This window comes from Amycolatopsis sp. MtRt-6 (assembly GCF_017308975.1).
Taxonomy (GTDB): Bacteria; Actinomycetota; Actinomycetes; order Mycobacteriales; family Pseudonocardiaceae; genus Amycolatopsis.
In genome coordinates this window covers 1-51,055 of record NZ_JADWPD010000051.1, presented here as the reverse complement: position 1 = coordinate 51,055, position 51,055 = coordinate 1, and the positions used below count along the sequence as shown (strand labels likewise).

The window sequence follows — 51,055 nt, the reverse complement described above, 5'->3', positions numbered from 1 at the left end:
AGCGGCTGCGCCGGCCTGACCCTCTACGTGACCATCCGCGAACTGCAACTGCTCCTCGCGACCTGGACCGGCGTGTGCCTGACCTGCCACCAAACGGTGAAACCCTTACACCGCAACAACCGCCACCAAACATAACAAAGTACTACTAGTTATCTTGTATCGAAGTTGTCCCGGGCTGGTTTTCATGCGCTTCGGTTGCCCTGCCGTGGTTTCCGGTGTTCTCGGGTGCGGACAGCGGCTTTACCTTTTGTTCCCACCGTATCGAGTGATGACCCTGTGTTCGATCGCCGGTAGCTTGGAGACATGACCAACGACGCGGCTCTCTCCTCCGAGGCGGTGGCTCTCGCCGACCGCATCGGCGAACTGGTCGCGTCGATGCGGTCCGCTGAAGCCGAACTTGGTGCGGTGCTGGTGGAAATCGAGCAGCGCGGGGTGATGGAGCTGTTCGGCTACCGCTCCGCCGCCCGGCTGTTGGAGCATCTGGCCGATGAGCCGAAGTCGGCTGCGGAACGGTTGATCAAACGCGCCCGCCTGGTGAACCCCGGCCGCAACCTCGACGGCAGTCCCATCCCCGCCCTCGCCCCCGCCACTGGTGCTGCGGCTCGGGCGGGGCGGTTGAGCAACCCGATGATCGACGTGATCACCTCCGTGCTGAGCCAGGTCCCGCCCGAGCACTGCGTGAGCGCCGAGGCCAACCTGCTGGCTTTTGCTGAGGAGGCCGGGCACAAGCAGGTCGCCGCCCTCGGCGCCCGCATCCTCGCCCACCTCGCCCCCGACGGCCCCGCCCCCGACGACACCGAACCCGTGGTTCCCACCCGGGAACTGTTCCTCCGTCGCAAAAGAACCGGCATCTGGGAACTCAGCGGCCGATTCGATGATGAGACAGGCACCCGCGCCAACGCATTGCTGGACGCTTTGGCCGAGCGCCGCACCGGCGACGAGGGTCCCGACTTCCGCACCACCCCGCAGCGCTACGGGGATGCCTTCTCCGATGCCATCGACCTCGCCCTGAATTCCCCAGACCTGCCGATGCAGGCCGGGGAACGAGCCCACGTCATGGTCGCGGTCTCCCTGAACGACCTGAAATCCGGCCTCGGCAAGGCCACCCTCGGCGACACCGGGACGATGACCGCCGCCGAAGCCCGGGTGCATGCCTGCGACGCCATGATCATCCCCGCCGTCCTCGGCGACAAAAGCGAACCCCTCAACCTCGGCCGCCTCCGCCGCCTCATCTCCGCCGGACTCCGCCGAGCCCTCTTCCTCCGCGACCGAGGCTGCGCCTTCCCCGGCTGTCATCGGCCACCCCGGCACTGTCAAGGTCACCACATCCGCCACTGGGCAGACGGCGGCCCCACCGACCTGCACAACCTGGTGCTGATGTGCGCCCACCACCACCGGCTCCTGCACCGCTCCGGCTGGGAAGTCCGCATCGCCACCGACGGCCTCCCCGAATTCCTCCCACCAGCATTCATCGACCCACGACGAAAACCCAGGCGCAACAACCTCCACGAACCACTCCCACTCGCAGCCTGACCACGGGACAGGCCCGCAGCCACACGGCTACGGGCCCACACCCACGAGCCCTAATAGGCGAGCCGCTCCACGGCGTCGCGGGCTTCCTTGAGGTCGGCGCCGGTGCTGTCGCGGTAGGCCTTGATCGCCTGGATCTTCTTGCCCTGCCGCAGCAACGCGGTCACCTCTTCGAGTTCCGGTTCCTCGACGGGCACGCCGAGGTGCTCGGCGATGGCGTCGAGCTTCCGTTCCACCCGCGCGAGCCGGCGGTCGACCCGGCCGAGCCTGCGGTCGGTGGCCGAAGACCCCAGTCCGACGACCGCGACGAGCACGACAACACCGAGCAAGAGCATCCCGTAATCCATACCGGGCATGCTAGCTCCGGAAACTGTCGGTGCCGGTCGTTAAGGTGACGCCATGACCACACTGACCGACCGCCCGCACACCGCTCTGCTCGTCGTCGACGTGCAGAACGGCGTGATGGAGACGGCTCACGAACGCTCATCCGTCTTGGCCAACCTGGTGACCCTGGTGGACAAGGCCCGCGCGGCGGGCACCGAGGTGGTGTGGGTGCAGCACACCAGCGACGAGCTGCCCCGCGGCAGCCAGGCCTGGGAGTACGTGCCGGAGCTGGTGCGCCGCGAGGCGGAACCACTGGTGCACAAGCGGTACGGGGACTCGTTCGAGGACACGGACCTGGAGGACGTCCTGGCGGCCCGCGGCATCGGCGCACTGATGGTGGCGGGCGCCCAGACGGACGCGTGCATCCGCTCGACCCTCCACGGGGCGCTGGCCCGGGGATACGACGCGACACTGGTGGCCGACGCGCACACGACGGAGGACCTGTCGGCCTACGGGGCACCACCGCCGGAACAGGTGATCGCGCACACGAACCTGTACTGGAAGTACCAGACGGCGCCAGGCCGGACGGCGGGGACCGTGGAGACGGCCGAAGTGGACTTCGGGGTGACCGCGCCGGCTTGAGGTGGAGGTGCGCGGGGCCGCCGACCGCCCCGCGCCCAGCCGAAGCCCACGTCCGGCGGCCCACAAAGGTGACACGCAGTCCATCCGCGACCACGCACAAGCCACGAACCCGCGCCCGAACCAAAGCCGCCCACTGCCGCCGGCACCTGCCGGACGCACGCGGTCCATTCGCGACCAGCCACCGCCCGCTGCCCACCGATGCCGCCCCGGCCTCAGCCTCCGCGCAGGTGGTCGCGCAGTGCTCGGGCCACCCGGGCCATGCGCACCTCCGCCTCCGGCTGGAGGACCGCCGGGACGCGCGACTCCGTCAGGGCCACCACCGCGAACACTCCGCCGTCCGCGTGCTCGACCACGCCCGCTTCGTGACGCATGTTCAGCAACGTTCCCGTTTTCGACGACCAGCGGGCCGCGTCGGAGGCGAAGTCGGGTGTCAGGCGGTGGCGGATCACGTTGTTCGCCATCAGCTCTCGCACGCCCGCGGCCACCGGCGCGGCTATCCTCGACGGTGTCCACAACGCCTGCAACAGCTCGATCAGCGCCCGCGCCGAAGCGGCGTTCGCGCGCGTGACGTCGAGCTGGCGCAAGCGATGCCCCTGGCCGGCCGTGGCCGCGCCGATGGCCAGGGCGTGGGCCAAATCCACCTCGCCCGCCTCGAAGCGCTCGGCCGGGGTCTCGACCAGGTCCTGCATCAGGTGGCGCACCGCTATCCCGCCCAGGCCCCACTCCCCCAGCATCCGCGTCACCTCGGCCGGCGGCGTCAGTCCGAACAGGACGTCCGCGGCCGTCCCGTCGCTCAGGGATGTGCTCAGGTACAGCAGGTCACCGATGGCGACGCTCGCCGGGTGTCGGAAGCGGGTGAGCCCGATCGGGCCGGGGGTCGTGACGCCGCCCGGGGCGACTTCCAGCCTGGTCGCCGGATCGAGCTCGCCCCGGTGGATGCGCGTGAGGGTCGCCGCCGCCAGCGGGACCTTGACCAGGGACGCCATCGGGTACTCGCGGTCCGGGTCGATTCCGAGCTCCGCGCCCGTTCGCAGGTCGCGGACCAGGAACGAGCCGCGCAAGCCGCTCTCCTCCAGCTCCGCGCGCAGGTCGCGGACCAGTGCTTCGGCCGTCATCGCGCCGCTCCGAGGCACCGGCCCACCGCCTCGCCCCACGCCGTGCGCAGCCGGTCCGCGTCCTCGGGCAGGGCCGCCGCGACGTCGTAGCCGCGGGCCACGTCGAGCTCGCCGATCGGCCGCCACGGCAGCCCCAGCTCGTCCGCCTGCGCGACCGAACACAACAGCAGGTCCTCCGCGGCGAACACCTCCGCCACCGCCGACGTCAGCGACTCGGCCACCGCCACCTGGGCCGGTGACAAGCCCACCGCGTCGCGCACCCGCAGCACCCGGTCGCGGACGTGCGGGACGTCGTCCTCCGGCTGGATCCACACGCGCCGCCGGGCGGCCGCGGACCGGCCCGTCCGCAACGTCTCCAGGAACACCACCCGGCCCAGCTCCGTCCCCGCCACGCCCAGCGGCACCGCCCACACGCCCTCCTCGGCCGGGACCGCCGTGAGCGCGGCCCGGACCTCGCCCGTGCGGACCAGCGAGGCCCGCTCCGCCGGCTCCGCCGCGCGGAACTCCAGCCGGACCGCGTGCGTCCGGGCCTCGGCCGCCAGCCCGGCGAGCTCGCGGACGCCGCAGGTCGCGGGCACCGCCACCCGCACCGGCCGCAGCCGGGCGCGCCGGGCGTCGTGCTCCATCGCGTCGGCCAGCTGCACGAGCCGGCGGGCCGAAGGCAGCACGTCCCGGCCGAACGGGGTCAGCCGCGCCCTGCGGGTCGTGCGGTCGAACAGCCGCTCCCCGAAGTGCCGCTCCAGCGCCGCGATGCGCCGGCTGGCGACCGGCTGCGGGATGCGCGCCAGCGCCGCACCCGCTGTGAAACTGCCCGTCTCGCTCACGCTCACGAACGCCCTGCAGCCGCCGACCAGGTCCACCACCTCATCTTATGCCAAATCCGCATCGAACCGCTCGGTTCCGTCTTGGACAGCATGAACGAACATCGTGAGACTGCGGAGGACGATCAAGAACCGGAAGGATGTCCCGTGCCCTACCCCCGAGCCCGGTGGGCCGCGCTCGCCGCGCTGCTCCTCGTCCCGCTGACCGGCTGCGCGGCGGAAGCGCCCCAGCCGGCCCCGACGTCGGCTGCGACGACGACGGCTGCGGCCCCGGTGCCGCAGCCGGACTTCGCCCCGCTCGAACGCAGCTTCGACGCCCGCCTCGGCGTGTACGCGATCGACACCGGCTCCGGCCGCGAGATAGCCCACCGCGCCGACGAGCGCTTCGGCTACGCCTCGGCGCACAAGGCGTTCTCCGCCGCGGCCGTCCTCCAGCGCACCAGCCTCGACGGGCTCGCGAAGAACCTCACCTACACCCGCGCCGACCTGCAGGCGAACTCGCCCGTCACCGAAAAGCACGTCGCCACCGGCATCTCGCTGCGCGACGCGATCGACGCGGCGTTGCGCTACAGCGACAACACCGCCGCGAACCTGCTGTTCCAGGAGCTCGGCGGGCCGCCGGGACTCGCCGCCGCGCTGCGTGCGATCGGCGACACGACCACCCACGTCGACCGGACCGAACCCGCGCTCAACGACCTCGCGCCGGGCGACATCCGCGACACGAGCACCCCGCGCGCGATGGCCGGCACCCTGCGCACCTTCGCCCTCGGCGACGCGCTGCCGCCGGAGAAGCGGACCATGTACACGGACATGATGCGCGCCAACAAGACCGGCGCGAACGTGATCCGGGCGGGCACGCCGGCCGGCTGGGCCGTCGCCGACAAGACCGGCACCGGCGAGTACGCCACGCGCAACGACATCGCCGTCGTCTGGCCGCCGGGGCGGGCACCGATCGTCCTCGCGATCATGTCCAGCCGCCAGGCCGAGAACGCCGAGCACGACGACCGGCTCCTCGCGCAGGCGGCGAAGCTGGTCTTCGACGCCCTGAAGGCAGGCTAGCCGAAGAGGCGCTCTCCACCCCCGCCGAGACGTCGTCCTCCGCCCGGGCCCCGCTGGTGCAGGCCGCTTCCGCGGTCAGCACCGGGGCGAAGCCTTCGGCGTACAGGTCGTGGAACCGCACCGGCGTGGGGCGAGCAGCACCACGACCGGTGCGGTCATCCCGTCATCGCCACCAGGATGCGCCGCTTGCCGGTGAACGGCTCGCGGCCGTGGGCCATCAGCATGTTGTTGATCACCATGATGTCGCCGGCCTGCCACGGGAACGCGTAGCTCACCTCGGCGTAGACCGCGCGGATCCGCTCGAGGTCCGCGACCGGGATCGGGCTGCCGTCGGCGAAGAAGGCGTTGCGCGGCAGGTCTTCCTCGGGGTACAGCTCCAGCAGCGCCTCGCTGACCTCGTCGCCGAGGCTCCGGACGTGGAAGAGGTTGGCCTGGTTGAACCACACGGTTTCCCCGGTGTGCGGCTCCGTCACGAAGGACGGCCGGATGTGCCGGGTGCGCAGCCCCTCCTCGGTCCACTCGAAGGTCTGCCCGTGGCTGGCGCAGTACTCCTCGACGACCGCGCGGTCCTCGGTCTGGAACGCCTCCTGCCAGGTCAGCCCGAGCCCTTCGCGGAACGCCCGCGTGTAGGTGACGCCGCCCGCGAACCGCTCGCGCAGGTCTTCCGGCAGCAGCCGGAACATCGCCCGGCTGTCCGCGATCGGCGTCGCCCCACCGGTTTCCGCGGCGGTGTCGCACAGGAAGAACAGCCGCGCCGGCCAGCTCGCCGAGTAGGAGTTCTCGTTGTGCATCGGGATCGGCTCGGCGGGCGGGTACTCGGTCGAGGTGTAGATGTTGCCGGCCACGTTCGAGCGCGGCGTCGACCGCTCGGTGTAGGTGAGCAGCGCGCCGCCGATCGTCTCGGTGACCGTGTTGAACAGGTCCAGGTCGACGGGCAGGCCACGCAGCAGGATGGCGCCGTGGTCGCGCAGGTGGTCCTGCAGCCGCGGCAGGTGCGCCTCCACGGCGGCGAAGTCCGCGGCCGGGAAGACGGCGATCTGGGTGTGCTCGTTGCCCAGTAACTCCAGGGGCGCCGCGAGATCGGCGGTCATGCTTCCTCCAGTTCGAATCGGACGAGTTTGGTGGCCTCGGCGTACAGTGCGGCCAGGTCGTCGGCGTCGGCGAAGCCGGCGACGAACGCGTTCACGGCGTAGGTTTCGTGGTCGTCGCTCAGCAGCTGGCCGGGCGACACGGTGGTGATCACCGAGAACACCTCGGGCAGGTCTGCCAGCTCGTCGAGGCCGTCGATGCGGACCAGCCGGCCGTGGCCCGACGCGTAGAGGATCAGCTCCCCCACCGGGACCGGCAGCGCGGCCGGCTCCCGCGCCGGCGGCGGGTGGCCGAGACCCAGCGCCACCGTCTCGGCGAAGACGTCGACGCCGGTGCGCAGCTTGAGCAGCAGGGCCGTGGCCCCGCCGACCGGACGGCCCGCGTTGATCTCGACGATCGCCGGGCCGAGCACGGCGTCGTCGATCACCTCGACGTGGGCGCTCGTGTTGTCCAGCCCCAGCGCCCGGACCGCGTCGGCCACCGCCTGCGTGACCAGCTCGGCCCGCTCGGGCGCCAGCCCGAAGGGCGGGCTGACCATGACCAGCTCGAACTTGCGCTCGTCGACCAGCGGCTTGCCGACGATCTCGACCGGTTCCACCACGCCGTCGCGGATCAGCACGTCCACCGCGTACTCCGGCCCGTCGAGCAGGCCCTCGACGAGGAACACCCGCCGCGGGTCGAGGCCGCCGGGCAGCGGCCGGTGGTAGCGGGCGTCCGGGTTCTCCGGCAACCGGGTGGCCAGCAGCTCGTGGGCCGCCACCAGCTCGTCCACAGTGGACACCGTGCGGACCAGGGTGCTGGCCGCGCCGTTGACCGGCTTGACGATCGCCGGGAGGCCGACGCGTTCGGCCACCGACGCCGCTTCGGCCGGGTCGGCGAACAACGCGGCACGCGGCCCCGGCAGTCCCGCCTCGGCGAGCAGCCGCCGGACGGCGTACTTGTTGTGCGCCAGCGTGAACACCGACGCCGGACAGCGGGCGACGCCGAGCAGCTCGGCGACCCGGGCGGTGCTCGCGATGATGCCTTCGGCCGCGGTGACCACGCCTGCCGGGCCGGGGTCACGGGCCCGGATCGCCTCGGCGACCGCGGACACGTCCCGGACGTCCTCGACGACGACGAACCCGTCGACCAGCGCCCCCAGTTCGGCCCGCTCGGCGTCGTCGAGGGGCTCGGTCACCAGCTCGGCCCGCAGCCCGGCCGCCCGGACCGCGGCGGCGAAGTCGCGGATCCAGTGGCCGCGCGTCTCGCGCACGATGAACGCGGTCTTCACGCGACCTCCAGGCGGATCAGCTTGTTCGCTTCGGCGTGCAGCGCGGCCAGGTCGTCGTGGTCGGCGAACCCGGCGACGACGAGGTTCACCGCGTACGTCTCCTGCTCGTCGGTGAGCACCTGGCCGGGCGAAACGGTCGTGACGACGTCGACGACCTCCGGCAGCGCGGCGACCTCGTCGAGACCGCCGATGCTCTTCAGGGTGCCGGACCCGGACGCGTAGAGGATCAGCATGGCCAGGGGAATCGGCAGTTTCGCCGGTTCCCGCGCGGGCGGCGGCGAACCCAGGGCGAGGGCCGTCAGCTCGGCGAACACGTCGATGCCGGTGCGCAGCTTGCCCAGCAGCGGCATGATCGAGCCGGCCGGGCGGCCCGCGTTGACCTCGACGATCGTCGGGCCGCGCCGCACGTCGTCGATCACCTCGACGTGCGCGACCGTGTTGTCCAGCCCCAGCGCGAGCACCGCCTCGGACACCGTCGCCGCGACCAGCGCCGCCCGTTCCTCCGAGAGCCCGGCGGGCGGGCAGGACAGGGCCAGCTCGAACTTGCGCTCGTCGATCAGCGGTTTGTCGAGGATCTCGATCGGCTCGACGACGCCGTCGCGGATCAGCACGTCCACCGCGTACTCCGGGCCGTCCAGGAAGCCCTCGACCAGGAAGGTCGCCGCCGGGTCCAGCGTCCCCAGCGGGCGGTGGTAGCGCGGGTCCGCGGACTCGGGCAGCCGCGCGGCCAGCAGCTCGTACGCGGCCGCCAGCTCGTCCACAGTGGACACCGTGCGCACGAGGTTGCTCCCGGCGCCGTTGACCGGCTTGACGATGGCCGGCAGTCCGACGCGCGCCGCCACCTCCGCGGCTTCCGCCGCCGAGGAGATCACCGCGAACCCGGTCCCGCCCAGCACCTCCCGGACCGCGAACTTGTTCGCGCACAACTCGAACACCGACGCCGGGCAGCGGGCGACGCCGAGCAGCTCGGCGACCCGTGCGGTGCTCGCGATGGCCCCGTCCGACCCGGTCAGCACCGCGGCGGGCGTCCCGTAGGCCGAGCGGATCGCGGCGGCGACGGCTTCGGCGTCGTAGACGTCGCCGACCGCGACAATCTCGTCCACCAGCGCGGCGAGTGACGTGCGCTCGGCCGCGTCCACCGGCGGGGCGAGCAGCACCGCGCGATGTCCCGCCGCGTGCACCGCGGCGGCGACCTCGCCGACCCAGTGCCCGCGGGCCTCCCTGATCAGCACGACGACGCTCATGCGGTCTCCCTCCCGGCGACGGCGAGCTTGCGCTCCCGTTCCTGCGCGCCGACGAGGTCGTCGGGCAGCGAATCGGGGACTTCGGTGTCGAACCGGCGCAGCAGCCGGACGCTGAAGCCGCCGGCGTTGATCAGCAGCAGGACCAGCGCGTAGACGACGTAGGCGAGCCCGACGCCGCGGCCTTCGCCGGTGCCGAGCACCGCGCCGACCGACCCGGACAGCGGCCCGCCGGGGGCGAGCAGCGGCGAGAACCAGCCGACCGCCAGCGGCGCCAGCACCGCGAACCCGATGGGCAGGGTGGACCAGGTGATCGTCTGGTTGATCGCGAACACCCGGCCGTGGTAGCGCTGCGGCACCTTGACCTGCACCAGCGTCGCGTAGATGCCCTGGGACACGGCCATCGCGGCGGCCAGCAGGAACACCCCGGCCGCGACGACGACCAGCGACGGCCGCAGGCCCATCACCAGGCTGCCGAGGGCGATGCCGACGTTGCCGCACAGGACGCCGACCATGCGCCGCTTGCGCGGGCCGCCCCACAGCGCCATGCCGATGCCGCCGGCGACCGCGCCGATCGCCTCGGCCAGGGCGACCTGGGCGACGTCGGTGACCGTGCCGAAGGACAGCACGAGTGGCGAGACGAGCACCAGCGCGGGTGCCAGGAAGACGTTGGCCAGGGCGAAGTACAGCAGCATGGTGCGGAAGCCGCGGTGGTTCCACGAGTACTTGAGCCCGCCCGCGATCGCCGTCAGCAGCGGCTCGCGCGGGCGCCAGCCGAGCAGGTCGGGGAACCGGACGAACAGCAGGCTGACGATGGCGAAGACGTAGCTCGCCATGTCGAGGATCAGGATCCCGGACAGCTCGATCGCGGCCAGGAGCCCGGCCGCGATCACCGGCATCAGCAGCTGCGCGAAGCCGTTGGACAGCTGCGCGAGGCCCATCGCGTGGCCGAGGTACTGCTTCGGCACCAGCTGGGCCACCGACGACTGGTAGGCGATCCGCTGGATCGACCCCGCGACCGAGCCGAGCGGGATCAGCACGTAGAGGAACCACAGCTGGAGGTTCCCCGCGGTCAGCAGCAGCGCCAGCGCGAGCTGGATGGTCCCGGCGAGGACGCTGGCCGCGATCATGATCCGCCGCCGGTCGCCGCGGTCGACGAGCGCGCCCGCCACCGGCAGGACCAGCACCCCGCACAGCAGGGCGAGGGCCCAGAGCAGGCCGAGGTCGGTGACCGAGCCGGTCCTGGTGTAGAGCCAGATCGGCACCGCGAACGACGTCAGCGCGGAGCCGGTCGAGGAGACCAGCTGGCCGACGGTGACCGTGACGAACCGGGCCATGCTCGGCCGCACCGCGGGCTTGTCGTCCACGGTGGACGCGTGGGTGTCGTGCACCGCCCAGCCGGCGTCCGCGCCCCGGGCCGAGACGTGCAGGTCACCGGGGTCGTCGAGGGCGGGGTACACCCGGGTGAGGATTTCCGCGAGCTCCTCCGCGCGGTAGCGCAGGAAGAAATGCCCCGCCTGGTCCAGGACGACCAGCGCGGTGCGGTCGGTGAGGAACTCCCACTCGCGGTAGCGCTCGGCGTAGTAGTCGGTGACCGGGTCCTCCGAGCCGACGACCGAGACGATCGGCGCGCGCAGCTTGGCCACGCGGGCGTCGAGCAGGCCGCTGAAGTACTCCTCGGCGGCGCGGCTGTCGGCCCGCATGTTGCTGATGATCCGGTCGGCCTGGGCCGGGTCGAGGTCGTCGGTGTCGACACCCATGCCCTTGAGCCAGTTCGCGTAGTACCGGTTGCTGCGCAGCTTTTCCAGCCTCGTCCGCAGCGTCCCGACCGCGCCCTTGATCCGCGCGAACGGGAAGATCGCCCCGATGTGGACGACCTCCAGTTCCCGGCCGCGTTCCTCCAGGCGCCGGGCGACGCCGACGGCGAGCGCGTTGCCGACGCCGCAGTGGCCGTAGATGCCCAGCGGACCGTCGATCCGGTCGAGGATCTCGCCGGCCAGCCGCTCGACGAGTTCGTCGAACGGCACGGCCTCTTCGGTGAGCCCGACGTCGTGGCCGGGAATCGCCACCGAGAACAGCGAGTACCCGCCCGGCAGCGCGTCCGCGAGGGGCTGGTAGACGATCGCGCTGCCGCCGCCGTAGGGGAAGCAGACGTAGGTGAGCGTCGGCTTCGCGACCGGCTTGGTCAGCTCGTAGAGCAGGTGCCCGGAGTCGTCGCGGTCGCCGGCCAGGAACACCGCCAGCTCGCGGATCGTGCGGTGCTGGAACAGGTCCATCACACCCGCCTGGTGGCCGGCCTTCGCGATCCGCGCGACGACCTGGGTGGCGAGCATCGAGTGCCCGCCGAGGTCGAAGAAGTCGTCGTCGGCGCCGAGTTCCTCGACCTTGAGCACGTCGCGCCAGATCTCGGCGAGCAGTACTTCCAGGGGTGTCGACGGTTCGACCAGGGCCGTCGTCGCGTCGCGGGCGGCGACCGGGGCGGGCAGGGCCTTGCGGTCGAGCTTGCCGTTCGGTGTCAGCGGCAGCGCGTCGAGGGTGACGAACGACGGCGGCACCATGTAGTCCGGCAGGGTCTCCTTCAACGCGGTTCGCAGCGTGCCCGCGTCCGCGTCGCCGACGACGTACCCGACCAGGCGCTTGTCCCCCGGCGTGTCCTCGCGGACGAGCACGACCGCGTCGGCCACCCCGGATTGCTCGCGCAGGCGGGCTTCGATCTCACCGAGCTCGATGCGCAGGCCGCGCAGCTTGACCTGATGGTCCAGGCGGCCGAGGAACGCGATCGTGCCGTCGGCGCGCCAGTGCGCGAGGTCGCCGGTGCGGTACATCCGGCCGCCGTGGAAGGGGTCGCGGACGAACCGCTCGGCCGTCAGCTCCGGCCGGTTGTGGTAGCCCAGCGCCAGCCCGACGCCGGCGATGTGCAGCTCGCCCGGCACGCCGACCGGGCAGGGGTGGCCGTGCCGGTCGAGGACGTAGATCCGCAGGTTGCGGATCGGCGCCCCGATCGGCACGGACGCGACCTCGGCGAGGGCTTCGGGCGTGCAGTGCCAGGCGGTGACGTCGATCGCGGCTTCGGTCGGCCCGTAGAGGTTGTGCAGCTCGCAGTGCGGCAGCCGCCGGACGAACTCGCGCGCGGTGTCGAGGGGCAGTTCCTCACCGCTGCAGACGACCCGGCGCAGCGCCGTCACCGACTCGACGCCCGGCTCCGCCAAGAACAGACTCAGCATCGACGGCACGAAGTGCGCGGTCGTGATTCCCTCGCCGACGAGCAGTTCCCGGAGGTAGGCGGCGTCCTTGTGCCCACCGGGTTCGGCCACCACGAGCCGGGCCCCGGTGATCAGCGGCCAGAAGAACTCCCACACCGAGACGTCGAAGCTCGCCGGTGTCTTCTGCAGCACCGCGTCCGACCCGTCGAGGCGGTATTCGCGCTGCATCCAGTCCAGGCGGTTGACGATCCCGCGGTGGCCGTTCGGCACGCCCTTCGGCCGCCCGGTGGACCCGGAGGTGTAGATGACGTACGCGGGATCGTCCGCGCCCGCCGAGGGTTCCACGGGTGTCGCCGGTCCGGTCAGGTCGTCGAGGACGACCACGGTGGCGTCTCCAGGCGGCAGTGTCTCGCGCAGGGCCGCCTGCGTGAGCACGACCGGGGCGGCCGCGTCTTCGAGCATGAACGCGAGCCGGTCGGCCGGGTACTCCGGGTCGAGCGGCACGTACGCGCCGCCGGCCTTGAGCACGCCGAGCAGCGCGACGACCAGCTCGAACGAGCGCTGCGCGAAGACGCCGACCAGCGTCCCCGGGCCGACGCCGAGTTCGCGCAGCCGGTGCGCGAGCCCGTTGGCCCGTTCGTCCAGCTCCCGGTAGGACAGCGACTCCCCGCGGAACGTCAGCGCCGGCGCGTCCGGTGTGCGGGCGACCTGGGCCTCGACGAGCGAGTGCAGCGTGCCCGGCGGGATCTCGCCCGCGGTGTCGTTCCAGCGGTTCAGGACCAAGTCCCGCTGGTCACCCAGGAGGTCCAGTGCGGACACCGGCCGCGCGGGGCCGGCGACGATCGAACGCAGCAGCGTCACCAGGCGCTCGGCCATGCCGGCCACGGTGCCGGTGCCGAAGAGGGCGGTGTTGTGCACGAACTTGCCGATGAGCCCGGACGAGACCTCGATGGCGTGGAACTCGAAATCGAACCGGGTGGCGGGCAGGTCCATCGGCAGCCAGCGGAAGTCCACCGCGGACTCCCCCGCCGCACCCATCCGGCCCATCTCGTAGTTCTGCAGCACGAACATGGCCTGGAAGACCGGCGAACGGCTGACGTCCCGGGGCACGCCGAGGGCGTTGACCAGCCGCTCGAACGGGACATCGGCGTGCTCGAACGCGTCGAGCACGTGCCGCCGGGTCCGGGCCAGCACCTCGGCGAAGGTCGGGTCGCCGGCCAGCTGCGCCCGCAGCGGGAGCATGTTGATGAACATGCCGACCACGCCTTCGAGCTCGGGCAGCCCGCGCCCGGCCGACGACGACCCGACGGCGAAGTCGTCCTGCCCCGAGTACCGGGCCAGCAGGACCTGGTACGCGGCCAGCAGCGTCATGAACAGCGTGGCGCCGTGTTCGCGGCTCAGCGCACCGAGGGCCTGGGCGAGGTCCTGCTCGACGAAGAACTCGTGGATCGCGCCGTCGAACGTCTGGGTCGCCGGCCGCGGGTGGTCCGCCGGCAGCTCCAGGGGTTCGACGCCGTCGAGCGCGGCCCGCCAGTGGCCGAGCTGCCGGTCCAGTTCGGTGCCGGTCAGCGTCCGGCGCTGCCAGTGCGCGAAGTCGCCGTACCCGATGGGCAACGCGGGCAGGGCGGCCGCCGTGCCGTGGTAGTGGGCCGCGAGGTCGCGCAGGAGCAGGTCGACCGACCAGCCGTCGCCGACGATGTGGTGCGTGCACACCGTGAGGAGGTGCTCGTCGTCGGAGATCCGGGCCAGGGTGGCGCGCAGCAGCGGCCCGCCGGCCAGGTCGAACGGCTCGGCCGCGGCGGCGTCGACCGCCGCCCGGGCCGCTTCTTCGCTGCCCGCGTCCACAAAGGACAACGGCACGGAGACGACCGGTTCGACGCGGACGGACGGCTGCCCGTCGTCCCCGGCCGGGAACCGCATCCGCAGGGCCTCGTGCCGCGCCGGGAGGGCGTCGAGTGCCGCCTGCAGCACGGCGGTGTCGAGGCAGCCGGTGAGCCGGATCGGCACCGGGATGTTGTAGGACGTGGTTCCCGGAGCGAACTGCTCCATGAACCAGACGCGTTCCTGCTGGTAGGACAGCGGGACGGGGTCGCCGTCCGGCCGCCGGGTGATGGTCGCGGCCGGCTCGGCACGGCGCCGCAGCCGCTGTTCCAGCAACGCGCGGCGCGCGGCCGCCCGGCCGGTCTCGTCGATCGTCGTCACGCCGGCCCGCCTTCGGTCAGCTGGGCCTGGACCTCTTCGTCGCTGAGCCGGTCGAGGTCCGCTTCCAGGCGGCGCTCGACCTCGGCGGCGAGCTCGGCCACCGTGGTGAACGAGAACAGCCCGCGGACCGGCAGGTCGACGCCGACCTGCTTGCGGATCCGGACCATCGCCCGGATCGCCAGGAGCGAGTTGCCGCCGTGGGCGAAGAAGTCGTCGTGCACGCCGAGCTTCTCCACGCCGAGCAGCTCGCCGAGGACCTCGGCGACCAGCTCTTCGGCCGCGGTGCCCGGCGCCACGTACTCGGTGTCGCCGCCGAGCCGCGGATCGGGCAGGGCGGCCCGGTCGAGCTTCCCGCTCGCCGCGACCGGCAGCGCTTCGAGGGTGACGAACACCGTGGGCACCAGGTACTCCGGCAGGGTGGCCCGCAGGGCGTCGGCCGCGCCGTCGGCGCTGCCGACGACGTACCCGACGAGCGTCCCTTCGCGGACCGCGACCGCCGCGTCCCGGATCTCCGGCAGCTCCCGCAGGGCGGCTTCGACCTCCCCCGGCTCGATCCGGAACCCGCGCAGCTTGATCTGGTCATCGGTCCGGCCGAGGTAGTCGAGGGTGCCGTCGCGGCGCCAGCGCACGAGGTCGCCGGTGGCGTACATCCGCCCGAACGGGCCGTCGGGGAACCGCTGCGCGGTCAGCTCGGGCCGGCCGAGGTAGCCGTGGGCGAGCTGCGCGCCGGCGAGGAACAGCTGGCCGGCGACCCCCGGCGGCACCGGCCGCAGCCGGTCGTCGAGGACGTAGGCGCGGGTGCCGGGGATCGGGCGGCCGATCGGCACCGGCCCGGTGACCGGCCCGTCGAGCCGGTGGGCCACGCACCCGACCGTCGCCTCGGTGGGCCCGTATTCGTTGGTGACGGCGATCCCGGCGAACGGCCGCACGGCTTCGCCCAGCAGCGCTTCGCCGCCGACGACCAGGTCACCCGTCGGGTAGGACTCCGCCGGCAGCACGGCGAGGTGGGTCGGCGTCGCCTTGACGAAGCCGGGCTTACCGGAGTCCACGATGGACCCACCGGCGGTGAGCGGGCCGAGCAGTGTCGTCACGGTGAGGTCGAACGACGCCGACGTGTGCAGCAGCGCGCGGCCCGCCAGGCTCGGGTACGCCCCGCGTGCCCAGCCGAGGTAGGTGGCCAGCGCCCGGTGCCCGACCTGGACGCCCTTCGGCCGCCCGGTCGAGCCGGACGTGTAGATGACGTAGGCGATGTCGTCCGGGCCCGGTGGCGCGGGATTCTCTTCGGACGACTCCGCCCAGACGGCCGGGTCGTCGAGCGCGAGGGTGTCCGCGCCGAGGCCCACGTCCCCGGTGGTGAGCACGACCCGGGCGCCGGAATCGGCGAGGACCAGCGCCTGCCGCTGGGCCGGGTTGGCGGGGTCCAGCGGGACGTAGGCCGCGCCGCTCTTGAGCGCCCCGAGGATGCCGACGACGAGGTCCGCCGAGTTCGGGGCGCAGACCCCGACCACCCCGCCGGCACCGAGGCGGTGCGCGACGCGGTTGGCCCGCGTGTTCAACTCGGCGTAGGTCAGCCGGACCCCGCCGAGGTCGACCGCAACGGCGTCCGGCGTCGCCCGCACCCGGTCTTCGAAGCAGGCGACGACGAGCGGAGCGTCCTCTGTGGACGAACCACTCCACTCTTCGAGAACCTGGCGGCGCTCGGCGTCCGACAGCAGCGGCAGGTCCGCGACCGCGAGGCCCGGGTCCGCGACCGCGGCCGTCAGCACCCGGAGGTACCGCTCCGCCATCGACTCCGCGGTGACCCGGTCGAACAGGTCGGTGCGGTAGAGCAGCCGGCCGCCGGTCGCGGTGAGGTCGATCGCGACGTCGTCCTTGGCCGTGGCGTAGCGGACCGCCTCGATGCCCGAGTCGGGGATGAAGTTGAAGCCGACCTGGTAAACCGCCTGCACGGCCGGGTCGCGTTCCGGGCGGACCTCGTCGGCGACGAGCTGGAACGGCACCCGGCCGTGCTCGATCGCGTCCAGCACCGCGGTCCGGACCCGGCCCACCAGCTCGGCGAACGGCAGGGCGCCGTCGCAGTCGACGCGGATGGCGAGCTGGTTGACGAACATGCCGATCAGCGGCGCCAGCTCGGGCAGGTCCCGGCCGGCGACCGGCACGCCCACCACGATGTCGGCCGTGCCGGACAGCCGCGACAACAGCGCGGTGTACCCGGCGAGGAGCACCATGAACGGCGACGCCGACAGCTCGCGGCCCACTTCGCCGGCGCGGTCGAGCAGGCCGTCCGGCAGCGCGAAGTCCACCTGGTCGCCGTCGAACCCGAAGTCCGCGGGCCGCGGCCGGTCGGTGGGCAGGCTGTGCACGGGCGGGAGCCCGGCCAGCCGCTCGCGCCAGTAGTCCAGCTGTGCGCGGACCGCGGGCAGCTCACCACGCTGCCAGGCCGAGTAGTCCGGGTACTGGATGGCGAGTTCGGGCAGCTTCGGCAGCCGCCCTTCGACGGCCGCGTTGCAGGCTTCGTTCAGCTCGTTCGCCAGCACCAGGACCGAGCCGGCGTCGAACACCGTGTGGTGCACGACGAAGGTGAGCAGCCAGTCCGCGTCACCGAGCCGGCACAGCTGTGCCCGCCACGGCGGCGCCGCGTCCAGGGGAATCGGGCGGCGGGCGATCGCCTCGGCCAGTGCGGCCGCCTTGGCCTCCCGGTCGCGCAGGTCGGGCAGGTCCCGCAGGTCGTGCACCTCGGGCTCGATCGGGACGTCTTCGCGCACCACCTGGACGAGGTCGCCGCCGTCCATCCGGAACGCCGTCCGCAGGGCTTCGTGGCGTCCGACGACCACGCCGAGCGCGGCCCGCCACTGTACTTCCGTGAGCGGCAGGTCCTGCCGCACCTGGCAGGGGAGGTTGTACACCGGGGACGCCGGGTCGAGCTGGTTGGACAGCCAGATCCGCTCCTGCCCGAACGAGGCCGGGAACGTCCATTCCTTCGTGTCGGTCATGTCTCCTGCTTCAGCGCTCGAGCTTGGGGATGGTGGTCGCGGCGGGAGCCGGTTCGGCGGCGGGCGCGGGGGCGCCCCGCAGTTCCTCGATCCGCTCGGCCAGCGCGGCCACCGTGGAGGATTCGAACAGCGTCTTCATGGCCAGCCGGGCGCCGGTGGTCTTGCGGACCTGGGCGATCAGCTGGATGGCGACCAGCGAGTTGCCGCCGAGGGCGAAGAAGTCGTCGTGGACGCCGACGCGCTCGACGCCGAGCACCTCGGCCCACTGCCGGGCGATCTCCGCCTCGAGGTCGGTGCGCGGAGCGAGGTAGTCGTCCTGCGCCGCGACCTCGACCGGCTCGGTGACCTCTTCGGTCGCTTCCAGGCGTTCGGCGGTCACCCGGCGGGCGAACAGGTCGGCCACCGGGCGGGTGCTGATCACCACCTGCCCGCCGAGGCCGGGCGTCAGTGCCCGCAGGAACGCCTCGGCGCCGTCGACCGGCCGGATGCCCGTGGAGTCCACAGTGGACTTCGGGGTGACGGCCACGAGGCCGCCGCTCACCGCGCCTTCGTCGACCTGCCGCAGCACGAAGTCCTCGATCTCGACCAGCACGCGGCCGGTGTCGTCGCACAACGTCAGGTCGGCGGCGATCACCTGGTCCCCGCCGGTGTCCCGGTAACGCAGGTGGCTGTGGAAGCTCGCCGGCAGCGGGGCGTGCACGACCACCCGCCCGTAGCTCATCGGCAGGTAGGTGCCGCTCCCCCGGCCGCGGCCGAACGCGGTCGCGACGTCGAGCAGCGCCGGGTGCAGCCCCCAACCCGGGTCGAAGACCGGGGCGGCGATCGACGCCAGTTCCTCGTGCTCGCCGACGTGGTGCGTGCGCAGCGCGGCCCAGCGCGGGCCGAAGGTGACCATGCTGGTCCGGCCGGTGCCGAAGGCGTTGCCGTCGTCGAGCACGGTGGTCCGGCCGCGCACCGCGTCGAGGTCCACAGTGGCCGTTCCGGGCGCCGGGACCCAGCCCGCGGAACCGCGGACGTGCACCTTGGTCACCCCGGCCGCGCGGCTGGTCACCGTGAAGCCGTCGCCGTCGAAGCCGACCCGGTACTCGGCGACGACGCCTTCCGGCACCGAGAACGGCTCAAGGAAGGCGACGTCCTGCAGTTCGACGACGTGGCCGTCGCCGGGGCGCGGCAGGGCCGCCTCGACCGCGGCCCGCACGGTCTCCAGGTGCCCGGTGCCGGGGACGACCGGGACGCCGGCGATCCGGTGCTCGTCGAGCAGCCAGTGCCCGGCCGCCGAGACGAGGCCGTGGCAGCTCTCTCCGGTGCGGGTGGTGAGGACCGGGTGCTCGACCGGGCCGTCCGCCCTCGTGCGGGTGATGCGGAGGGTCGTCGGCGCGGCGACCTCGGCGGCCATGCCGACCTCGTCCCAGCCGCCCCAGTTGTGCGAGACGACGCGGGCCCGCCAGCCGTGGTCGCCGCGGGCGTAGGCGTCCAGGAAGGTGTTGGCCGCGCAGTAGTCGACCTGCCCGAAGCCGCCGGAGACCGCGGTGACCGACGAGCACAGCGCGACGAAGTCCATCGGCAGGTCCGCGAACGCCTCGGCGAGCGCCAGGGTGCCGTCGATCTTCGGCGCGAGCACGGCCTCCGCGGCCGCCCGCTCCTTGACCTCGGCGACGCCGCCGCCGGGCAGCCCGGCCGCGTGCACGATCCCGTCGAGGCCACCGAACTCGCGTTCGGCCAGCGCACGGACCTCCCGCAGCCGGGCCGGGTCGGTGACGTCGGCGGCGAGCACGTGCACCACCGCGCCGGCCGCTTCCATCCGCCGGATCGCGCGGATCGCCCGGCCCGCTCGGTCGTCACCGGCGTACGCGGCCCATTCCTCGCGGGGCGGCAGGCCGGCGCGGGTCAGCAGGATCAGCTTCGCGCGGATCCGCAGGGCGAAGTCCTCGGCCAGCGTGATGCCGATGCCGCCGGTCCCGCCGGTGACGAGGTACCGGCCGCCTTCGCGCAGCACCGGCGCCACTTCGGGCACGGTGAGCTGCGTGTGCTCCCGGACCCAGCGACGGCCCCGCCGCAAGGCGACCTCGGCTTCCGCCGGGCGGAACAGCTCGGCGACGACTTCCTCGGTGACGGTCTCGACGTCGATCCACCGCACTGCCGTGCCGGGGACCTCCAGGGGAAGCACCCGCGCGATGCCCGCGAGGGTGGCGTGCTCGGGCCGGGTCAGGTCGGTGCCGGTGACGTCGGCGGTGCCGGTGCTCAGCACGTCGAGCCGCACCGGCTCGCCCCAGGCCTGGGCCAGGTTGAGGACGCTGAAGAACCCGCGGTCCTGAGCGGCCATCCCGGTTTCCGTCCCGCCGAGCGCCCACGCGTGGACCACCCGTTCCGGGCGGGCACCCAGGGCGGCGACGAGGGCGTCGTAGTCCTCGCGGACGCCGGGCCGCACGGTGAAGCCACCTTCGACGGCGGCGAACTCCGCGCCCGGGCGGACCTCGGTGACCGTGACCTCGGCGTCGCGCAGCAGGGCGGGCAGGACGTCGTCGTCGACGAACGCGAGACACGAGGCGAACGGCTCCCGCCGCAGCTCCGGCCCGGCCTGGCGCCAGGAGGGCACGGCGAACCACTCGTCGAGGGGCAGCGGCCCGCTCGGCCGCGCCGGCTCGGCGACCGTCCCGGCCGGGTCGGGATCGACCCAGTACCGCTTGCGCGCGTACGGATAGCCCGGCAGCGGCACGCGGTACCCGGAACTCGCCGGCTCGACGGCCACCCCGTGTGTCCACAGCAGACCGGCCGCGGCATAGAGCGTTTCGACGTCGCCTTCGCGGTCGGTGCGGCCCGGGAGGCTCGGCCGCGGCGCGGGCAGGCCCTTCGGCACCTGGCCGCGGGCGAGGCCGGCCAGCTGGTGCCCGGGACCGCACTCGACGAGCGCCCAGCGGTCGCCGCCGGCGAACAGCGTCCGCACGCAGTCGCCGAACCGGACGGCCTGGCGCAGGTGCGCGGCCCAGTAAGCGGGGTCGGTGGCCTGGGCGTCGGTGATCCAGCCGCCGGTCAGGTTCGACAGGAACGGCAGCGACGGCGCCGACCGCCCCACCGCGGCGACCGCCTCGGTGAACTCCGCCAGGATCGGGTCCATCATCGGCGAGTGGAAGGCGTGCGAGGTCACCAGCTCGCGGCACTGCACGTCACTCGATCTGAGCAGCGCGGCGAAGTCCGCGACGGCGTCGGACGGCCCGGCGACGACGCAGGTACCCGGACCGTTGACCCCGGCGATCGCCAGGCCTCCGGGCAGCCGCCGCGTCACGGCCTCTTCGTCGAGCTGGACGGCGAGCATCGCGCCGGCCGGCATGGCCTGCATCAGCTCGCCCCGCCGGACGACCAGCCGCAGCGCGTCGGCCAGGGTGAACACCCCGGCGACGGTCGCGGCGACGTACTCGCCGACGGAGTGGCCGATCATCGCGCCGGGCCGCACGCCCCAGCTGCGCCACAGCATCGCGAGCGCGTACTCGACGACGAACAGCGCGGGCTGGGTGTAGCGGGTCTCCCGCAGCTTCGCGTCCCCGCCGCGGTCGAAGATCAGCTCCTTCAGGCCCGCCACGCCGGCCAGCTCGCAGCACTCGTCGACGGCCGCGGCGAAGACGGGCTCGCTGCGGTACAGCTGGGCGGCCATCCCGGCGTACTGCGCACCCTGGCCGGAGAACAGGAACGCCACCTTGAGCTCGGCCGCTTGCGCGGTCAGCAGGCGCCGCGGGTCACGCAGGCCATCGACCGCGTCTTCGGGGTCGCGGGCGACGACGACCGCGCGGTGCGGGTACTCGGTGCGCCCGGCGGCGAGGGTGTGCGCGACGTCGGCGAGGTCGAGGGCGACGTCCCCGGCGAGCCGGTCGGCCAGGCGTTCCACCGCGGCGGCCAGGGTTTCCGGCGTCTTCGCCGACACCCGCAGGAGGTGCGCGGGGTGCGGCCGTCGCGGCCGCCTCGGCGCCGGGGCCTCCTCGAGCACCAGGTGCGCGTTGGTGCCGCCGACGCCGAACGAGCTCACGCCGGCCCGCCGCGGGGTGTCGGCCGCCTCCCACTTGGTCACCGTCCGCGCCGGGTAGAACGGGCTGCGCGGGAAGTCGATGCCCGGGTTGGGCTCCGCGTAGTTGATGGTCGGCGGGATCAGCCCGTGCTCCATGGCGAGGACGGTCTTGATCAGGGAGACGACGCCGGCCGCCTGGGACAGGTGGCCGATGTTCGACTTCACCGACCCGATGGCGCACCAGCCGCTGTCCGCGGCGCCGTGGCCGTACACAGTGGACAGCGCGGTGATCTCGATCGGGTCGCCCAGCGCGGTTCCCGTGCCGTGCGCCTCGACGTACCCGATGGTCCGCGGGTCGACCCCGGCCATGCCGACCGCTTGTGCGATCGCCTCGGTCTGGCCCGCGACGCTCGGCGCGGAGAAGCCGACCTTCGTCGCGCCGTCGTTGTTGATCGCGTTGCCGAGCACGACCGCCCGGATGTGGTCGCCGTCCTCCAGGGCCTGCGAGAGCCGCTTGACCAGGACGACGCCGACCCCGCTGCTCCACACCGTGCCGTTGGCGCCGGCGTCGAACGCGCGCACGTGCCCGTCCGGCGAGGTGAAGCCGTCGACGCCCAGGTACCCGATACCGTGCGGCATCTCCAGGTTCACGCCGCCGGCCAGCGCCATGTCGCATTCGCCGTTGCGCAGGGCCTCGCAGGCCAGGTGCACCGCGACCAGCGACGTCGAGCACGCCGTGTGGATGGCGAGGCTCGGGCCGCGCAGGTTGAGCTTGTAGGACACCGACGTCGTCAGGTAGCTCGGCTGGTTGCCGGTCGACATCCCGATGCCGCCGTGCTGCGAGGCCATGACGCGCGCGTTGCGCAGCAGGTTCTCGACCAGGTAGCCGGTCCGCCCGGTGCCGCCGTAGACCCCGATCGCCCCGCGGTAGCGGGCCGGGTCGTAGCCGCCGTCGGTCAGCGCGGAGTGGCAGGCCTCGAGGAACACACGGTGCTGCGGGTCGGTGATCTCGGCCTCGCGGCTGGTCATGCCGAACAGGTCGGCGTCGAACTCGTCGAAGCCGTCGACCACCGTCGTGGCGTTGACCCAGCTGGGATCGTCCAAAGTGGCCGGATCCGCACCGCGGGCGAGGAGCTCCTCGCGGGTGGCGGGCTTGATGGACTCGACGCCGTCGACGAGGTTGCGCCAGAACTGGCGCAGGTCGCCGGCGCCGGGGACGCGGGCGGCCATCCCGACGATCGCGATCGGCTCGGTGCCGGGGTCGGGTTCGAGGTCGTGAGTCACTGCGGTCGCTCCTGTTCCTGGCCGGTCGTGCCGGCACTGCGGCGGGGTCTTCTGGACGGGGTGCGGCCCCGGCGGGCGGCGACCCGCTCGGCGGCGCGGGCGAGCTCCGGGCTGGGTGCGGCCCCCGCGTGGAGGTGGGTCGCGAGGGCGCGGACGGTGGGGTGGGTGAACAGGTCCACCATCGGGATGCGGCGGCCGAGCCGGGCGGTGACCTCGGCGTGGACGCGGGCCAGTGCGAGCGAATGCCCGCCGAGGTCGAAGAAGTTGTCGGTCACGCCCACCACGTCGCGGCCGAGCACCTCCCGCCAGACCGCCGCGATGAGGGCTTCGGTGGCGGCCACTGCGGCGGGATCGGCGACGGGGGCCGGAGCCGCCCGGGCCGGGGCCCGGCCGGCGGCACCCGGCGCGGCGGCCCGGACGGCGGCCCGCGGCAGCTCCGGCGCGCACGCCATGGCCGGGCGTGCCGGCTCGGCGACGAGCGCCGCGAGCAGCGCCGTGAAGTCCTCGGCCAACGCCGTCATCCGGCTCGCGTCGAACAGGTCCGGGTTGTAGAGCAGCTCGACGCCGCGTTCGAGGACGTAGACGGTCAGGTCGAACGGCGAGCCGGGCTTGGCGACCGGCAGCCAGTCCCCGCGGACCCCGGGCAGGTCGAGCCGGGGTTCGGTGAAGTTCAGGACGTTGACCATCACCTGCACGAGCGGCGCCCGCGCCGGGTCGCGGGACACGCCGAGCGCGTCCACGAGCCGGTCGATCGGCGCCGCCGGGTGGGCGGTGGCGGCCAGGAGCTCTTCTCCGCCATCCCGGACCAGTGCGGCGAAGTCCGCGTTCCCGGCACGCAGCCGCACCGGGACGATGTCCACGAAGAACCCGGCGACGTCCTGGGTTTCGGCCAGCTGCCGGTCCGCGACGACGGTGGCGACCAGGTGGTCGGCCCCGCCGGTGAGCCGGCGCAGCAGCTCCCCGAACGCCGCCAGCACCACGCCGGCCCGGGTGGTCCCGGTGCGTGTGGCCAGTTCCCCGGCGGCTTCGGCGACGCCGGCCGGGAACGCCTGGAAGTGGCTCGCGCCGTGGTAGGTCTGCACGACCGGCCGCGGCCGGTCCCGTGGCAGGTCCACAGTGGACGGCGCACCCGCCAGGTGGTCCGTCCACCAGGCCAGGTCGACGGCTTCGCGACGGCGGTCGCGGTCGGCGCGCCAGACCGCGTAGTCCGCGTAGGACACCGGCAGCGGCGGCAGCGCCTCGCCGCGGTAGGCGGCGGAGAGGTCGGCGCAGAGCAGTTCCTGCGACCAGCCGTCGAACACGGCGTGGTGCAGCGTGACCCCGAGGACGTGCTCGTCCGGTCCCAGCGCGTAGAGCCGCACGCGCCACGGCGGTTCGCGGTCGAGCCGCACCGGCGTCGCCGCGTCGGCGGCCAGCCGCTCGCCCACGGCGGCCGCGGCCACCGGGACGACCGGCAGCGCCACGTCTTCCGGCGGCAGGCAGTCGGCCCGGGGGACGCCGTCGAGCGGCCGGATGCGCCAGCGCAGCACGTCGTGCCGTTCGGCGACCGCCCGCAGCGCGGTGCGCAGCGCCTCGACGTCGAGGGGGCCGGTCAGCCGGAACGCCATCGCGATGTTGTACGGCGCCGCGTCCGGGGCGAGCTGGTCGAGGAACCACAGCCGCCGCTGCGGCGGGGACAGGGCCGGCGCGTGCCCGGTGGTCAGGCCGGGTCCGGTCAGCGGAGCGGCCGCGGCGACCCGGTGCGCGAGACCGGCCAGGGTCCGCCCGGCGAAGACGTCCTCGACGGACACGTCGGCGGCCAGATCGGCCCGCAGCGCCGCGACCAGCCGCATCGCGGCGATCGAATCCCCGCCGGAAAGGAGGAAGTCGGGACCCGCGCCCCGGCCCAGTACCTTCCGCCACACCGCTTCCACCGGCGACGCGGGCGTGCCTGCCTCGGCGGGCGCGCTTTCGGCGAGGGCGCGCAGGGCGGGCCGGTCGATCTTGCCGGTGACGGTGTTGACCGGCAGGACGGCCAGCCGCCGGATCGCGGCCGGGCGCATCGCCTCGGTCAGCCGGTCCCCCGCGTACGCGTGGATGTCCTCGTCGGCCGGGGCCGCCTCCGGGGTGAGGAACGCGACCAGCCGCGTGCCGCCCGGGCCCGGCACGGCTTCGACCGCGACGGCGTCGACGTCCGGGTGGGCGCCGAGCGCGGCCTCGACCTCGCCGAGCTCGATCCGCTGGCCGCGGACCTTCACCTGGCGGTCGGCGCGGCCGGCGAACTCGAGCCGGCCGTCGGGGCGGAGCCGGGCCAGGTCGCCGGTGCGGTAGAGCCGCTCCCCCGGTGTGAACGGGTCGCCGACGAACTTCCGCGCGGTCAGCTCCGGGCTGTTCAGGTAGCCCGCGGCCACCCCGGGCCCGCCGATGACCAGCTCGCCCACCTCGCCCGGCGGGACGGGCCGCAGCTCGGCGTCGACGACGTGCGCGCGGTGGTTCGGCGTCGGTGTCCCCAGCGGCAGCGGATCGGCGGGCACGCCGGTCACCTCGCCGGTGAGCACGACGACGGTCGTCTCGGTCGGGCCGTAGACGTTGAAGAACCGGCGGCCGGGCAGCCAGCGGGCGGCCAGCTCGGCGGGCACCGGCTCGCCCCCGCACGCGATGGTCCGCCAGCCGGGGACGTCGTCCGGGTCCAGCAGGGACAGCAGCGTCGGGGTGATGAAGCCCCAGTTCACGTCGTGCTCGACGACGAACCGGCGCAGCCGTTCGGGGTCCGCGCGGTCGGCCGTGCTCGCGAGCTGCACCGAGCCGCCGGTCACCAGCGGCACGAAGACGTCCATGGTGAACGCGTCGAACCCGGGCGAGGCGATGCCGAGCGTGCGGGTGCCCGGGCCGACGCCCAGCCGCCCGGCGAACCCGGCGGCGAAGGCGACGATGTTGCGGTGGGTGGTGAGCACGCCCTTCGGCCGTCCGGTCGACCCGGAGGTGTAGAGCACGTGCGCGGTGCTGTCCGGCGTGGCCGGGCACGCCCCGGGCGCGGCGGGCGGCGGGACGTCGACCCCGAGCGCGGGCCCGAATTCCGCGACCGCGGCGTCACCGACCACCAGCGAGACCCCGGCGTCGGCGACGATCCCGGACAGCCGGGCCCGTGGTCCGCCCGGTTCGAGCGGGACGTAGCAGGCGCCGGACAGCAGGACCCCGAGGACGGTGGTCACGAGCGCGGGCGTCCGGTGCGCGCACACCCCGACCCGGGTTTCCGGGCCTGCCCCGCGCTCGCGCAGGGCGGCGGCGACGCCCCCGGCCGCGGCGACGAGCTCAGCGTAGGTGAGCCGGGTGGTGCCCTGCCGCACGGCGAGCGCGTCCGGCGTCCGCTCCGCCTGCGCCAGGACGAGTGCGGCGATCGTCGTGTCCGCATAGGACACGGTGAAGCCGTCGATGCCCGTGCCGGGCAACGTGTCGGTCAACGTGAACTCCCCAGTTCGGCACGGCCGCGGTGGCGGCCGTGTGGTGGTGCGTGCGGCTCACGGGTGGTTTCCCCGAGCCGGCGGGTCGATCCAGAACCTGCTGGGCTGGAACGGGTAGCCCGGGAGCGGCACCCGCCCCGGGCGGGCACCGTCGTGCCTCGCGACCCAGTCGACGCCGTCGCCGCCGACCCAGCGGGCGGCCAGTTCCCGGGCGGCACCGGGCGGCCCGGCCAGGTCGGTCCCGGCGGCCAGCAGCGCGTCGAGTGCTTCGACGGCCTCGGCCGCGGTCGTCGCGACCACGGCCGCGCGGGCGGCGAGCTCCCGGCGTCCGACGGCGAGGGTGTAGGCGACGTCGGCGAGGCCCGGCGGGTCGGCCGCGAGCCGGTCCCGGAGCGCCGCAAGCGCCTCCCGCAAGGCTTTTCCGTCCCGCGCGGACACCGGCAGGACGTGCGGGCCGTCCGCCGTCACCCGCGGCCCCGGCACCGGGGCCTCCTCGACGATCACGTGGACGTTCGTGCCGCCCATGCCGAACGCGCTGACCCCGGCCACCCGCCGTGGCACCGCCGGCCAGTCCGCGGCCTTGACCGGCACGTAGCACGGCCCGCCGGCCAGGTCGACCTCCGGATGCGGCGCGGTGAAGTGCAGGTTCGGCGGGATCACGCCGTGCCGCACCGAAAGCACCGCCTTGATCAGCCCGGCCACCCCGGCGGCCGCGTCGAGGTGCCCGATGTTCGTCTTGACCGAGCCGAGCGCGCAGGAGCCGGCCGGGACGTCCCGGTACACCCGGTTGAGCGCGGCCACCTCGATGGCGTCGCCCAGCGGGGTGCCGCTGCCGTGCGCCTCGACCAGCCGGACCTCGGCCGGGTCGACGTCGGCGACGGCCAGTGCTTCGGCGATCGCCGCCGCCTGGCCCGCCGGGCTCGGCACGGCGTACCCGGCACGGTCGGCGCCGTCGTTGGTCATCGCCCAGCCGGGCAGCACGGCGTGGATGTGGTCACGGTCGGCGAGCGCGTCGGACAGCCGCCGCAGCACCACGACCCCGGCGCCCGAGCCGAACCCGGCGCCGTCGGCCGCGATGTCGAACGACCGGCAGCGGCCGTCCGGCGAAGCCATCCCGCCGGCGCGGTACCGCGGCCACGTCACGCTCACCCCGCCGGCGATCGCCAGGTCACAGCGGTATTCGGCGAGGCTCTGCGCGGCCAGCCCGACCGCGGCGAGCGAGCTGGAACAGGCACTTTGGACGGCCACCGCGGGCCCGGTCAGGCCCAGCCGGTAGGCCACCTGGCCGGGCAGGTGGTCGGCGAGCTGCCGGCCGGGCAGCCTGCCCTCCCAGTCGTCGGGGTCGACGTCTCCGGTGACGGCCGGGTTCCCGAACAGGTGGAACAGGAAGTACCGGTTCACGCTCGTGGCGGTGAACACGCCGACCGGGCCGTGTTCGCGCGCCGGGTCCCGGCCCGTGTCTTCCAGGGCGCGCCACGCCGTCTCCAGGAAGAGCCGGTGCTGCGGGTCGGTCAGCGCGGCTTCCTCCGCGGTGAACCCGAAGAACCCGGCGTCGAAGTCCTCGACGCCGTCGAGCCGGCCCCCGGCCCGCACGTGTGCCGGGTCGGCCCGCAGGCCCGGGCCGATGCCGAGCGCGGCCAGCTCGTCGTCGGTGTAGTCGTGAATCGCGTCGGTGCCCGCGCAGAGGTTCCACCAGAACGCGCCGGCGTCCGGCGCGCCGGGGAACCGGCAGGCGAGCCCGACGACGGCGATCAGGTCACCGCCGGGTTCGGCCTCGCCCCCTTCGCCCGTGGCGGCCGGCTCGGCGTCCGAAGTGGACGGTTCGAGGTAGGCGGCCTGCGCCGCGACCGTCGGGTGCTCCAGCAGGTCCAGCAGCGGGATCTCGGCCCCGAACTCCGCGGCCAGCCGCTGCTGAACCGTGCCCAGCAGCAGGGAATGGCCGCCGACGTCGAAGAACGCGTCCGTGGTGCCGATCCGGTCGTGCCCGAGCACCGCGCACCAGATCGCGTGCACCCGGCGCTGCGCCGGCGTCATCGGCCCGGCCGCTTCCAGACCCGCGGCCGGCCGGGGGTCCGGAAGCGCTTCCTCGTCGAGCTTGCCGCTGACGGTGAGCGGGAACGCCGGGACCGCGGTGACGGCCGTGGGCACCGCGTGCCCGGGCAGCACCTCGGCCAGCGCGGCCCGCAGCGCCGTCCCGTCCGGACGGCTCCCCGCCGCCGGGACGACGTAGGCGAGCAGTTCGCCGTCGCGGACGATGGCGCGGGCTTCGGCCACTTCGGGCAGTTCGGCGAGCCGGGCTTCGACCTCGGTCAGCTCGATCCGGAACCCGCGCACCTTGACCTGCCGGTCGAGCCGGCCGAGGCAGACCAGGTTCCCGTCCGGGAGGACCCGGCCGAGATCGCCGGTGCGGTAGCTGCGGACGCCGCCCCGGGTGCCGAAGGCCGGGCTCGGCTCGTCGAAGTAGCCGTCGACCAGGTACTCGCCGCTGACTTCGAGCTCACCGCCGTCGAGCACGGTGAGCGTGTAGCCGGGCAGCGCGGTCCCGATGGGCAGCGGGCCGGTGGCGGTTTCCCCGACGTCGGCGGCGGTCAGCCGGTACTGCGCGGCGAAGGTGACTTCGGTGGCGCCGTAGCCGTTGACGAACACGCACCCGGGGGCGAACCGGCCGCGGCGGACGTCGGCGTAGGTGGCCTGCTCGCCGCCCAGCAGGACGGTCCGCACCGAGGGCAGGTCGCCGTCGAGGGCGTCGAGCAGGTAGCGGTAGACGGTGGGCGTCGAGTGGTAGACGGTCACCGCGTGCCGCGCGAGCTCGCGGGCGGCGTGGGCCACGCCGTGCGCGCGGACGTCGACCGGCACCACGGTGGCGCCGGTCAGCAGCGCCGGGTAGAGGTCGGGGATGGCCGCGTCGAAGCCGAAGGAGGCCAGCAGGCTGACCCGGTCGGCGGCGGTGATGCCGAGCGTCGCGATCTGGTTGTCCACGACGTGCAGCAGGTTGCGGTGGGTCTGCGCGACCGCCTTCGGCGTCCCGGTGGAGCCGGAGGTGAACAGCACGTAGGCCGGCGTGTCCGGGCCGGGATCGGGCACCGGCAGCGGCGCGGTGTCCTTTCCCGACGGCACGACGCGGGCGGCGCCGGGGCGGCACAGGGCTTCCGCCAGGTCGAGGTGCCCGGGATCGGCCAGCACGGCGGCCACCCGGGCGGCCGCGACCTGGTGGGCGAGGCGGTCCCGCGGGAACGTCGGGTCGAGCGGGACGTAGGCGCACCCCGCCGCGAGCGTGCCGAGGATGGCGGAGACGGCCGCCGTGCCGTGCCCGGTGACCAGGCCGACGAACTCCCCCGGCCGGACCCCGGCATCGAGCAGCCGCGCGGCGTGCCCGCCGGCCAGCGCGGCGAGCCTGCCGTAGCTCACCGCCTCGCCGTCGGCGAGGACAGCGATCCGATCGGGCGACAGCCGGGCGATTTCCGCGAAACGTCTGAGACAACCGGCTTGCGTCATCGCCGGCAGTAGGCCCCCGACGGCGAATGGGCGCGCGGAAACCAAGGTGGTGACGTCGACTTCATCTCACTCCCCAGTGCGATTGACGAAGAATCACGCAAGGTTAAGGGTCACGACGCCGTACTTGGGTACGCAATCCGCAGAGTTCAGCCGAATGACCTATCGATCCTGAGCCGGTAGCACCAGTTTCCCACGCCATCCACAGCGACGGCGACCCTGAATACCACTGTGGACAGTCGATCGACTACGGATGGTGATCACCGAGAATTCCCCGGACACATTTGGTCGGATATTCACCGACAACCGTTTTCACCCGCTTTGTTTCGTGGCACACGGGGAGCGCATTTCACGAAATCGATTCAGCCACGGGTTCGCGCATCCGAGTCCACACTGGACGGCGAGCGTCAAGGCGCGCCGAAGCCCGGCACGACGACCGTGGTCGTGCCGGGCTCGAGGATCGGCTCAGCCCGCGTGGGCCAGCAGCCCCGGCCCCGGCGGCGCGCTGCGCACCAGGCACGCGTGGCACGGCATCCCGCGCAGCCCGTCCAGAACCTCGGCCTCCCCCGGGCAGATCGCCTCCCCGCACAGTGCCGTCAGGTGGTCCGGCACCGGGCCGGCGGGCACGGGGATCAGGTGACAGACGCGTCTGCTCTCGCCGACGACGCCTCGGCGTAGCCGCACCAGTGCGAGCATCCCACCGTTCTCACCCATGAGGGTGACCGTAAAGGAAGATCAGCGGGCCGGCTTCGTGTCCGGGGCCCAACGATCTTGGGCCCCGGTGGTCCGGGACACCAAACTCACCCCGGCGAGAGCACGGCCGCGCCCAGGCGGCGGCAGAGGGCGAGCGCCAGCTCGATGTCCAGCCGTCCCTCGGCGAGGCCGCGGGGCAGCAGCTCCTGCGCCTTGCGGACGCGGTACTGCACCGAGTTCTTGTGCATCGTCAGCTCGGCGGCCGCCGCCGTGTAGCTGCCGCCGGTGGTCAGGAACACCTGCAGCGTCTCGCGCAGCCGCCCGCAGTTCTCCTCGTCGGCGGCCAGGGGCCCGAGCGTGCTCGCGACCCACAGGCGGGCCGCGTTGAGGTCGCTCGTCATCAGCGCCACCGTGCCGACCTCGCGGAACGTCAGCACGCGGTCGCAGTGCTCCCCCGCGGCCAGCGCCAGCGCGTGCACCCGGCGGGCCTGCTGGTGGGTGTCGCGGAAGCCGTCGACGCCGGTGCCCGGGTCGCCGACGGTCACCCGCACGCCGGCTGCGGCTTCCGCGAGCGCCGCGTCGAGCTGCTCGCGGCCGACCGACGTGCCCGGCGCGAGCGGGAGCCACACCCAGGCGCTGGCCTCGTCGCGGGGCACGAACAGCGGCCGCCCCTGCCCGCGGACGCGCTCGAACACCGCGCCCGCGACCGACTCCAGCAGTGACAGCGCGTCGTCGACGAAGGCCTCCGAAGCGTGCCAGACGATCATGCCCACGTGGGTGCCGCGCAGGCGGTAGCCGATGACCGCTTCGGCCGCGTCGACGTCGGGCGGTCCGCCGTTGCCGTCGAGCAGGTCCGCCACCTTCGCCGCCCGCGCGGCACTGCGGTTGAGCAGCCAGCGGTCGCGTTCGTCCTGGTAGACGCCGACGAGCTGGCGGACGACCCGGGTGATGAACTCGTAGGCGACCCGCAGCAGCCGGCGCATCATGGCCCCGAGCAGCGCCGCGTCGTCGACCAGCCGGGTGCACTCCTCGAACCCGAAGTCGAGCATCGCGGCCTGCCCGAGGTCGTACGCGCGGATCAGGTCGAACACCGGGGTGCCGCGCTGCGCCAGCCGCCGGGCGTACTCCATCGCCGCGGCCGGCGGCTCGACGGTCGCCGGGTCGATGCCGTGCCGGAAGATCTGCAGCGCGGTCTCGATGTTCTGGTACACGCTCGCCGAGAGCAGGCTCACCATCCGCTCGTCGTCGTTGACCAGCTGCGGCAGATCGGTGGCGTACAGCTGGACCAGCGTCCCGGTGAGTTCGCCCGCGCGCCCCTCGAGGGTGGCGGCGATCTGCCGGATGCGCTCCGAGACGACTTCTTCGTCCACCATGGAGCCACTCTACGGGGTCGTGGATCAGCACGTCCGCGGAACGTGTCGATCAAGTCGAACGTCCGCGGTCAGGAGCCGCCGGCGGCCGCCGCTCGTCCACATCGGATATCGACCGGCCATTCGGGTGCACGACATACGACATTCGGATCCCGCTATTTTGTTAAGTTCACCGTTAAGCAGCCACATCGAAAGACTCGAAAATAATCGCGAAAGAGCGGGCCCGATTATCCGGCGGTCTGGACCACAGCGTGAAGATCACCCGTACGGCGGCTTTTCCTTGGCAGCCAAGGCCACCTGGTCGGCGGCGCTGCGGAACCCCTATTTTCGAAAGCCGCTTACACGACATTTGGTGCTTGTGGCAACTCTCCACGAGCGGTATATCTGAGTGACCGGAATTCGCACATGGCCGGCGCCACCGCCGGCCGGTTCGATGCCGCCCTCTCCCGCTCACCGGAGGCACCATGCATCGCCTGGACCAAGCCCGTGACCACGTCATCGGGCTCTACCGCATCGTCATCGGTTTCCTGTTCGCCTGTCACGGCCTCAAGACGCTGTTCGGCCTGTTCGGCGCGAAGTCCACCGCCGCTGTCGGGGCCTGGCCCGGCTGGTGGGCCGCGGTCATCCAGCTCGTGTGCGGCGCGCTCGTCTGCGTCGGCCTCGGCTCCCGGATCGCCGCCGTGCTCGGCTCCGGCTCGATGGCCTACGCGTACTTCGTCGTCCACCTGCCGGCCGCGCTGTTCCCGATCCAGAACGGCGGCGAACTGGCCGCGATGTTCTGCTGGTCGCTGCTCCTCGTCGCGTTCATCGGTCCTGGCCGCTTCGCCCTCGGCAACCTGGCCGTCCGCCAGCGGACGTCGGAACCGGCCCGCGCCCGCGCCACAGCCTAGGAGGGGCGGGAAATCCCGACGCCGCTGCGCGCGTCGGGACCGTACTTCGCCAGCTCCGCCGCGAGGTCGAGCCGACCGGTCGACGCGCTCTTCGTCCGGTCCGCGTCGGTCAGCAGTTCCCGGGGGATGATCCAGACGACCTCGAATTCCAGCCCGCTGGGATCCTTGGCGTACAAGGACTTCGTGGTTCCGTGGTCGGACGAGCCGACCAGCGCGCCCGCTTCGGTGAGCCGGGCGGCGAGCCGCTCGAGGTCCCCGAGGGTGTCGACCTCCCACGCCAGGTGGTACAGCCCCACCGACGTCCGCCCGGCACCCGAATCCGCGGCGTCCGCGCCGATTTCGAAGAGGCCGAGGTCGTGGTCGTTGACCGACCCCGGTGCCCGCAGGAACGCCGCGCCGCGGTGGGCATCACCGCCGTCGGTGTACCCGAAGCCGAGCACGTCCCGGTAGAACGCCACGCTTTCGGCCAGGTCCCGGACGTAGAGCACGGCGTGGTTCAGGCGGAAGATCGACATCAAGGCTCCACGGGCAAATCGGTTGAAGTTTCAACTTAACGTTAAGTGCACACCACTTACGGGTCAACCCGCGAGGAGCCCGCGCGGCCGGACGGGACCTACTCTGGGTAGGCCGGTGACCGACCGGGCGACAAACCTTCTACACCGCATCGAGGCCCTGGTCAGCACTCCCGCCGGTTCGTAGGGTGAGTCCACCGCAGGGCACCGTGTCAGCTGTCCCGCGGGCGGTGGTGCCCCCGGATCCGACCTTTCCCCGAAGCCAAGTCCCGGGGCACCACCGCATTCCAGGCACCGTCACAGCGCGGCAGCCGGGTCCACTGTGGACACCCGTAGCGGCGACCCGCCCGCGCCGGGCCGGGCCGGGAAGCCGGCCTCGCCGGCACCACCCGGAGCCCGCTCAACGGCCTGGCCGGAACCGGCGTGCGCCTCCTCGCCGTCGGCGGCGCGGCCACCCTCCGCACCTCCGGCGGCACGCTCGTCCTCGACACCCGGGCTTCCCCCGCCGAACAGCCTCGCCACCACCGGACCCGGTTCACCGTCGCCGCCCGACTGATTTACATACATACACCATGTATGTAACCTGGCCCGCATGACGAAGCGCAGCGAATCACTGGGTCAGGAGCACCGCGTCCGGCTGCCCGCCGGCGAAGTGCGGTACTGCGAGCGAGGCACCGGAGCGCCGGTGGTGTTCGTCCACGGGGTGCTCACGAACGCCGAACTGTGGCGGAAGGTGGTGCCCGACGTCGCCGCGGCCGGGTTCCGGTGCCTCGCTCCCGATCTGCCGCTGGGCGCGCACGACATCCCCATGCGTGCGGACGCCGACCTCTCCCCCGTCGGCAACGCCGACGTCATCGCGGACTTCCTCGACGCGCTCGACCTGCGGGACGTCACCCTCGTCGCGAACGACACCGGCGGCGCGCTGACGCAGATCCTGCTCAGCCGCCGTCCGGAGCGGGTCGGGCGGGTCGTGCTCACGCCGTCGGACTGCTTCGAGTACTTCTTCCCGCCGATCTTCCGGTTCCTGCCGCCGCTCGCCCGGATCCCCGGCTCCATGGCCGTGCTCGGGCAGCTGCTGCGGATCCGCGCGCTCCACCCCTCACCGCTCCTGTTCGGCTGGGTGACCAAGCGGCCGTTGCCGGACGCTGTCGCGCAGGCCTACCTCGCACCGCTGCGGAAGTCCGCCGGGGTGCGGCGCGACCTGCGGAAACTGCTGCGGGACGTGCACCCGCGGCACACGCTGGCCGCCGCCGAGGCGCTGCGGACGTTCGACCGGCCGGTGCTGCTCGCGTGGGCGACCGACGACAAGCTGTTCCCGATCCGGCTGGCCCACCGGCTCGCCGCCCTGCTGCCGGACGCGAAACTCGTGGCGGTGCCGGACTCCTACACCTTCCTGTCCGAGGACCAGCCCGCCGTGCTGGCCCGCCACGTCGTCGAGTTCGCGGGCGTCATGGCAGATTAGGCGGGTGCGACGTACCCAGCAGGACCGTTCCGCCGGCACGAAGGCCGCCCTGGTCGCCGCCGCGCGCGAGCTGTTCGCCGCCCGCGGCTACCAGGCCGTGCCGGCCGACGAGATCACCCGCGCCGCCGGGGTCACCCGGGGCGCGCTGTACCACCACTACGCCGACAAGCAGGGCTTGTTCCGCGCCGTCGTCGAAGAACTGGAACGCGAGCTCACCGAAGAGGTCCGGGCCGCGTTCGCCGCCGGCCCGGACCCGCTTTCCGGCATGCTGCGGGGCCTCGGCGTCTTCCTCGACGCCTGCCAGCGCGACGAGGTCCGCCGCATTTCGCTCACCGACGCGCCCGCCGTGCTCGGCTGGGACGTCTGGCGCGAGATCGAGGCGGAGTACGGCCTCGGCCTGATCGTGACCGTGCTGGAGCAGGCCAGAGCGGACGGGCTGATCGTCGAGCTGCCCGTCCGGGCCCTGGCCCAGCTCGTGCTCAGCGCGGTGATGGAGGCGGCGCGCATGGTCGCCGCGGCCGGCGACCCGGCCCGGACCCGCGCCGAGGTCCAGCAGGTCCTCGGCGGCTGGCTCGGCAGTCTGCTGCGGACCTAGCGGGTCCGGGAGGTGCGCGGCACCGCGGCCCCCACCTGCGTGCCGGCCACCAGGTCGAGGTCCGCCGAGGTCTCGAAGAGCCGCCTGCCCGAGCCCACCACGCTCTACCGGCGGCGGCCGCCGGATTCGGCGCGCCGCCGCCGGCTGTGGTCACCGGCTACGCCGTCACCAGCGACAGGCCGTAGGTCTGCAGGATCTCGTTGACCGGCTGGAACCACGTCTCGCCGCCGGAGCCGCAGTTGCCCCAGCCACCGGAGGTGACGCCCTGGGCCTGGTCACCGGTGATGAACGAGCCGCCGGAGTCGCCGGGCTCGGCGCAGACGTTGGTGCGGGTCATCTGGTAGACCGCGCCGTCCTTGTAGTTGATGGTTTCGTTCTGGCCCAGCACCGTGCCGCAGTGCCAGTGCGTGGTCGAGCCCGAGCGGCACACCGACGTGCCGACCGGCGCGACCCAGGACCCGCGGACGAGCGCGTCGCTCACCGTGCCCCAGCCGAGCACGACCGGCGCGGTCCACCAGCCGCCGCCGATGCGGATGAACGAATAGTCGTTGCCGGGGAAGGAGGACCCGGCGAAGGTGCCCATCCACGAGCCGTCCCAGCCGACGACCGAGCTGCCCGTGCCGCCGCAGTGGCCGGCGCTGACGAACCCACCGTGCACGGAGAACCCGATGGAGCAGCGGGTGTTGCCGTTGATGTAGTAGGGGTCGCCGCCGACGGTGCCGGCCGCGAAGGGCTGAGCGGCCGGCGCGGTCCGGACGGTGACCGGGCCGGCTTCGCGGGCTTTCGCGAGGAAGGCGTCGACGTCGGCACCGTGGGCACCCGGCTGCAGGGTCACCACGACGCTGCCGGCCCGCGGGTCGGCGTGCCAGCCGCTGACGGCGGCCGGAGCGGGATCCGCCTTGGCCGCCGCGTCGATCGCGGCCTTCGCGGCGTCGAGCTTCGCGGCGCTGGTCCGGGCCGCGACGGGTTCGGCCCCCGCCTGCCGGACGGCGGCGGCCGCGGCCGGGTCGGTCACGCCGACGACGAGCTTGCCCCGCGCGGGGTCGAACCACGCCCCGCCGAACGCGGCGCCGGCGGCCCGCTGCGCGCCGGGCAGCACCCGGGCGGCGGACATTTCCTGCGTGAGCCGGGCCGACGCCTGCGCGGCGGTGAGCCCGAGATCCCGCTGCATGGCGGCGATCAGCCCGGGCGACGCCTGGGCGGCCGCGGGGGTGAGGGCGGTCAGGGTGGCGGTGAGGACGGCGGTGGCGCCGCCGAGAGCCAGGGCGATTCTTCGACGCATGGGGACTCCTCCAGGGCCGGGGGAAAGAAACACACCGTCCGCCGAGTGTGCGGGCGAAGCCTGCGCCGGGTCCAGATTTGTCCGGTCTTCTGTCCGGATTTCCCTGCTGTCCACAGTGTACTTGTGTTGGCGGACAACGCTTTTCTCGCGCACAACCAAGGCGCGGAACGGCCACCGGCTCGCCCCGCGCCGTGTCACAACCCCTTCTTCGCGGCGTCGCACAAAGGTCTGAACCAGTACAACACGACTTCAGGCACAGTGGCGCGAACCGGAGTCTGCCGGGCACCGGACGTGCCCGGCAGTCCCTTCGCGCGGCTTTCGCCGCCGAATTCCGGGCACGCCGCCGCCCGGCCACCGGGAAAAACGGTGACCGGGCGGTTCTGTGCGCGATATCAGATTTCGTCGACCCGGTAAGCGATCACCTGGGCGGGCACCAGCAGCGCACCGGAGCACTCCGCGACGGCCGGGCCGAATCCGTAGGGCACCGGAAGACCGGCGACCAGCCAGAAGGCGGTGCCGTTCGAACAGTGCGCGAGCACGCGGTATCCGTAGCCCTCACCGGGAAAGCAGCTGACCGACACGCCCTGTCCGAACAGGATCCCGTAGCGCTGGCCGAAGCAGCCGGGTGGCGCGAAATCACCGGCGGCCGCGGCCGCAGGCCCGACCATCAGACCGAACAGGGAAAACACAGCGATTGCGAAAACCGTGCATTTCCTACGCATGAGCACTCCTCAGCGCCGAGAACCCGACACGACGAGCGTAGAAGTGCGAAAGAATTACCGGCAATTCATCGGGCCAGTGAATCGACGCGCAGCGGAAAGTCACAGCGCTGCTCCATCCGGGCTAGCGAGCGCCCCCGGACGGCCGCGCCGCACTGTCCGAAGCGGACGGTCAGTGCGCGAAGGCGTTGAGGAAGCGGTCCCGGAAGGAGTCCATCTTCCAGATCGGCGCCTTCGCACCCGGGCGCAGGCCGTCCTCCCAGCCCCAGCCCGCGATCCGGTCGAGGACCTTCGGGTCCTTCGCCACGATCGTGATCGGCACGTCGTGGACCGCGCCCTGGGGGGTCACCACCGGGGGCTGGTGGTCGCCGAGGAACACCAGCACGAGGTTGTCGTCTCCGTACTGCTTGACGAACGAAATCACCGTCTTCAGCGAGTAGTCCGTCGCGTCGCGGTAGGCCTCGCGGATCTTCTCCGGGTCCTTCCAGACCGACTCCGGCGCTTCGCCCGCCGCGGGCTGCGGGGCGAACACCGAGCCGTCGCCGACCTGGTTCCAGTCCACCAGCCAGGGGCGCGGTGACCACGGTGCGTGGCTGGACACCAGGTCGATCTCCGCCATCACCGGCCGCTGGGCCGTGTTCGCGAGCTCCTTGCGCTGCAGCATCGACAGCGAGAACTGGTCCGGCATCGTGGCGTAGGCGAAGCCCGGCCCGTGGTACCCGATCGATCGGGCGTCGTAGTAGGCGTCCGGGTGGTAGAACTTCTGTCCCTCCGGCCAGTCCTTCGTGTGCGCGGGCACGTTCCAGACCGTCCGCCAGCCGGCCCGCTGGAACGCGCCGCCGAGGGTCAGCCGGTCGCTGGCGAGCAGGTCGTTGTACCGCTGCTGGTTGTCGATCCACATCCCCGACTGCACGGTCGAGTGCGCCAGCCAGCTGCCGCCGCCGAACGTCGAGGACGACAGGTACGCGCTCTTCGCGCCGATGCCGGCCGCGCGCAGCTCGGCCGTGCCCGCGTCCAGCGTCGGGCCGATCTTCGCCCCGATGACCGGGTCGTCGAGCGCGACCCGCCCGTAGCTTTCCACGAAGGTGAGCACGACGTTCTTGCCGCGCAGGCCGTTCAGCAGGTGCGCGCCCGGGGTGGTCCGGAAGGCGTCGTCGGCGGCCACCTCCGCGAACGGCCGCTGGTCACGCAGGTCGGCGCCGACCTGGCGCAGGTCGCCGTAGGCCAGCGCGGCGGCGCTCTGCGCGGCGAGCGGCTGCCCCGGCGCGATCTCGACGCCGAACACCGACGAGACGATCCAGACCACCGAGAGAACGGCCACGACCCGCGTCGCGCCGGTCCGCCGCCCGGCGGCCACCCGGCTCAGCCGCAGCACCGCCAGGACCATGAACACCACGACGGCCAGCGCGAGCACCCCGGCGCCGGCCAACGCGGCGATCGTGGCCGCGTCGCCGATCTGCCCGGCCAGGAACTCGACGCCGGCGTGGAAGAAGCTCCAGTCGTAGATCGGGTCGAACGGCTTCTCGAGGGTGGCGTAGAACCCGGTGTCGAGCGCCTTCATCAGGGTGAACAGCCCGAGGCCCAGCCCGACGACCACGGCCGCCACCCGGCGCGGCCGCGGCGGCAGGACCAGCAGGAACGCGCCGATCACGAGCCCTTCGACCGGCACGCGCGCGAGCGCCGCGACGGAGAACGAGCTGAGGTCGTCCGGGGCGAGGAGCGCGAACAGCACGAGCAGCGCGGCCAGCGCGGTGAGGATCCGGTTCGCGACGACGTGCTGCCGCCGTCCGGGACGGGGCAGCCCGAAATCGGGCAGGGCCGCCCCCGCGACCGGGGTGCGGCGGCGAACCCGCCGTACCAGCGGCAGACCGATGTTTCCGACCATGGCGAGCCTCACGTCGTGGTGCACGGTGGTGACCGCCGTCCCGTGCGGCCGGGCGGCGATCGTCACCCCGATATACGGGCCACGGCGGCGCGCGGTTCACGCGCCCCCCGTCACGGGCGGGCCGGCGGTACCCCGGCCCGTCACGCGCAAACCCCCGCACCCCGCCTTTCACCCGGGGAAACACCGAAATCCCCGGCGCAGGGGAAGGAGCGTTGCGGGCCGCCTCCCCCGGTGTTCTCCTCGAAGAGCCCGAAGATCGAATTTCCGGAGGAGGGCCCGCGATGAATCTGTTCGACAAGGCGAAGGAAGCGCTCGGGAAGCACCCGGACCAGGCCGACCAGGGCGTCGACAAGGCCGCCGAAGCCGCCAAGCAGCGCTTCGGCCAGCACGCCGACAAGATCGACCAGGGCTCGGACAAGGTCAAGGACTACCTGCACAAGCAGGGCGGCGGGCAGCAGGAGGCGCCGCCGCAGTGAGCCCGGTCCGGTGCTCGCCCAGCCGCCGGCGGGGAAGCACGCTTCGCCGCCGGCGAGGCTGGGTACCACCGGCTCCGTGGTCACCACCTACCTCGTCCCCGTCCGGACCGCCCTGCTCCTGTTCCCGCTCGTCGCGCTGGCCGTGATGCTCCCGGCCGCGTTCGTCAGCTACCGCCGCCGCGGCCGCGCCGGCGGGTGGCCGACCTTCGTCTTCTACGCGTTCCTGTTCTACCTGCTGGCGATCGCGACGCAGACGGTCCTGCCGCTGCCCGCCGACCCGGCCTACTGCGCGGGGCACACCTACGCCAGTTCCCCGCAGCTGCGGCCGTTCTACTTCGTCGAGGTGGTTTCCCAGCGGGCCCGCGGCCGGTGGAGCCCCGGCGCGCTGCTGCACAACCCCGCGGTCTGGACCACCGCGCTCAACGTCGTGATGCTGGTGCCACTGGGGTTCTACGTCCGGTACGCCCGGCGGACGCGGCTGCTGCCCGCCACCCTGATCGGCTTCGGCGTGTCGCTGTTCTTCGAGCTGACGCAGCTGACCGGCCTGTGGTTCGTCTACCCGTGCCCGTACCGGCTCTTCAGCGTCGACGACCTGCTGCTCAACACCGCCGGCGTCGTCGCGGGCTGGCTGCTGGCCGGCCCGCTCGGGCGCCTCCTCCCGGCGCCGGAACCCGAGCACGACCGGCGCCGCTACGCCACGAAGGTCACCTTCACGCGGCGGCTGTTCGCGCTGGCCACCGACCTGCTCGGGTTCGCCGCGCTGCTCGGGTTCCTCTTCGGCCTGCTGACGCTGTTCGGCGAGGACCTGCGCCACCGCGACACGCCGGTCGTCGTCCTCGCCCTCGTGTGGTTCGTGGTGCTGCCGTCCGTCACCGGCTCGACGCCCGGCAAGCGCGCGATGCTGCTGCGGGTGGCCCGCCGGGGCGGGCGGCGGGCCGGACCGGTCGCGCTGCTGGTCCGCAACGGCGTCCTGCTCTCGCCGCTGTGGCTCGCCTGGTTGCTGCTGGACCTCGACCGCTGGGACCTGGCCCACCACCCCGAGCAGCTGCTCCTGCCGGTCGCGCTGGCCGCGTCGGTGTTCGTCGTGGGCGTCTGGACGCCGCTGGCGGTGCTGCTCGACGACGAGCACCGGGCGCCCTACGAGCGGCTGACCCGCACCGTGAACGTCGCGGTCGTGCCGCCGGCGGCCGCGGAACCGCCGCCGGCGCCCGCACAGCCCGCGGAAGTCCTTAAAGGACGGTGACGGGGCACCACCCTGCCCGGGGCGGGCGGCGCTGGTAGATTGCGTCCGGAACGGGTTGAGCCGCCGGCCCGTGTCCACCCGTCCCCTCCCTGGAGCGGCATGACGTCCACCGATACCCGTGTCGACGAGCCCGGTTCCGGGCATGAAGAAGGGGAGGGCCTCCCCACGGGGGCGGGCACGGCGAAGGAGGCGGACGTGAAACTCCGATTTGTCCGGCACGAACTCGGCATCTCCCCCGAGCTTTCCGAACTGGCGCGGGTCCGCCACTGGGTCCGGACGGTCCTGCGCGGCTTCCCGGCGGCCTTCGTCGGCACGGCGGTGACGGTGGTGGACGAGCTGACGTCGAACGCGCTGCGCCACGGCCGCGCGCCCTACCACGTCCGGCTCCTGCCCGGCGCAGCCAAGCTGCGCATCGAGGTCGACGACGGCGGAGGCGAGCCCGCCCGCCGCCGGGCACCATCCGACCACGGCGGGCGCGGGCTCCTGCTGGTGGAGCGCTGCGCCGCGGCGTGGGGCCAGCTGCGGCGGCCCAGCGGCAAGACCCTGTGGGCCGAGCTGGCCACCGACCCCGACCCGGCCGGTGCCCGAGGCTGATCCGGCACACCCCACGCCCACCATCGCGATCGACGGCCCCGCGGGCCGGGTGGCCCGGCTCGGCGCAACCGGCCGCGACACCCGGGTTCCCGCCCGAGCGGCCGGCGGTCAGCGGCGGCGGTCAGCGGTACGGGCCCTGCCCCACGGGGCGAACCAGGATCTCGTTCACGTCCACCGTCGCGGGCTGACCGACCGCATACAGCACCGCGCGAGCCACATCCGCCGGGTCGAGCTTCGGGTCCTGGGAGCGCTCGGGCGGAATTCCACCGGTGTCGACCAGGCCCGGCTGGACCAACGTCACCCGGACGCCGGTGCCCACGCACTCGGCGCGGATCGACTGGGCCAGGCCGGTGACCGCCCATTTCGTGGCCGAATACAGGTTTCCCGGCCGCACCCCGCGGCCCGCCGCCGAGCCGGTCAGCACGAGGTGACCGCCGGATTCGACGAGGGCCGGGAGGGCCGCACGGGCCGTCAGCGCGGGGCCGTACACGTTGGCCAGCACCATGTCCCGCCACTCGTCCGGCGGTGCTCCGCGGTGGCCGAGGAACGACGTCACCACGCTGGTGCCCGCGTTCGCGAAGACGACGTCCAGCCGGCCCCACCTCTCCCGCACCCGGGCGACCAGCCCGTCGAGCTGCGCCCAGTCGGTGACGTCGCAGGCGACCGGCCAGACCCGGTCGGGGCCGCCGAGCTGTGCGGCGAGTCCGGCCAGCCGGGTTTCGTCGCGGGCGACGAGGACCAGGCGGTAGCCGGCTTCGGCGGCGAGCCGGGCGGTGGCGGCTCCGATGCCCCGGGAGGCGCCGGTGATCAGGAACACGGAATCGGTCACGAGCGCGAGACTAGCCAACCGCCCCCGCAATGGTCTAGACCATAGAGGTCACTGTCACCCAGCTAGGAGCATCCGTGGACTTCACCACCGACTTCGGCGCCGCGGCACGCGAGCACCTCCGCCTGATCGAAGACCGCAACGCCGCCACCCTCGACGAGGTGGCCGGCCGGCTCCTCGACGTCGTCCGCGCCGGCCGGCTGGTGCACACCGCCGCCGCGGGGCACAGCCTGGCGGCCGTGCTGGAGACCTTCTACCGCGCCGGCGGCCTGGCCTGCGTGCGCCCGCTGTTCCACCCCGGCCTGCTGCCCCTGCACGGCGCCCAGGCCAGCACCCAGCTGGAACGGGTCCCCGGCCTGGCCGCGACGCTGGTCGCGCAGGCCCAGGTCCGGCCCGGGGACGCCGGGATCGTCTTCTCCAACTCGGGCGTCAACGCCTTCCCGGTGGAAATGGCCGACGAACTCCGGAAGCGGGGCGCCTACGTCGTCGCCTTCTCGTCCCGGCCACACATGGACAGCGCCCCGGCACGCTCCTTCGCCAAGCTCGGCGAACTGGCCGATGCCGTGCTGGACACGGCGATCCCGCCGGGCGACGCGGTGGTCCCGACCCCCAGCGGGACCACGGCGGCGCTGTCCACCCTCTGCTCGACCTACCTGTGGAACCTGCTGCTCGTCCGCCTCACCGCACTGGCCGGCGACATCCCCCTCTGGCAGAGCTCGAACCTCCCCGGCGGCGACGCCGCGAACGAGGGCTTCCTCGGCCACTACCGAACCCGGGTGCCGATGCTGTAGCCGGAGGACGGCCACCAGACGCGCCGCCCGGCGTCGATGGTCAGCGCCGGCACCAGCAGCGACCGGACCAGCACCGTGTCCAGCAGGACCCCGAACGCCACGATGAACGCGATCTGCGCCAGGAACAGGATCGGGATCACCGCCAGCGCCGAGAACGTCGCCGCCAGCACCACCCCGGCCGACGTGATCACCCCGCCCGTCACCGTCAACCCGCGCAACGTCCCCTCGCGCGTGCCGTGGGTCAGCGCCTCCTCCCGCACCCTGGTCATCAGGAAGATGTTGTAGTCGATCCCCAGCGCCACCAGGAACACGAAGCCGAACAACGGCACCACCGGGTCCGCGCCCGGGAAGCCCAGGAGGTGGTTGAACACCAACGCCGACACACCCATCGTCGCCGCGAACGAAAGGACCACCGTCGCGATCAGCAGCAGCGGGGCGAGCAACGACCGCAGCAGCAACGCCAGCACCAGGAAGATCACCAGGAGCACGATCGGGATGATCAGCGCGCGGTCGTGCTTCGACGTCTGCCGCGTGTCCAGCTGGATCGCCGTCGGGCCGCCCACCTTCGCGTTCGCGTCCGGGATCGCGTGCACGGCGTCGCGCAGCCTGCCGACGGTGGCGACCGCCGCTTCCGAGTCCGCCGGGTCCGTCAGCACCGACAGGACCTGGACGCGGCCGCCGGCCACCTTCGGGCGGCCGTCGGGGCCCGGCACCGGGAACGACTGCGCCACCCCGTCCATTGTGGACGCCTGGAGGACGGCCGGCAGCGCGTCCGCGTCGGCGATCGTGACCGCGGGCGCGCCGAGGCCGCCGGGGAAGTGCCTGCCGAGGATTTCCTGGCCCCGCCCGGAATCGACCTCGGTGAGGAACACGTCCGACTGCGCGGTCCCGGACGCCTTGAGCTGCGGCAGGAACGCGACGCCGACCCCGAGCACCAGCGCCGTCACCACCCAGACCGCGCGCGGACGGCGGCCGACCAGGCGCGCGACCCGGCCCCAGAGCCCGGACGCCTCGGGGTGCGGCGACCCCAGCGCCGGCTTGAACGGCCAGAACGCGCCGCGGCCGCACAGGGCCAGCGCCGCCGGCAGGAACGTGGTCGACGCCAGCAGCGCCGCACCGATGCCGATCGCCGCGACCGGGCCGAGGCCCTTGTTCGAGTTGAGGTCGCTGAACAGCAGGCACAGCACGCCGAGCACGACCGTGCCCGCCGAAGCCACGATCGGTTCGAGTGTCGCGCGCCAGGCGAGCCGGATGGCGTCGAACCGGCTCGGCGTGTCGCGCAGCTGCTCGCGGAACCGCGCGACCAGCAGCAGCGCGTAGTCGGTCGCCGCGCCGAAGACGACGATCGAGAGGATGCCCTGGCTCTGGCCGTTGAGCGCGAGGACGTCGTGTTTCGCCAGCAGGTAGACGACGAGGCTGGCGAGCCCGAGCGCGAACACCGCCGAGAGCAGTACCAGGAAGGGCAGCAGCGGGCTGCGGTAGACCGCGACGAGGATCAGCGCGACCACGCCGCCGGCGACCAGCAGGAGGATGCCGTCGATGCCGCCGAACGCCTCGACCAGGTCGGCGACCTGCCCGGCCGGCCCGGTGACGAGCACGGTCAGCCCGGCCGGGGCGCCGCCGAGGCGGGCCCGGACCTCCTTGACGACGTCGGCGGGGTTGCCGTCGGCGGCGACCGGCACGGACAGCTGCACCGCCTGGTCGTCGCGGGGTGCCCGCTGGGGCTCGCCGAGCGGGCCGGCCACGCCGGGGACGCTGCCCAGCTCCCGCGCCCTGGCCTCGAGGAACCGCCGGTCTTCGCCGGTCAGGCCGCTCGGGCGTTCGGCGACGACCGTCGCGGGCAGCACCTGGCGCGGGTTGAACGCCTTCTGCTCGTCGGCGACTTCGGTGGCTTCGGCCGAGCGCGGCAGGAAGGCGGCGTTGTCGTTCTTCGCGACCTCGCCGAGCTTGCCGGCGAACGGGCCGCCGAACCCGCCCAGGCCGAGCCAGGCGATCACCAGGAGGGCCGGGACCAGCCAGCGGAGGCGGGGCGGGTTCTCGTTCATGGTCGCTAGAGTCCTTTCGAGCGCGAACACGCCCAATTGTTCAGCAAGCTGAACATTCCGCACGACGAACCCGACGATCCCCGACTGATGGCGAGCACAGCGACGGTGAGCACAACCTCCGAACCCGACCTGAGCACGTGGCCCACCGGCCGGTTGCTGGCCGTGGCCGCGCGGCTGGCGGAGCAACGCTGGGTGGCCACCCTGGACGGCATGGGGCTCACGCACGCGGGTCTCATCGCGCTGCACACCCTGCGCGAGGGACCGCTCCCCCAGCGGACGCTGGCCCGGCGCTGCCAGGTGACCGACCAGACGATGAGCCGCACGCTCGACCGGCTGACCAGGGCCGGGTTCGTCAGCCGGGCCGCGGACCCGGCCGACGGCCGCCGTCAGCTGACCCGGCTGACCGAGCGCGGGCGGGCCGTGCACGAGCAGGCCGTGCGTGCCGAGCCCGCCCTGCTCGGCAGCCTCGCCGACGACGCCGCGTTCCGCGCCGGCCTGCTGGACCTGATCACCCGGCTGTCCGCGGGCGATTGAGCTCGCGCGGCGCTGGGTAGCTCTTCTCCATGTGGATCGCGGTGAGCACCCCAGTGGCCGTCCTGATCGCTACCGTCCTGATGGAGCGGTTCGAGCGACGATGCCGCCTGGTCCCCGAGACCGAACGCCGGCCGGTCCGCAACTGACGTCCGCCACCTGATCGGTGTTCAACGGATTTCGCCGTTTCCGGCGCACACGGCAAACCCGCGCACCGGCCGGGGCGCCGGTGCGCGGGTTTGCCGTGACAATGACCGCCGAAATTCAGCAGGTCTTCCAGGCGAACTGGTAAATCGTGTCCACGCTCGCGTGTTCGGAATCCATTTCGATGTAACTGGAACCGGACGAGGAACCCGCGTCCGCGCGCAGTTCCGCATTGATGTTCAGGTTGCGGCTCTCCCCGCACGGTGCGTACACCAGCTCAGCCACCTCGGTGGTGTCGGTGGCCCGCCACACGCCGTGGAACGGGCCGGTGAAGGTGTGCCGCACCCGGGCGGTCGGGGCCGTCCCGGTGAAGTAGTAGTTGGCCTGCTCGATCGCGCTCGCCCCGCTCTCGATGTGCGCGAAGCCGCGGTAGTGCGCCTGGGCGATCGCGTACGTGAACCCTTGCGGCACGTGGACGAGCACGTTGATCTGACAGTTCTTCCGGGCGTCGAGCGCCGAGGCCCCACCACCGGCCTTCGCGGTGAAGTTCTTGAAGCGCACCGTGAACGACGTGTTGTCGGGCGCGACGTCGGCCGAGGCGGCGGCCGTGCCCGCCGGGCAGCCGGAGCCGTTGATCGTCTTGATGTCGAGCGTGATCTTTTCGGTCGGAACCGACGACGCCGGAGAATCGACGGGAGCGGCGAGGGCGGACAGAATCATTGCGGCTACGACCGACATACCGAGCATGACGCTCCTCCAAATGGGCCACGGTGCCTTGGTGGTGATGATGATCGCGCGCGGAGAGGATCGTAGCGCGATCGCAACCTTTTCGACGGCCACTGAACGGAGTAACACGCAGCGTGCAGCGCGCGGGAAATCCATTTCCCGCCAATTCACCTTTCCGAGCGCGGGATATTCGGGGAATCGAAGGTCAAGACCGCGGGCCCGCGCCACCGCCCCGGCGGAGGGAATGGGGCGGGGTGCAGCCGCCGAGCAGCGCTTCGGCGTCCAGCGTCGCCGCCGTGCTCCCCCGCTCCGCGAACCGCCGGGCCACCAGCGCGCCCGGGTCCTCGACCGGGTCCGCGCGCCCGGACAGGAAGGCCCACTCGTGCTCGTCGGAACCGAAGTACAGCACCGACGCGAACACCTCGCCGAACCGCCGCCACGACGCACGCAGCGTCTCGTTGCGCCACAGCGTCGGGCAGCCCGCCTGGCAGGTCACCACCCCGCCGGGCGCCAGCACGCGGGCGCAGCGGGCGAGGAAATCCGTGCCGTACAAGCGGTTGTGCTGGGCGTCCGCCTCGGCGTTCTCGTCCGGCAGGTCGATCACGACCACGTCGTAGGTCTCGCCCCGGCGCCCGGCCGCGGCGAGGAAGGCCCAGCCGTCCGCATAGGACACCCGGACCGCCCCCTCGCCCCGCTCCGCCCGCGCCAGGTCCGCCGGGGTGTAGCCGTAGGGCAGGTGCTCGGCGCAGGCGCGGACGGCCTGGGCGTCGATGTCCACGTGGTCGACCAGCGAAGCCCCCGCGGCGACCGCCAGCTCGCTCGCGACCCCTTCGCTCGACCCGATGACGAGCACCCGCCGCACCCGCTCGGCCAGCAGGAGCGCGGGCACCATCAGCGCTTCGTGGTAGACCAGCTGACTGGCTTCGGTGCTCTGGCGCTCGCCGTCGCAGAACAGCGAAACCCCTTGCGCGGTCGTGCCGATCAGCACCTCCTGGTAGGGCGTGCGCTCGTGGAACCGCACGTCGCCAACCGCCCAGACGCGGGTGAGGCCGTCGCCGACCGGCTCGTGGATCAGGGGCATCAGCGTTCTCCCCGGTGCAGGACCGACAGGTGGACCGAAGCGGCGTGCAGCGACGTCGCCAGCAGCCGCAGGGCGTGTTCGGGATCGGCGCGTTCCCCGCAGGTGAACACGTCGGCGAAGAGCGACCCGTGCTCCGGGTACGTGTGGACGGACGCGTGCGACTCGGCCAGCAGCGCGATCACCGTGGCCCCCTGGGGCGCGAACCGCTGCGCCACGACGTCGAGGACCGTCGCGCCCGCCTCCGTCACCGCGGCCCGCAGCAGCTCCCCGAGGCGCACCGGGTCGTCGAGCAGGTTCGGGTCGACGCCGTGCAGCTCGGCGAGCACGTGCCGCCCGGTGAACCGGCCGACGTCAGGCATCGCCCCACCGCCCGAGGAAGCAGGTGCGCAGCGGCTCGATCCCGTTGAAGCCCACCGACGCGTAGCTCGCGGTGTAGGCGCCGGTGCCCGGCAGGTCGAGCCGGTCGCCGGTCCGCAGCGCCAAGGGCAGGGCGTACGGCGTCCGCTGGTAGAGCACGTCGTCGCCGTCGCAGGTGGGCCCGGCGAGCACCACCGGGCCGTCCGGGCCGCCGGGGGCACCCACCGGCTCGAACCGGTAGGCGATGGCTTCGTTCTCGGCCTCGGCGAGCCCGTTGTAGCGGCCGATGTCGAGGTACACCCAGCGCCGCTCGTCCCGCCGCGCGACCAGCACGACCTCGGTCCGCAGCAGACCGGCGTCCGCGACGAGCACCCGGCCGGGTTCGAGCAGCAGCTCCGGGCGACCGGCCGGGAAGTTTTCCGCCAGCGCCGACGCGATCGTCGCCGCGTACGCGGCCAAGGACGGGACGGCCGTGCGGTGGGTGGTCGCGAAGCCGCCGCCGAGGTTGAGCCGCGTCATCGCGACACCCTGCGCCGCGGCCTCGTCGAACAGCTTCGCCGCCGTGGCGATGCCGATCTCCCAGGCCGTGACGTCCGGCTGCTGCGAGCCGACGTGGAAGGCGACGCCGGGCCGCAGTCCGCGCGCTGCCGCGCGCAGCACCAGGTCGAGCGCTTCGGCCGGGGCGCAGCCGAACTTCCGGCCGAACGGCGTCGCGGAGTCCGGCGCGTCGAGCACGACGCGGATCGACACGGCCGAGCCCGGCGCGTACCGGCCCAGGTGGTCGACGTCGGCCGGGGCGTCCGAGGTGAACTCCCGGACGCCGTGCTCGAACGCGAAGGCGACGTCCCGGGGCTTCTTGATCGGGTTGCCGTAGGCGATCTCCGCCGGGTCGGCACCGCGCTCGAGGCACAGCCGCAGCTCGGCGGGCCCGGCGACGTCGAAGCCGATCCCGGCCGCCACCAGCGCGTCGAGCACCGGCGGCGCCGGGTTGGCCTTGACCGCGTACCGGATCAGCGCGCCGGGGAACGCCGCGCCGAACTCCCGCGCCCGGGCCGCGACGACGTCGGTGTCGACGACCAGGCACGGCGTCGGCGGGTCGCGCTCCTCGAGGAAGCGGCGGATCCGGGTGAAGTCGGCGCACACGGGCGCCAGTGTCGCAAACCGGGGCCGGGTGAACCGCCACCGGTGGCCGGCTCAGGCGGTCCGGGCCGGGCGGTCCGACGGCGGCCACACGTAGGGCAGGTCCGGGGGCACGCCGGGGAACTGCGCCGCGTAGTGGTCCGGGTCCTTGCGCACCAGCGCCGACCGGTGGCTCCGGTGCAGCGCGTCGTCGCCCAGCCACGGCGGCACCTCACCCGCGGCGGTGAGGTCCGCCTGCGTCCGGACCTCGGCCGCGCCGGCCGACCGGGTGAACTCGTCGGCCAGCTTCACCGCGCACGTGTCGGCCGCGCCGAGCTCGCGCCACACCGCGCAGACGTCGAGGCCGTAGCGCGTCAACGCCTCTTCGTACCCCGTCCACATCTTCGCCGCCGGGTGGTGGCGCCAGCCGTAGCCGGGGATCACGAGGGCGCGCAGCACCTGGAGCGCCTCGACGCGCTGTTTGCCCAGGCGGCGGCGGTCGAGCGCGCGGGCACTGGCGGTGAAGCCGACACACGGCAGGAAGGTCTGCATGCGTCCCGGGTACCCGCGGTGGCTGCCCGGTCACCCCTTCGGCGGCCCCGGAACGCCGAAGGGGTGCTCACCGCGGTCCGCCGCGTCCACGAGCGGCGACGGCGGCGTCCGGTTCGACGCTCACCCGGGGGCGCAGGGGCCGGGCTTCGAGGCCCTCGACGTCGATCACCAGGAACCAGTGGGCGTTCGCCGGGATGTGGATCTTGAACATCGGTGCGGTGGCCACCCCGCCGTGCATCCGGTAGTACTGCCGGCGCCGGTAGGCCTGGAAGTTGACCGCGGTCAGCAACCTGACGTTGGCCATCGCGTCCAGGCGGACGGTGACCACCGCGTCTCTTCGCACCTTCCCGAGGTCGAACACGCTCGCTTCCATCTCAATCCCTCTTCCACGCATGGTTTTCGGTTCGGGTCCTGCGGTCGCGGGCAGCGCGGAACGCGCCGCGGAGCACACGACGGGCGGAAGATCGGGACGGACTAGCCGGGTCCGGTGCCCGGTTCGCACGGCCGCCACAGCGGCACGAAGACCCCGTGCGTCCAGGGGGACGCGCGGAAGTGGTGGGGTGCGTGCCCGGAGGCGAGGAAGGCGGCCGGAGTCGTGGAGCCGGCGCCGGTGGCGACATCGGGCGACACGGGGGCGCCGGGGTGCGCGGGCGTGCCGCCGGGGCGGTGGCCGCGGGCCTGCGCGGTGGCTTTCACGTGAACGGCACGTGCGCCGTGGTGCGATCCGGCCGGGGCCTGCTGCTTCGGGACGGCGGCGGTGGTGGGCGCGAGCGGCCGGACATCGGTCACCCCCGCCGCGGTCCGGACGGGCGAGATCACGGGCGGAGCCGGGTGTGGTGGCCGGAAGACATCGGTGACCGGCGCGACGATGGGCCGTCCGACGGTGTCTTCGACCGGGGTGAGCAGGTCGCCCACGACGGGGGACGTGGCGCCGAGCACGGGTGCGAGGAGGTTCGAGGTCACCGGTTCGACAAGGGTGGCCAGGGGCCCGAGCAGGCCGGCCACCGGCCGGGCGACGACATCGGTGAGGGGTTTGACGAGGGCGGCGACGGGCTTGGCGACCGGAGCGAGCACGGCCCGCGCGGCGGAGGTGAGCGGCCGCGCCACCGGCACGACGGCGCGCACGAGGTGCGAGGCCGGTTTCGTGATTGCGCGCAGGGGCGCGAGGGAGGTTCCGACGGCTTTCGCGACCGGCTGGGCTCCACCGGCCACCGATCCGGCAACGGCGGTGGTGAGCTCCCCGATCGGTGAGAGGACTGTCCCGACGGCCCGAGCAACCGGCTCGACGGCAGCTTTGCCCACCGGCTCGACAACGGCTCCGAGGGCGCGTGTCACGGGCTCGGCGGCACCGGCCGGCGGCGGGTCGGCCACCGCTGCTGCGCGGCCGGGTGCTGCGCCTGCGCGGTCGGCCACCGCGGCTGCGCGGTCGGCCGCTGCGGCTGCGCGGTCGGCTGCCGCGG

General features: G+C 73.2%; 38 protein-coding genes. 11 read left to right on the top strand and 27 right to left on the bottom strand.

The genetic code is table 11. The annotated features are described in order from the left end of the window. The first annotated feature begins 303 nt into the window (after window positions 1-303). Entirely contained in the window at window positions 304-1,533 is a 1,230-nt protein-coding gene (locus tag I4Q55_RS47235; RefSeq protein ID WP_206797458.1) for an HNH endonuclease signature motif containing protein, read from the top strand. A 50-nt stretch (window positions 1,534-1,583) separates the two neighbouring features. Here the strand turns inward: I4Q55_RS47235 and I4Q55_RS47230 are convergent, their stop codons facing one another. Next, window positions 1,584-1,877 carry a hypothetical protein gene (locus I4Q55_RS47230; RefSeq protein WP_206797457.1) on the bottom strand — a complete coding sequence of 98 codons (294 nt, stop codon included), beginning with the start codon at window positions 1,875-1,877 and terminating at the stop codon, window positions 1,584-1,586. A gap of 52 nt (window positions 1,878-1,929) precedes the next feature. On the opposite strand from I4Q55_RS47230, the gene I4Q55_RS47225 reads away from it, so the two are divergent. Further along, window positions 1,930-2,496: a cysteine hydrolase family protein gene (locus I4Q55_RS47225; protein WP_206797456.1), complete on the top strand. Its 567-nt coding sequence runs from the start codon at window positions 1,930-1,932 to the stop codon at window positions 2,494-2,496. Window positions 2,497-2,708: 212 nt separating this feature from the next. On the opposite strand, the gene I4Q55_RS47220 is transcribed toward I4Q55_RS47225, so the two are convergent. Both I4Q55_RS47220 and I4Q55_RS47215 read right to left on the bottom strand, forming a co-directional pair. Beyond that, window positions 2,709-3,611: a serine hydrolase gene (locus I4Q55_RS47220; protein ID WP_206797455.1), complete on the bottom strand. Its 903-nt coding sequence runs from the start codon at window positions 3,609-3,611 to the stop codon at window positions 2,709-2,711. Continuing rightward, window positions 3,608-4,471, bottom strand: coding sequence for a LysR family transcriptional regulator (locus I4Q55_RS47215; protein ID WP_206797454.1), 864 nt, complete (start codon window positions 4,469-4,471; stop codon window positions 3,608-3,610). Before I4Q55_RS47215 ends, I4Q55_RS47220 begins: the two co-directional genes overlap by 4 nt. Before the next feature lie 108 nt (window positions 4,472-4,579). Here I4Q55_RS47215 and bla point away from each other — a divergent pair, with 108 nt between their 5' ends. Further along, the gene (gene bla, locus I4Q55_RS47210) at window positions 4,580-5,491 is read left to right on the top strand and encodes a class A beta-lactamase (RefSeq protein ID WP_206797453.1); all 912 of its coding nucleotides are present in this window, start codon (window positions 4,580-4,582) and stop codon (window positions 5,489-5,491) included. Between the two features lie 155 nt (window positions 5,492-5,646). Here bla and I4Q55_RS47205 read toward each other — a convergent pair whose 3' ends face one another. The 10 genes from I4Q55_RS47205 to I4Q55_RS47160 all read right to left on the bottom strand — a co-directional run bounded on the left by I4Q55_RS47205 (window position 5,647) and on the right by I4Q55_RS47160 (window position 31,768). After that, window positions 5,647-6,582: a TauD/TfdA family dioxygenase gene (locus I4Q55_RS47205; protein WP_206797452.1), complete on the bottom strand. Its 936-nt coding sequence runs from the start codon at window positions 6,580-6,582 to the stop codon at window positions 5,647-5,649. Continuing rightward, window positions 6,579-7,850: an ATP-grasp domain-containing protein gene (locus I4Q55_RS47200; protein ID WP_206797450.1), complete on the bottom strand. Its 1,272-nt coding sequence runs from the start codon at window positions 7,848-7,850 to the stop codon at window positions 6,579-6,581. The genes I4Q55_RS47205 and I4Q55_RS47200 overlap by 4 nt, the downstream gene beginning before the upstream one ends. Then, on the bottom strand, window positions 7,847-9,094 hold the full coding sequence (locus I4Q55_RS47195; RefSeq protein WP_206797448.1) for an ATP-grasp domain-containing protein: 1,248 nt from the start codon (window positions 9,092-9,094) through the stop codon (window positions 7,847-7,849). The genes I4Q55_RS47200 and I4Q55_RS47195 overlap by 4 nt, the downstream gene beginning before the upstream one ends. After that, window positions 9,091-14,496 carry a non-ribosomal peptide synthetase/MFS transporter gene (locus I4Q55_RS47190; RefSeq protein ID WP_206797447.1) on the bottom strand — a complete coding sequence of 1,802 codons (5,406 nt, stop codon included), beginning with the start codon at window positions 14,494-14,496 and terminating at the stop codon, window positions 9,091-9,093. The genes I4Q55_RS47195 and I4Q55_RS47190 overlap by 4 nt, the downstream gene beginning before the upstream one ends. Next, on the bottom strand, window positions 14,493-17,489 hold the full coding sequence (locus tag I4Q55_RS47185) for a non-ribosomal peptide synthetase (RefSeq protein ID WP_206797446.1): 2,997 nt from the start codon (window positions 17,487-17,489) through the stop codon (window positions 14,493-14,495). Before I4Q55_RS47185 ends, I4Q55_RS47190 begins: the two co-directional genes overlap by 4 nt. Window positions 17,490-17,499: 10 nt before the next feature. Then, entirely contained in the window at window positions 17,500-22,770 is a 5,271-nt protein-coding gene (locus I4Q55_RS47180; RefSeq protein ID WP_206797445.1) for a type I polyketide synthase, read from the bottom strand. Then, a complete protein-coding gene (locus I4Q55_RS47175; RefSeq protein ID WP_206797444.1) occupies window positions 22,767-26,210 on the bottom strand; it encodes a non-ribosomal peptide synthetase in 3,444 nt (1,147 codons plus the stop codon). Before I4Q55_RS47175 ends, I4Q55_RS47180 begins: the two co-directional genes overlap by 4 nt. Before the next feature lie 57 nt (window positions 26,211-26,267). Continuing rightward, window positions 26,268-29,705 carry a beta-ketoacyl synthase N-terminal-like domain-containing protein gene (locus I4Q55_RS47170; protein ID WP_206797443.1) on the bottom strand — a complete coding sequence of 1,146 codons (3,438 nt, stop codon included), beginning with the start codon at window positions 29,703-29,705 and terminating at the stop codon, window positions 26,268-26,270. 462 nt (window positions 29,706-30,167) lie between these two features. Then, entirely contained in the window at window positions 30,168-30,416 is a 249-nt protein-coding gene (locus I4Q55_RS47165) for a hypothetical protein (RefSeq protein ID WP_242547995.1), read from the bottom strand. Window positions 30,417-30,502: 86 nt separating this feature from the next. Continuing rightward, window positions 30,503-31,768 (bottom strand): CdaR family transcriptional regulator, encoded by a 1,266-nt coding sequence (locus I4Q55_RS47160; protein WP_206797442.1) that lies wholly within the window; start codon window positions 31,766-31,768, stop codon window positions 30,503-30,505. A 461-nt stretch (window positions 31,769-32,229) separates the two neighbouring features. Here I4Q55_RS47160 and I4Q55_RS47155 point away from each other — a divergent pair, with 461 nt between their 5' ends. After that, a complete protein-coding gene (locus I4Q55_RS47155; protein WP_206797441.1) occupies window positions 32,230-32,655 on the top strand; it encodes a DoxX family protein in 426 nt (141 codons plus the stop codon). Here I4Q55_RS47155 and I4Q55_RS47150 read toward each other — a convergent pair. Beyond that, entirely contained in the window at window positions 32,652-33,170 is a 519-nt protein-coding gene (locus I4Q55_RS47150; RefSeq protein WP_206797440.1) for a VOC family protein, read from the bottom strand. The two genes, I4Q55_RS47155 and I4Q55_RS47150, sit on opposite strands and share 4 nt — an antisense overlap. Before the next feature lie 294 nt (window positions 33,171-33,464). Next, entirely contained in the window at window positions 33,465-33,692 is a 228-nt protein-coding gene (locus I4Q55_RS47145; protein WP_206797437.1) for a hypothetical protein, read from the bottom strand. A gap of 67 nt (window positions 33,693-33,759) precedes the next feature. Between I4Q55_RS47145 and I4Q55_RS47140 the strand changes: the two genes are divergently transcribed. Continuing rightward, complete coding sequence (locus I4Q55_RS47140) at window positions 33,760-34,629, top strand: alpha/beta fold hydrolase (protein ID WP_206797436.1); 870 nt, start codon at window positions 33,760-33,762, stop codon at window positions 34,627-34,629. 4 nt (window positions 34,630-34,633) lie between these two features. Then, window positions 34,634-35,224: a TetR/AcrR family transcriptional regulator gene (locus tag I4Q55_RS47135; RefSeq protein ID WP_206797435.1), complete on the top strand. Its 591-nt coding sequence runs from the start codon at window positions 34,634-34,636 to the stop codon at window positions 35,222-35,224. Between the two features lie 157 nt (window positions 35,225-35,381). On the opposite strand, the gene I4Q55_RS47130 is transcribed toward I4Q55_RS47135, so the two are convergent. The 3 genes from I4Q55_RS47130 to I4Q55_RS47120 all read right to left on the bottom strand — a co-directional run bounded on the left by I4Q55_RS47130 (window position 35,382) and on the right by I4Q55_RS47120 (window position 39,110). After that, window positions 35,382-36,506, bottom strand: coding sequence for a S1 family peptidase (locus I4Q55_RS47130; RefSeq protein WP_206797434.1), 1,125 nt, complete (start codon window positions 36,504-36,506; stop codon window positions 35,382-35,384). Between the two features lie 392 nt (window positions 36,507-36,898). Continuing rightward, window positions 36,899-37,174 carry a hypothetical protein gene (locus tag I4Q55_RS47125; RefSeq protein WP_242547994.1) on the bottom strand — a complete coding sequence of 92 codons (276 nt, stop codon included), beginning with the start codon at window positions 37,172-37,174 and terminating at the stop codon, window positions 36,899-36,901. 223 nt (window positions 37,175-37,397) lie between these two features. Beyond that, window positions 37,398-39,110, bottom strand: a complete 1,713-nt coding sequence (locus I4Q55_RS47120) for a sulfatase (protein WP_206797461.1) — start codon at window positions 39,108-39,110, stop codon at window positions 37,398-37,400. Between the two features lie 281 nt (window positions 39,111-39,391). Here I4Q55_RS47120 and I4Q55_RS47115 point away from each other — a divergent pair, with 281 nt between their 5' ends. The 3 genes from I4Q55_RS47115 (at window position 39,392) to I4Q55_RS47105 (ending at window position 41,423) form a co-directional block, all read left to right on the top strand. Next, entirely contained in the window at window positions 39,392-39,586 is a 195-nt protein-coding gene (locus tag I4Q55_RS47115; RefSeq protein WP_206797432.1) for an antitoxin, read from the top strand. A 76-nt stretch (window positions 39,587-39,662) separates the two neighbouring features. Continuing rightward, on the top strand, window positions 39,663-40,829 hold the full coding sequence (locus tag I4Q55_RS47110; RefSeq protein WP_206797431.1) for a VanZ family protein: 1,167 nt from the start codon (window positions 39,663-39,665) through the stop codon (window positions 40,827-40,829). Window positions 40,830-41,024: 195 nt separating this feature from the next. Next, entirely contained in the window at window positions 41,025-41,423 is a 399-nt protein-coding gene (locus tag I4Q55_RS47105; protein WP_206797430.1) for an ATP-binding protein, read from the top strand. Window positions 41,424-41,544: 121 nt separating this feature from the next. On the opposite strand, the gene I4Q55_RS47100 is transcribed toward I4Q55_RS47105, so the two are convergent. After that, window positions 41,545-42,252, bottom strand: coding sequence for an SDR family oxidoreductase (locus I4Q55_RS47100; RefSeq protein WP_206797429.1), 708 nt, complete (start codon window positions 42,250-42,252; stop codon window positions 41,545-41,547). A 74-nt stretch (window positions 42,253-42,326) separates the two neighbouring features. Here I4Q55_RS47100 and I4Q55_RS47095 point away from each other — a divergent pair, with 74 nt between their 5' ends. Continuing rightward, window positions 42,327-43,040 carry a sugar isomerase domain-containing protein gene (locus I4Q55_RS47095; RefSeq protein ID WP_206797427.1) on the top strand — a complete coding sequence of 238 codons (714 nt, stop codon included), beginning with the start codon at window positions 42,327-42,329 and terminating at the stop codon, window positions 43,038-43,040. On the opposite strand, the gene I4Q55_RS47090 is transcribed toward I4Q55_RS47095, so the two are convergent. Then, window positions 43,013-45,085 carry an MMPL family transporter gene (locus I4Q55_RS47090; RefSeq protein ID WP_206797425.1) on the bottom strand — a complete coding sequence of 691 codons (2,073 nt, stop codon included), beginning with the start codon at window positions 45,083-45,085 and terminating at the stop codon, window positions 43,013-43,015. The genes I4Q55_RS47095 and I4Q55_RS47090 overlap by 28 nt on opposite strands. 87 nt (window positions 45,086-45,172) lie before the next feature. Between I4Q55_RS47090 and I4Q55_RS47085 the strand changes: the two genes are divergently transcribed. Continuing rightward, window positions 45,173-45,619 (top strand): MarR family winged helix-turn-helix transcriptional regulator, encoded by a 447-nt coding sequence (locus I4Q55_RS47085; RefSeq protein WP_206797420.1) that lies wholly within the window; start codon window positions 45,173-45,175, stop codon window positions 45,617-45,619. A 261-nt stretch (window positions 45,620-45,880) separates the two neighbouring features. Here the strand turns inward: I4Q55_RS47085 and I4Q55_RS47080 are convergent, their stop codons facing one another. The 7 genes from I4Q55_RS47080 to I4Q55_RS47050 form a co-directional block, all read right to left on the bottom strand. Further along, window positions 45,881-46,507: a DUF4360 domain-containing protein gene (locus I4Q55_RS47080; protein WP_206797459.1), complete on the bottom strand. Its 627-nt coding sequence runs from the start codon at window positions 46,505-46,507 to the stop codon at window positions 45,881-45,883. A gap of 184 nt (window positions 46,508-46,691) precedes the next feature. After that, window positions 46,692-47,567 carry a spermidine synthase gene (locus I4Q55_RS47075; RefSeq protein WP_206797419.1) on the bottom strand — a complete coding sequence of 292 codons (876 nt, stop codon included), beginning with the start codon at window positions 47,565-47,567 and terminating at the stop codon, window positions 46,692-46,694. Beyond that, on the bottom strand, window positions 47,567-47,926 hold the full coding sequence (gene speD / locus I4Q55_RS47070; RefSeq protein ID WP_206797417.1) for an adenosylmethionine decarboxylase: 360 nt from the start codon (window positions 47,924-47,926) through the stop codon (window positions 47,567-47,569). The genes I4Q55_RS47075 and speD overlap by 1 nt, the downstream gene beginning before the upstream one ends. Next, a complete protein-coding gene (locus I4Q55_RS47065) occupies window positions 47,919-49,067 on the bottom strand; it encodes a type III PLP-dependent enzyme (protein WP_206797415.1) in 1,149 nt (382 codons plus the stop codon). The genes speD and I4Q55_RS47065 overlap by 8 nt, the downstream gene beginning before the upstream one ends. Window positions 49,068-49,118: 51 nt before the next feature. Beyond that, entirely contained in the window at window positions 49,119-49,595 is a 477-nt protein-coding gene (locus I4Q55_RS47060) for an MSMEG_6728 family protein (protein ID WP_206797413.1), read from the bottom strand. A 67-nt stretch (window positions 49,596-49,662) separates the two neighbouring features. Beyond that, on the bottom strand, window positions 49,663-49,968 hold the full coding sequence (locus I4Q55_RS47055; protein WP_206797411.1) for a DUF1883 domain-containing protein: 306 nt from the start codon (window positions 49,966-49,968) through the stop codon (window positions 49,663-49,665). Window positions 49,969-50,069: 101 nt separating this feature from the next. Then, window positions 50,070-50,720, bottom strand: coding sequence for a hypothetical protein (locus I4Q55_RS47050; protein ID WP_206797410.1), 651 nt, complete (start codon window positions 50,718-50,720; stop codon window positions 50,070-50,072). Window positions 50,721-51,055: the final 335 nt, after the last annotated feature.

Bases quoted from the DNA above. Each gene is read 5' to 3' on its own strand.
- I4Q55_RS47235 (WP_206797458.1), top strand. From the start codon at position 304: ATGACCAACGACGCGGCTCTCTCCTCCGAGGCGGTGGCTCTCGCCGAC.
- I4Q55_RS47230 (WP_206797457.1), bottom strand. From the start codon at position 1,877: ATGGATTACGGGATGCTCTTGCTCGGTGTTGTCGTGCTCGTCGCGGTC.
- I4Q55_RS47225 (WP_206797456.1), top strand. From the start codon at position 1,930: ATGACCACACTGACCGACCGCCCGCACACCGCTCTGCTCGTCGTCGAC.
- I4Q55_RS47220 (WP_206797455.1), bottom strand. From the start codon at position 3,611: ATGACGGCCGAAGCACTGGTCCGCGACCTGCGCGCGGAGCTGGAGGAG.
- I4Q55_RS47205 (WP_206797452.1), bottom strand. From the start codon at position 6,582: ATGACCGCCGATCTCGCGGCGCCCCTGGAGTTACTGGGCAACGAGCAC.
- I4Q55_RS47195 (WP_206797448.1), bottom strand. From the start codon at position 9,094: ATGAGCGTCGTCGTGCTGATCAGGGAGGCCCGCGGGCACTGGGTCGGC.
- I4Q55_RS47185 (WP_206797446.1), bottom strand. From the start codon at position 17,489: ATGACCGACACGAAGGAATGGACGTTCCCGGCCTCGTTCGGGCAGGAG.
- I4Q55_RS47170 (WP_206797443.1), bottom strand. From the start codon at position 29,705: ATGACGCAAGCCGGTTGTCTCAGACGTTTCGCGGAAATCGCCCGGCTG.
- I4Q55_RS47165 (WP_242547995.1), bottom strand. From the start codon at position 30,416: ATGGGTGAGAACGGTGGGATGCTCGCACTGGTGCGGCTACGCCGAGGC.
- I4Q55_RS47160 (WP_206797442.1), bottom strand. From the start codon at position 31,768: ATGGTGGACGAAGAAGTCGTCTCGGAGCGCATCCGGCAGATCGCCGCC.
- I4Q55_RS47155 (WP_206797441.1), top strand. From the start codon at position 32,230: ATGCATCGCCTGGACCAAGCCCGTGACCACGTCATCGGGCTCTACCGC.
- I4Q55_RS47150 (WP_206797440.1), bottom strand. From the start codon at position 33,170: ATGTCGATCTTCCGCCTGAACCACGCCGTGCTCTACGTCCGGGACCTG.
- I4Q55_RS47140 (WP_206797436.1), top strand. From the start codon at position 33,760: ATGACGAAGCGCAGCGAATCACTGGGTCAGGAGCACCGCGTCCGGCTG.
- I4Q55_RS47130 (WP_206797434.1), bottom strand. From the start codon at position 36,506: ATGCGTCGAAGAATCGCCCTGGCTCTCGGCGGCGCCACCGCCGTCCTC.
- I4Q55_RS47125 (WP_242547994.1), bottom strand. From the start codon at position 37,174: ATGGTCGGGCCTGCGGCCGCGGCCGCCGGTGATTTCGCGCCACCCGGC.
- I4Q55_RS47120 (WP_206797461.1), bottom strand. From the start codon at position 39,110: ATGGTCGGAAACATCGGTCTGCCGCTGGTACGGCGGGTTCGCCGCCGC.
- I4Q55_RS47115 (WP_206797432.1), top strand. From the start codon at position 39,392: ATGAATCTGTTCGACAAGGCGAAGGAAGCGCTCGGGAAGCACCCGGAC.
- I4Q55_RS47090 (WP_206797425.1), bottom strand. From the start codon at position 45,085: ATGAACGAGAACCCGCCCCGCCTCCGCTGGCTGGTCCCGGCCCTCCTG.
- I4Q55_RS47085 (WP_206797420.1), top strand. From the start codon at position 45,173: ATGGCGAGCACAGCGACGGTGAGCACAACCTCCGAACCCGACCTGAGC.
- I4Q55_RS47080 (WP_206797459.1), bottom strand. From the start codon at position 46,507: ATGCTCGGTATGTCGGTCGTAGCCGCAATGATTCTGTCCGCCCTCGCC.
- I4Q55_RS47075 (WP_206797419.1), bottom strand. From the start codon at position 47,567: ATGCCCCTGATCCACGAGCCGGTCGGCGACGGCCTCACCCGCGTCTGG.
- speD (WP_206797417.1), bottom strand. From the start codon at position 47,926: ATGCCTGACGTCGGCCGGTTCACCGGGCGGCACGTGCTCGCCGAGCTG.
- I4Q55_RS47060 (WP_206797413.1), bottom strand. From the start codon at position 49,595: ATGCAGACCTTCCTGCCGTGTGTCGGCTTCACCGCCAGTGCCCGCGCG.
- I4Q55_RS47055 (WP_206797411.1), bottom strand. From the start codon at position 49,968: ATGGAAGCGAGCGTGTTCGACCTCGGGAAGGTGCGAAGAGACGCGGTG.